The organism is Pseudonocardia sp. 73-21 (assembly GCF_001899645.1).
Classification (GTDB): domain Bacteria; phylum Actinomycetota; class Actinomycetes; order Mycobacteriales; family Pseudonocardiaceae; genus Pseudonocardia.
Window position 1 is genome coordinate 42,146 of record NZ_MKVV01000064.1, and the last position, 55,254, is coordinate 97,399.

Genomic DNA, 55,254 nt, shown 5'->3' on the forward strand with positions numbered 1-55,254 from the left:
CGCAGGTTCTCCCGGCCCGACAGGAACGAGTGGAACCCCGGGCCCTCCACCAGCGCCCCGACGTGGGGTAGGGCGTCCGCCGCGCCGTCGGGCATCGGGTGGCCCAGCAGCTCGGCCGTGCCCGCCGTGGGGCGGGTGAGGCCGAGCAGCATCCGGATCAGCGTGGTCTTGCCCGAGCCGTTGGGGCCGAGCATGCCCAGCACGGACCCGGCGGGGACGTCGAGGTCGATGCCGTCGACGGCGACGGTGTCGCCGAAGACCTTCCGCAGGCCGACGGCGCGGGCCGCCAGCGCCGTCGTGACCTGCGGTTCTTCGGTCAGTGCTGTGGTCACTACTTCGCCAGTGCCGCGGTGAGCACCTGCTCGGGCACCGCACCGATCGCGATGCGGCCGTCGTCGGTGATGATCGCGGCCGCGACGGCGGTGGTGATCAGCCGGCCGCTGCCCCAGGTGCCGCTGACGGGGGTGCCGAGCGACGAGAGGTCGAACGAGCCGCGCCTGGGGGCCGCCCCTGCGTCCTGCCGGGGCATGCTCGCCACGAGCACGGTGTCCCAGCCGTCGCCCACGACCGTCGGCTTCGTGGCGCCGGCGGGAGGGCCCTCGGGCTTCGCCGGCTTGGCCGTCTGGTCGGGCGTGGTCACGGTGGAGCCGGGCGGGGGCGTGAACGTGAACAGCGACGCGTCCTGCGGGCCGAACGTGATGTCGCTGAACCCGACCTGCAGCGCCGGGTCGGACGAGCCGTTGGCCAGCACCGCGAGCTGCAGCGGCATGCGGGTCTCCGAGTCGACGGCCACGCGCACCTCGCGCAGCAGCGTCCGCTCGGTGGGTGCCGGGGTCAGCACGAGGGCGTAGGCCGGGCGGCCGGCGACCTCGGCGGTGCCGTCGACGCTCACCACGCTGGTGGCGCGCAGCTTCGCGATGGCCTCGGTGGCCGCGGCGGCGGGGTCGGTGGCGGCCTTCTCCGGGGTGGTCGCGGGCCTGTTGCCCTCCGGCGCCTTCGTCACGGACTTGTCGGCGGAGTTCCAGGACCAGAACGTGGTGCCGTCGGCGACGAGCGTGCGCTCACCGGTGCCGGACGGCACCTGGGCGCGGGCCTTGCTCGTGCCGTCGGTCCAGATCCGGGCGGTGCTCGTGCCGTCGGCGGCCTGGGGGATGCCCGGCAGCGCGGGGAGGCCCAGGTTGTTGTCGAGCTCCACCGTGCCGTTCAGCGGGCCGGGATGCGCCGCCAACACGGAGCTGACGAGGTCCTCGGCGCTCACCGGGGGCAGCTGGGGTGCGGCACCGGCGCCGGCGGGTATCGCCAGCAGTCCGAGCCCCACGATTCCCGCCACTGCGATCCCGGCCGCCACTCTGCGTCCTGCCGTACCTGTTCGCGCCATGACCACAGCCTGACTCATCGCTGCTGAGAGTGTTCTGAGGTGAGGTCCCGGTACGTTTCCACTGATGGCACGCGTACTGGTGGTCGATGACGAGCCGGGCATCCGGACGGCGGTGGCGCGCGGCCTGACGGCGGAGGGCATGGAGGTCGTGGCCCTGCGCGACGGGCCGTCGGCGCTCGACGCCGCGCTCACCGGCAGCTTCGACGCGATCGTCCTCGACATCATCCTGCCCGGCCTGTCGGGCTACCGGGTGCTCGAACAGCTGCGCGCCGCGGGCGTCGACACGCCGGTGCTGCTCGTCTCGGCCAAGGACGGCGAGTTCGACCAGGCCGACGGCCTCGACCTCGGCGCCGACGGCTACCTCGTCAAACCGTTCGCCTTCGTGGTGCTCGTCGCCCAGCTCAAGGCCATGCTGCGCCGCCGCGACGCCACGCTGGGCCGCACGGGGCAGCGGGTGCGGCTGGGGTCGCTCATCGTCGACCCGGTGGCGCGGTCGGTGAGCTGGGAGGGCGAGTCGATCGAGCTGTCGCCGCGGGAGTTCGCGCTGCTGCACGCGCTGGCCAGCCGTCCCGACACCGCCGTCGGCAAGGACGACCTGCTGCGCATGGTCTGGGGCGACGAGCAGGCGGCCAGCCGCAACGTCGTCGAGGTCTACGTCGGGTACGTGCGGCGCAAGCTGGAGGCGGTCGGGGCCGGGCACGTGCTGAAGACGGTGCGCGGGTTCGGCTACATCGTCGGATCATGAGGTTCCGACGCTGGTGGGCGGCCCGCCCGCTGCGGTGGCGCATCACCTTCGCCGTCGGGGCCGTCGCGCTGGTGACGTTGCTGCTGCTCAGCCGGCTCGGCGCCGGGCTGCTCACCGGGGCCCTGCTCGGCGCGGCCGACGACGAGCTGCGCCAGCAGGCCGACGCCGCCGTCACCCAGCTCGTCGCGGGGGACGCGCCGAGGAACGTGCGGGCCCCGGGCCTGCGCGTCGTCGACACGGCGGGGGATCCGGTCGACGGCGGGCCCGCGCTGCCACTGGACGTCGGGCAGGTGCGGCAGCTCGCGGCCGGTCAGCCACTGATCGTCGGATCGTTCCGGGAGCTGCGGCGCGTGCTGGCGGAGCCCGCGGTGGCGAAGGACGGGTCGACGCGGCTCGTCGTCGTCACGGGGGACCTCGTGGGCGGCGCCACCCTGATCGCCCGGGCGGCCGCGGCGTTCGTGCTGGCGGCGGTGCTGGTCGCGGTGGTGGTCGCGGCCGCGGCCTGGGCGGCCACGCGTGCGGCCCTGCGCCCCGTCGACCGGATGCGGACGGCCGCCGCGCGCCTGCCCCCGGGGGAACGGCTGCCGGTGCCGGTGGCCCGCGACGAGGTGCGCGCGCTGGCCGAGGAGATCAACCTGCTGCTGGCGCGGCGGGACGAGGCCGTGTCCCGGTTGGAGCGGTTCACCGGCGACGCCGCGCACGAGCTGCGCTCCCCGGTGGCCGCCATCCGTGCGCAGGCGGAGGTGGCGGTGGCCCATCCCGATCCCGAGCTCACCGACGAGACTCTCCGGTCGGTCGCCGAGGAGGCCGCGCGGCTGACGACGCTGCTGTCGGACCTGCTCGCCCTCGCCCGGGCCGACGCCGGTCAGCGCGTCGCCGCCCGGCCCGTGGACCTCGTCGACGCCGTCCGTGCGGCGGTCGGGCGGGTGGTCGGCGGGCCCGCCACCGAGGTCGTCGCCCCTGGTCCCGCGTCGGTGGCGGCCACCCCCACGGAGGTGGCGCTCGTGCTCGACAACCTCGTCGGCAACGCGCGACGGCACGCCCGATCGCTGGTCAGGGTCGTGGTGCTGCCCGCGGGGCGCTGGGTGCGGCTGGTCGTCGAGGACGACGGTCCGGGCATCCCCCCGGGCGACCGGCTGCGCGTCTTCGACCGCTTCACGCGCCTCGATCCGGAGGGTGGGGGCGGCGCCGGGCTGGGTCTGGCACTGGTCGCGGCGCTGGTGCAGGGCCGTGGGGGGACGGTGGCGGCCGGGGCGACGGCCGCGGGCGGCGCGCGGCTGGAGGTGCGCTGGCCTGCGGCGACGTCCCCGTCCTGACGACCGCCCTGCCCATTCCGGTGCGGTGGCCCGCAGCGTGATCAGCGCACACGGCGATCACGGCCGCCTGGTCGGGGTGATCGGGAGGGTCGTGCGCCAGTGGGGTGGCGTGTCGAGCGTCGACGGGAGGCGGGTGGTGGGATCGCCGTGCGCCGCGTCGACCTGGAAGCGGGTCAGGAAGAGGGCTCCGGTCAGGTCCGCGCCGGCGAGGTCCGCACCCCGCAGGTCCGCGCCGATGAGGTCGGACCTGCGCAGGTCGGCGCCGGTGAGGTCCGCGCCGATCAGGGAGGCCCCGCGCAGGCTCGCGCCCCGCAGGTCGGCCCCGGAGAGGGTGCGGCCGGTGAGGTCGGCGCCCCGCAGGTCGGCGCCGCGCCGACCGGTACGCCGCCGCCGGCGCACCGACCTCGCAGCCCGTGTGGTGTCGTCGCAGCCCGCCGGCGCGCTGCGAGGTGGCCGGGGGGCTGCGAGGTCGGGGGCGCGCACCAGTTCGCTCGTGCGCAGGAGGAGGACGTTGACCTCGCCCCGGAGCGCGTTCACGTCGAGCGCCGCGAGCTCGTCGGGACTGCTGCGGGTGAGTCGCTCCACCCGCTGCCGCGCTCGTCCCAGATCGGCGTGGACGGGCTCGGCCTCGGCTCGGCCCAGCGCGTCGGCGAGGTACCAGAGCAGCTCGTGCAGCGGTCGCATCACGGCGAAGGAGTCGAACATCGGCTGCGCGATCGCGGGGTCGGAGCGCCAGTCACGCCCGCCGAACGTCACGCGGGTGACCTGCTGGCCGGCACCGAAGCAGTCGAACACGGTGCAGCCGGCGAACCCGCGCTCGCGCAGGTCGGCGTGGATGCCGCAGCGGAAGTCGGGCTGCAGGTTCGCGCACGGCTGCCCGGCCGGCTTGTCGACGGCGAAGTCGGACGAGGCCGCGAACGCCGGTGCCACGCAGCACAGGCCGGCGCAGCTGCCGCAGTCGGCGCGCAGATCGTCCACGGGTGGACGATAGGGCCCGTGCCGGTTCTGAGCTCGACCGTCCTCGTCGACGCCCCGCCCCGGACGGTCGCCGGGATCCTGCGTGACGCCCACATGGCCGCGGAGGCGCTCGCCCGGCTCGGCCACCGCTGGGGTGACGGGCCGCGACTGCTGTCGCCCGGCGACGAGGTCCGCGTGGTCGGGCGGGTGCTGCCGGGCCTGCGCGTTCCGGTGCGGACGGTGGTCGGGACGGTCTCGGCGTCGGGCATCACGTCGGCGTTGCGCGCAGGACCCCTGCCCGCGCTGCACCACGACGTCACCCTGACGCCGGACGGCGCGGGCACCCGCGTGCACGACGAGCTGCGCTGGACCTCGCCGCTCGGCCCGCTCGGGCGCCTCGCCGACGCCGCCGTGCTGCGCCGGGTCGGCGCCGACCTGCTCACGGCCCGCCGCGCCGTGCTGCTGGAGAGGGCGGTGGAGCTGATGGCCGGACCGGTGATCGTCGCGACCGCGCTGGTCCGCGACGGGCGACTCCTCATCGCGCAGCGCACCCGCCCGCCCGCGCTGGCGGGGATGTGGGAGCTGCCCGGTGGGCGCGTCGAGGTGGGGGAGTCCGAGGCCGACGCCGTCGCGCGCGAGTGCCGGGAGGAGCTGGGGATCGCGGTCCGGGCCACCGGGAGGCTCGGCACGGACCTGCCGATCGACGCCGCGGTCCTGCGTGTGCACACGGCGGAGCTCGACCCCGGTTCGCCGGAGCCGGTGGCGCTGGAGCACTCGGGCCTGCGCTGGGTCGGCCGTGCCGAGCTGGCCGGGGCGAACTGGGTCGCCGCCGACCGCGCGGTCCTCGCCGACCTGGAGGCGCTGCTCACCGTGCCCGTTCGCAGATAGCCGTGCGCGGATGGCCGTGCGCGGATGGCCGTGCGCGGATGGCCGTGCGCGGATAGCCGTGCGCGGATAACGGTGTTCCCGCACTGATATCCGCGCACGACCCCGGGGAGCCCGGCGTGATCACCGCCTCGGGACCGTCGACCGCCTGTGGGACGCCTCCCGGTCCCCGGGCGTCATCATGGGCCGGGTTCCCGTCCATGATCGGCGCCTCGGGGCCTGCAACCGGACGGCGTGCGGCTCCCCGTCCCGAAGCGGCGATCATGGGCCGGCCGCGTTCGCGATCGCAATCTCCTTGCGGCGGAACGGAACCCCGGCGGTGCGGGCGCCGTCCAAGCCGCATGTCCATCGACAGCATCCTCGTCCGGCAGGCCGGCGTGATCTCCCGCGAGCAGGCGCTCGCCGCGGGCCTCACCGCGGACACGATCGACCACCGCCTGCGCCTGCGCCGCTGGCGGCCGCTGCACCCCCGCGTCTACCTCGCCGCCGGCCATCGCCGCGACGACGAGGTGCGCGTGCGGGCCGCCCTGCTGTGGGCCGGTGACGGGGCCACCCTGTCGGGCACGGCCGCGGCGTGGTGGCAGGGCATGGCGGAGCGGGCCCCGGCCACCGTCGGGGTCACGGTGGGCCGGCACCGGCGGCCCCGTTCGCGGCCGGGGGTGGCGGTGCGCCGCCGGGAGCTGGCGGCGGAGGACGTCGCGGTGCACCGCGGCCTCGTGGTCACCGCGCCGCCGTTGACGGTGATCGAGTCGGCGGTCGAGCAGGGGGATCGCGGCAGCCTGCTGCTCGACCGGGCGCTGCAGCGGTGGGTGCGCTTCCCCGACGTCTACGAGGCGTACTGCCGCAACCTCGGATCACACGGCTCGGCGAGCGCCGGCCGGATGCTCGTGGCCGCCGCCGACCGCTCCGCGTCCGTGGCCGAGCGGCTGCTGGTCGCGATGCTCCGCGAGTCGGGGGCGGCCGGATGGCAGTGCGCGTTCCCGGCGGGCGGCCACCTCATCGACATCGCGTTCCCCGCCGCCCGCGTCGCGATCGAGGTGGACGGGTGGGCCTGGCACATGGACGCCGAACGCGCGGCCGCCGACAAGCGCCGCCAGAACGCGCTGGTGCGCCAGGGCTGGACGATCCTGCGCTACACGTGGCACGACCTCGTCGGACGACCCAAGGCGGTGCTGGCCGAGATCGCCCACGAGCTGGACCGGGCCCGGTCGGTGCAGGTCCGGCCCGGCGCGTGAGATGTCCGGGCGGTGATCACTGCCCGGGGACGGCGAACCGCGTGAGCCACGGCGGAGAGTCCCGCTCTGCCGATCACGGGAGCGCCGTCGGTTCGTGATCGGCGGTTCGGGACCGGCGACCGTCGGGGCGGCGGCTGCACGTCCCCCAACGGTGATCATGGAGCTCTGGCCGCACGGCAACCACCCCCGCCTCGGCCGGTCCGGCACTGCTGGCCGTCCACATTCACGCCCCGCCGCGCCCAGCTCGCCACACCGCGGCGCCCTCAACGCCGGTGACACCGCGCACGGAGACCCCGACTCGCGCGCATGGACGCCCCGACTCGCGCGCACGCAGACCCCGACTCGCGCGCACGCAGGGCCCGACTCGCGCGCACGCAGACCCCGACTCGCGCGCACGGAGACCCCGACTCGCGGGATGGCCTGTCTGCTCGCCGCCGCCGGCACCCGGAGGACGTGATCTCCACCACGTCTGCACCGGGCCCCGGACCCGGGGCGCCGACCTTCCGCGACCCGGCCCGGGCACCGTGCGAATGGGCCCCGTCCGCTCCCGCCGCCTCTCCGCGGCTCCGGATCCGACCGCCCGGCTCCCGATCGTGGCCGCTCGGCGTGGGGGTCCGGACGGATCGGTTCAGGGCCAGGCGCCACGAAGTGATCATGAACGGGACCTTGACGGCCACCCGGACATGGGCGTTCGATGCAAGTGCCGCGAAAGGGCGAGGGGCCTCCGCACGGGAGCCTCTGCTCACACCTGGGAATGAACGCCGGCACGCCCGGGCTATCCTGAGTTGTGAGCACAGCAACCACCCTCGCGGACCCCGCGGCCCAGTCCAGCGTGACCCGTGGGCCTGGCGCGCAGCTCCGCAACGTCGCCATCGTCGCCCACGTCGACCACGGCAAGACCACGCTCGTCGACGCCATGCTCCGCCAGTCCGGCGCCTTCGGTGAGCGCGCGGCCCTCGTCGACCGGGTCATGGACTCCGGTGACCTGGAGCGCGAGAAGGGCATCACGATCCTCGCCAAGCACACCGCGGTGAGCTGGCGCGGCATGACGCTCAACGTCGTCGACACCCCCGGCCACGCCGACTTCGGTGGCGAGGTCGAGCGCGGCCTGTCCATGGTCGACGGCGTCGTCCTCCTCGTCGACGCCAGCGAGGGCCCCCTGCCGCAGACGCGCTTCGTCCTCCGCAAGACCCTCATCGCCGGCCTGCCCGTCGTGCTGGTCGTCAACAAGACCGACCGCCCGGACGCCCGCATCGAGGAGGTCGTCGACCAGAGCCTCGAGCTGCTGCTGGAGCTGGCCGACGAGCTCGACATCGACGAGGCCATGACCTCGCGCCTGCTCGACCTCCCCGTCGTCTACGCGAGCGGTCGCGCCGGTCGCGCGTCACGCACGCGCCCCGCCGACGGCGAGCTGCCCGACGAGCCCGGCCTCGAGTCGCTGTTCGACGTCATCGCCGAGACGGTCCCGCCGCCCGCCGACGACGTGAACGCGCCGCTGCAGGCCCACGTCACCAACCTCGACGCCACCCCGTTCCTCGGCCGCCTCGCGCTGTGCCGGGTCCGGGCGGGCGTCATCCGCCGCGGCGAGTCGGTCGCGTGGATGCAGGACGGCGGCAAGGTCAGCCGCGTCAAGATCACCGAGCTGCTGCGCACCGAGGCGCTCACCCGCGTGCCGGCCGAGTCGGCCAGTGCGGGCGACCTCGTGGCCGTCGCCGGCATCCCGGACGTCACCATCGGCGACACCCTCGCCGACCCGGAGACCCCGGTGGCGCTGCCCCGCATCCACGTCGACGAGCCGGCCATCTCGGTCACCATCGGTATCAACACGAGCCCGCTCGTGGGCCGCGACACGCATCCGGGCACCAAGCTCACCGCCCGCCAGGTGAAGGGCCGCCTCGACAGCGAGCTCGTCGGCAACGTGTCGCTGCGCGTGCTGCCCACCGAGCGCCCCGACACCTGGGAGGTGCAGGGCCGTGGCGAGCTGGCCCTGGCCATCCTGGTGGAGCAGATGCGCCGTGAGGGCTTCGAGATGACCGTCGGCAAGCCCGAGGTCGTCACGAAGATCGTCGACGGCAAGAAGCAGGAGCCGTTCGAGCAGCTGTCGTGCGACGTGCCCACCGAGAGCCTCGGCGCGGTCACGCAGCTGGTGTCGGGCCGCAAGGGCGAGCTGATCCAGATGGTCCACGGCGACACCCGTGTGCGGCTGGACTACAAGGTGCCCTCGCGGGGCCTGATCGGCTTCCGCACGGAGTTCCTGACCATCACCCGCGGCGCGGGCATCGCCAGCCACGTGTTCGACGGCTACGGCCCGTGGGTCGGCGAGATCACCGACCGCCTGCGCGGCTCGCTCATCGCCGACCGCAGCGGCCCGGTCACCGGCTACGCGGTGGACGCGCTCGCCGACCGCGGCGTGCTGTTCGTCGGCCCGGGCACGGCGGTCTACGCCGGCATGGTCATCGGCGAGTACACGCGCAACGAGGACCTCGAGGTCAACATCGTGCGCGAGAAGAAGCTCACGAACATGCGCAAGTCCACCAGCGACGAGCTGGTGAAGCTGACGCCGCCCACGATCTTCACGCTCGAGCAGGCGATGGAGTTCTGCGCCGACGACGAGTGCGTCGAGGTCACGCCGGAGTCGGTGCGCATCCGCAAGGTCGAGCTCGACTCGCACCTCCGCGGCCGGATGCGTGCCCGGGCCAAGGCCTCCAGCTAGCCGGTCCCGCGGCGGGGGCGACCATGGCACCCGCCGCGGACCGCCGGTCCGCACCGCAGGACCGGAGGTGTGTGTGAGTCGCACGAGGACCGTGCTCCTGCTGTTACTGGCGGTCCTGCTCGCGGCCTGCAGCAACTCCCCGACGACGCCGCCACCGCCTCCACCGATCCCCACGCCGCAGAAGGAGCCGACGCAGCTCGTCGTCGGCGTCGACGCCATCCCCAGCGGGTTCAACCCGCACCTCATCGGCAACCAGTCGCCGCTCACCACGGCGCTCGCCACCCTCGTGCTGCCGTCGGTGTTCCGTCCCGACGCCCGGGGTGCGCTGCAGATCGACCCGACGATCGCCACGTCCGCCACGGTGTCGTCCACCGCCCCGTTCACGGTCACCTACGAGCTCAACCTCGAGGCGTCGTGGTCGGACAACGCGCCCATCGCGGCCGAGGACTTCGTCTACCTGTGGGAGCGCATGCGCGGCGACGTCGGCACCACCGACGCGGCGGGCTACCGGCTGATCACCGACATCAAGTCGCGGGCCGGGGGCAAGGCCGTCGACGTCGTGTTCTCCCACGCCTACCCGGGCTGGCAGCGGCTGTTCTCCGACCTGCTCCCCGCGCACCTGCTCAAGGACGCCCCCGGCTCCTGGACCGGCGCTCTCGCCGGCGGCCTGCCGACGTCGGGCGGGCCGTTCAAGGTGATCGGGGTCGACCGTGCCCGCGGTCAGGTCCAGCTCGCCCGCAACGACGCCTACTGGGCCACGCCCGCCGTGCTCGACCAGCTGGAGTTCCGCCGCCTCGACGCCGCGGGCATGGTGGCCGGGCTGTCCTCGGGTGACATCGCCATCGCGCTGCCGGAGGCCGACCAGGCCGTGCGCACGGCGCTGGGCGGACTCAGCCCGGCCCCGCACGTCCAGATCGCGCCGCAGCCCGTCGTCACGCAGCTCGGGCTGCGGGGCGACAGCGGCCCGATGGCGGACCCCCGGGTCCGCCAGGCCATGGGCGCGATCATCGACCGGGACGCCGTCCGGGCCGCCGTCGCGCCGGAGGCCCTGCCCGCCGACGCCTTCGGCCTGGCTCCCTCGGAGCCCGGCTACGCGTCGACGGCCCCCGCCGGAGCGCCCGCCCGCCCCGACCCGGCGTACGCGGCGCGGCAGCTGACGGCGGCCGGATGGGCGCGCAACGCCGTCACCGGCCGCTGGGACCTCCCGGGCGGCCGCCCCTCCCAGCTCGTGATCGGTGCCGCCGCGGAACGGCCGGAGGACCAGCAGGTGGCGCAGGTCGTCGCCAAGCAGCTGGCGGCCGCCGGCATCGCCGCGACGGTGGTGGCCCCTACGGCCACGGACCTGTTCGGGCTGGTCACCGTGCCTCCCACGCCACCGAGCCCGTCGCCCACCCCGTCGGCGACGCCGACCCCCACCCCCGGTCCCACGAGGTCGGCGGCCCCCACCACCACCTCCACATCGGGTGGGGGCGTGCGCGTCGACATGATGGTCCTGCCGCGCAACGTCGGCGGCGACCTCGGCACCGAGCTCTCGTCGGACTACGGCTGCCCGCAGCCGACGGCGCTGGTACCGGCGCCCCCGCGCTCGCCCACCGGGTTCTGCTCGCCCGCCCTGCAGCCCCTGTTCGACGAGCTGACCTCGGCGAACCCGCGGCCGGACCTGGCCGGCACCGTCGAACGCCTGCTCTGGCAGCAGATGCCGGCGTTGCCGCTGTTCCAGCCGGTGACGCTGGTGGTCAGTACGGCGGCCGCCGACGCGGCGACGAACGTCGGGCCCGGCCCGCTGGAGAGCGGACCGTTGACCGGGGCGGAGGACTGGCGCCCGTCAACCGGTTGACGGCATACTCCCGACGGCACTTAGTTACCGATAGGTAATCACGTGGATCCGGTGTGTTCGGTTCCGGTCACCCTTTGGTCACGATGAGGGGGGCGCCGGTGACGGTCGCGCAACCGGTTTCTACGGTGCCGAAGGGTCGATGCACCCGTTCGTCGACATGGGCGGCGGCATCGTCCCGTGACGACACGGACATCCGACCGGGACTGTCCAGCGGAGAGAGGTCAGGAAATCCATGAGGAGAACGAGAGCCGCGTCGCTGATCGCGATCGGGGCTGCGGCCGCGGTCGTGCTGGCGGCGTGCGGCACGGCGGCCGACAACGGTGGCACGGGTGGCGCGGGTTCTGACGCCCAGCGCAACGGCACCGCCGAGGGGGCCGTCAAGGGCGGCACGCTCAACATGCTGGGCGCGGGCGACGTCGACTACATGGACCCCAACATCACCTACTACTCGGTGGGTTACCAGGTGGCGCGCATGTACAGCCGCCAGCTGTTCACCAACCCGGCCGACCCGGCCACCAACCGCACCGCGGTGCCGGACCTCGCCGAGTCGATCCCGACCACCGACAACGGCGGCATCAGCGCCGACGGCAAGACGTGGACCGTGAAGATCAAGCAGGGCACGATGTGGAACTCCACGCCGCCCCGCCCGGTCACCGCGGCCGACGAGGTCATCGGCGTCAAGCGCACCTGCAACCCCGTGCAGCCCTTCGGTGGCCTGCCTGACTTCCAGAACCTGTTCGTCGGGTTCAAGGCGTTCTGCGACGGCTTCGCGAAGATCGGCCAGGACGCCGCCGCGATGAAGGCCTACATCCAGAACACCCCGCTCGCCGGCGTCACCGCGAAGGACGACAGCACCGTCGTCTTCACGCTGAACCAGCCCGCGCCCTACCTCGCGGAGATGCTGACGCTGCCGGCCCTCGGCCCGGCCCCCGTCGAGTACCTCGACTCGGTGCCCGGTAGCACCGACCTGGGCAAGAAGCTCATCGCGAACGGCCCGTACAAGGTCGACAGCTACGACCCGACGAAGCGCATCGAGCTCTCGCGCAACCCGTCCTGGAACGCCTCCACCGACACGGTGCGCGGCGCGTTCGTCGACAAGATCGTCATCGACGAGACCCAGTCGCAGGAGTCGGTGCAGCAGCAGCTGCAGACCAACACGCCCAGCGCCGACATGCAGTTCGACGTGGCCACGCCGGCATCGCAGATCCCGCAGCTGCAGGCGGCCAACGACCCGAACCTCACCCTCGGTTCGACGGCGTCGAGCAACCCGTACGTGATCTTCAACTTCAAGTCGCCCAACAACGGCTCGGCGCTGGCCAAGCCCGAGGTCCGGCAGGCCCTGGCCTACGGGATCAACCGCGACAACATCATCCAGGTGCAGGGCGGCCCGGCGGTCTCGCCGCCGCTGACCCACATCCTGCCGCCGAGCCTCGCCGGCTCGAAGGACAGCAACCCCTACCCGTACGACGCCGCCAAGGCCAAGCAGATGCTGGCCGCCGCCGGGTTCCCGAACGGGTTGACGCTGAAGTTCCTGTACCGCAACGCGTCGGAGGCCAGCTCCAAGACCTTCGCCACGATCCAGCAGGACCTGAGCAAGATCGGTGTCAAGGTCGAGGGCGTGCCCTCGCCGAACGCGGACTTCTACACGAAGTACCTGCAGGTGCCCGACGTGGCGTCCCGCGGCGTGTGGGACCTCTCGCTCGCGGGCTGGGGTGCTGACTGGTTCGGCAACGGTGGCGCGATCTCGTTCTTCAGCCCGCTGTTCTCGGGTCAGCCGTCGTTCCCGCCGGTCGGCAGCAACTACGGCTACTACAACAGCGCCGAGGCCAACGGTCTGCTGACGCAGGCGCTGGCGGCCACGGACGTCGCGAAGCAGAACGACCTCTTCGGCCAGCTCGACGAGCTGATCACCAAGGACGTCGCCATCTTCCCGATCACCAACCCGAACTGGCCGACGTATCGCGCGACCCAGGTGCACAACGCCGTCTACATGGACTCGCTGCAGAACTTCGACCCGACCAACGTCTGGCTCGACGCGGACAAGAACGGCTGATCCATTCACATGCCACTCCTCGAAGTGGATGATCTGCACGTCTCGTTCGGTACCCCGGACGGCGTCGTGCGTGCGGTGCGGGGCGTGTCGTTCTCGGTTGACCGGGGACGCACGCTCGGCATCGTCGGGGAGTCCGGGTCCGGCAAGTCGGTCGCGACCCAGACCATCGTCGGCCTGACCCGAGGCGCCCGCGTCTCGGGTCGGGCGACCCTCGACGGGGAGAACCTCCTCGGGGCCGACCCCGACACGCTGCGCCGTATCCGTGGGGCCAAGATCGGCATGATCTTCCAGGACCCCCTCTCCAGCCTCCACCCCTACTACAAGGTCGGGTGGCAGATCGTCGAGATGATCCGCGCGCACGAGCGCGGCACCTCGAAGTCCGCCGCCCGGCAGCGGGCGGTCGACCTGCTGGACGCGGTGGGGATCCCCAGCCCGCGTACGCGGATCGACAACTACCCGCACGAGTTCTCCGGCGGCATGCGCCAGCGCGTCATGATCGCGATGGCGATGGCCCTGAACCCCGCGGTCCTCGTGGCCGACGAGCCCACCACCGCCCTGGACGTCACGGTCCAGGCCCAGGTGCTCGACGTGATGCGCGACCTGCAACGCGAGTTCGGCACCGCCATCATCCTCATCACCCACGACCTGGGCGTGGTCGCCGACATGGCCGACGAGGTCGTCGTGATGTACGGCGGGCAGGTGATGGAACGGGCCGAGCGCCGGGACCTGTTCTACCGCCACCACCACCCCTACACCGAGGGTCTGCTCAACTCACTGCCCACCTCGGGCCGGCGCGGCAAGCTCACCCCCATCGCGGGCACGCCTCCCAGCATGATCACCCCGCCTCCGGGCTGCCCGTTCGAACCGCGCTGCGTGCACGCGATGGACCGCTGCCGCGAGAAGCCCCCGACCGTCGAGATCCCGGGCGGCGGCCCCCACACCTCGGCCTGCTGGCTGCCGGTGGAGCGGGCGCAGCGCACGAAGGCAGAGGCGTCGTGACTACTACCGAACACAACGCGGTGGCCCCCCTGCTCGAGGTCACCGACGTCCGCAAGCACTTCCCGATCGGCCGTCGCCCGCTGTTCGGCGGCCCCCAGCCGGTGCTCAAGGCCGTCGACGGCGTGAGCCTGCAGGTCCGCCCCGGCGAGACGCTGGGCCTGGTCGGCGAGACGGGGTGCGGCAAGTCCACCCTGGCCCGCTGCATGGTCCGGCTCTACGACCTGACCTCGGGCACCGTGAACTTCAACGGCAGCGACATCAGCACGCTCTCGCGCGGTGAGCTGCGGCCGCTGCGGCGCGAGATGCAGGTGATGTTCCAGGACCCGTACGGCTCGCTGAACCCGCGCCGCCGGGTCGGGTCCATCATCGGCGACCCGTTCGCGATCCACGGCGTGGCCGAGGGCGACGAGCGCAAGCGCAAGGTGCAGGACCTGATGGAGCTGGTCGGGCTCAACCCCGAGCACTACAACCGGTTCCCGGCCGAGTTCTCCGGCGGCCAGCGCCAGCGCATTGGCATCGCCCGCGCCCTGGCGCTCAACCCGAAGCTCGTGGTCTGCGACGAGCCCGTGTCGGCGCTCGACGTGTCGATCCAGGCGCAGGTGATCAACCTGCTGGCCGAGCTGCAGGAACGGCTCGACCTCACCTACGTGTTCATCTCCCACGACCTGTCCGTGGTGCGCCACGTCAGCGACCGGATCGCGGTGATGTACCTCGGGAAGATCGTGGAGATCGCGGGGGTCGACGACCTCCACGACCACACGCGCCACCCGTACACGCAGGCCCTGCTCTCGGCCGTGCCCTCGGCCGACCCGGACGCCGTGGCGGCCCGGGAGCGCATCGTGCTCACCGGTGACCTCCCGTCGCCGGCGAACCCGCCCACCGGCTGCCGGTTCCACCCGCGCTGCCCGAAGGCCCAGCAGATCTGCGTCACCGACGACCCGGAGCTGGTGTCCCGCCTCGGCGACGACGCCGTGCACCAGGTGGCGTGCCACTTCCCGCTGGCCGACGGCGAGCTGCTCACCGCGTCGAGACCGGCGATCGCCGACATCGACCCGGACCTGAGCTTCGACGCCTCCGCCGCGGAGAAGGGAACGTCCGCATGACCACCGATCTCGCCAAGCACGACCCCGCGGCTCCCGAGCCCATCGTGCCGGACGCCCTCGAGCTCGAGGGCGAGTCGCGCATCGAGGGTCGTACGCCGCTGCAGCTGGCGTGGGCGAAGCTGCGCCGGGACAAGGTGGCGATGGTGTCCCTCGTCGTCATCGCGATCATCATCATCCTGGCCCTGGCGGCCCCGCTCGTGGCGTCGCTCGTCGGGCACGGCCCCGACGACCAGTACCGGCAGGCGGGCCTCACCCCGGCCGGGCTGCCGAAGCCGCCCACCGGCCAGTTCATCATGGGCACCGACGACCTGGGCCGCGACCTGTTCGTCCGGATCATCTACGGCAGCCGCATCTCGCTGCTGGTCGGCGTGCTGTCCACGCTCATCGCGGTGGCCGTCGGCGTCGTCATCGGCATCGTCGCCGGCTACTTCGGCGGCATCGTCGACACGGTCCTCGCCCGCCTGATCGACACGGTGCTCTCGATCCCGTTCCTGCTCGCGGCGATCGCGATCGTGTCGATCTCCGGCCCCAGCCTGACGGTGACGGTCATCGTCATCGCGTTCTTCAGCTGGTCGTCGGTGGCGCGCATCGTGCGCGGTCAGGTGCTCTCGATCCGGGAGCGCGAGTACGTCGAAGCGGCCCGCTCCCTGGGTGCCAGCGACCGGCGGATCATGTTCGTCGACATCCTGCCGAACGTCCTCGCGCCGGTGATCGTCTACACGACGCTGCTCATCCCGATCTCGATCGTGTCCGAGGCGACGCTGTCGTTCCTCGGGCTCGGGGTGCCGCCGCCCACGGCCACGTGGGGCGGGATGCTGGACGGGTCGCTGAACTACTACCGGGTGGCCTACTGGTACCTGCTGTTCCCCGGCCTGGCGCTGCTGATCACCACGCTGGCGTTCAACCTGTTCGGTGACGGCGTGCGCGACGCGTTCGACCCCCGCTCGGACCGGCTCTTCGCCACCGAGTCGGAGACGGAGGACGAGAAGAAGTGATCCGTTTCCTCGTCCGCCGGGTGCTCCAGGGCCTCCTGGTCATCTGGTTCATCACGCTGATCCTGTTCGCCACGTTCTACATCGCGCCCAGCAACGTCGCCCAGACGCTCGGTGGCCGCCAGGCCACCCCGCAGACGATCGCGCTGATCAACCAGCGGCTCGGGCTGGACCGGCCGCTCTACGAGCAGTACCTGAGCTTCGTGGGCAACGCCCTGCGCGGCGACCTCGGGTACGACTACTACAAGCAGATCCCGGTCACCCAGGTGATCGCCGAGGCGCTGCCCAAGACGCTGTCCATCGCGATCGGGGCGGCGATCATCTGGCTGATCATCGGCGTCACGAACGGTGTGCTCTCCGCGACGCGTCCCCGGTCGTTCCTCGACCGCGGCCTCACGGTGTTCGCGCTGTTCTTCTACTCGATGCCGACGTTCCTGCTCGGTCTGCTGCTGCTGTTCTTCCTGTACTTCCAGCTCACCCTGGCGGGGGTCAAGATATTCCCGGCGGGCGGGTTCGTGCCGTTCTCGGCGAGCCCGGGCCAGTGGCTGCTCCACATGATCCTTCCGTGGATCACCGTGGCGCTGGTGTCCGCCGCCGCCTACACGCGGCTCACGCGGACCTCGATGCTGGAGGTGCTCGGCGAGGACTACATCCGCACCGCGCGGTCCAAGGGCCTCTCGGAGCGGCGCGTGGTGCTCCGCCACGGCCTGCGCAGCGGGTTGACGCCGGTCGTCACGCAGTTCGGCATCGACGTCGCCGGCCTCGTCGGCGGTGTCATCGTCACCGAGCAGGTCTTCTCGATCGACGGGCTCGGCCGCACGTCGGTCACGGCGATCACGCAGCAGGACCAGCCGGTGATCATCGGCATCGCCCTGCTGGGCACGGTCGCGGTGGTGGTGGCCAACATCCTGGTCGACATCGCCTACGCGTTCCTCGACCCGCGGGTGCGCCTGAACTGACGTCCCGTGACGATCGTCGACGGCCCGGTCGCACCGACCGGGCCGTCGACGTCGGTCGGTGGGAACCGGCGCCTACGATCTCCCGGTGACGTCCCGCCGGCTGCTGCTCGTGCACGCCCATCCCGATGACGAGACGCTGACCACCGGCGGCACCATCGCCCACTTCGCCGCGCAGCCCGACACGTCGGTCACCGTCGTGACGTGCTCGCTGGGCGAGGAGGGCGAGGTCATCCCGCCGGAGCTGGCGCTGCTCGAGCCGGGGGAGTCCGACCAGCTCGGCGGCTACCGCATCGGCGAGCTCGCCGCGGCCCTCGACGCTCTCGGTCCGGTGGAGCACCGCTACCTCGGCGGCGTCGGTCGCTGGCGCGACTCCGGGATGGCCCACGACGGCGCCGTGCGCGCCACCACGCCCGCCGTGCTGCACCCGCGGGCGTTCGCCCGGCCCGAGGCGTTCGACGCCGAGGTGGCGGCGCTGGTGGAGATCCTGCGGGAGGTGCGGCCGCAGACGGTGATCACCTACGACGCCGACGGCGGGTACGGCCACCCGGACCACCTGCGGGTGCACGCGATCACGGTCGCCGCCGTCGCGCAGGTGCCCGCGCGGCTGTTCTTCACCGTGATCGGCCGCGAGACCCTCGACGCGGGCCTCGCCCGACTCGCGGGGCTCGACGGCTCGCCGTTCCGGATGCCGGAGCCCGACGAGCTGCCCAGCGTGCCCGACAAGCTCGTCACCACCCGGCTCGACGTCTCCGCGCGGCGGGAACGGCGCCTGGCCGCGATGCGCGCGCACGCCACGCAGATCGCGCTGTGGGAGGACGGGGAGCCTGGAATCGGCACCGTCGCGTTGGCGATGAGCAACCTCGTCGCCCAGCCGATGCTCGACGTCGAGGAGTTCATCGCGGCCGACGGAGAGCCCGGCGGGCTGTTCCCGGAGGAGGAGCCATGAGCGAGGACGACACGGCGAGGAGCGACAACCTCGCGATCGTCGGGCTCCTGACGTTCGACGGTCTGCTGCTCGGCGCGTTCGGGCTGGCGTTCACGCCGCTGTTCATCGGGCCGGTACCCGTGCCGATCGGTGCGCTGCTCTCGATCCTCATCCTGCCGTGGCTGGTGCTGCGGGCGGGCGAGATCGACCCGCGGCCGGGTCCCGCGGCCACCCCGCTGATCGCATGGTTCCTCGCCGTGGTCGTGCTGGGGTTCGCCGGCCCCGGCGGTGACGTTCTGCTGCCGACCCAGCCGGGCACGTTCTGGACGTCGTTCGTACTGGTCTTCGGGGGCCTGGGCGCCGGGTTGTTCGCGCTGCGCCGGGTGCTCACCACCGGAGCCACCCATGTCTGAGGCGATCTCCGACGGCGCGCTCGTCGCCGTGCTGAGGCCGTTCGTCCGCGCCACCCGCCCGGTGCTCGACGGGCTGCGCGAGACCGATCCGTTCGGCCTGCGCGGTCGCGTGGCGTCCGGCGAGGAGGACCGGAACCTCGGCGGGAAGATCCTCGACCTGCTGGCGAGCGTCGAGGTGCCGGGCACCTCGGCGTGGGCGGCGATGGACGTGGCCGAGCGGTCGCGCTGGTGGGTGCGCCGGGTCGGTCGCTTCACCACCCTGCTGGCCGCCGTCCCCGGCATCGGGGGTGCGCTGGCCAGCCGCCTGCCCGTGTCGTCGACGCTCGGGGCGGCCGGGCAGGGGCTCGTGCTCGTCGCGATCGCGGGCGAGCACGGCGTCCACGAGGAGGACGCGCTGGTCGGGCTGCTGGGGTCGGTGCTGTTCCAGCGGGAGCTGACGGTCCGGGCCCCGGACGCGGTGGCGGACGCCGTCGCGGAGAAGCAGGCGGCCGAGCTCACGGGCGACGCCGAGAAGCCGGGCACGCCGGCCCGCGTCGGAGGCGTCGTGTGGCGCCTGGGCCGGGCGCTGCTCGCCGTGGAGGGCGAGCTGGATCATCGTCCGCACGGCAACGTCCTGCACGAGGGCCTCGGCATGCTGCCCGTCGTCGGGGTGGTCGGGAAGTACCTGGGGGAGTGGTCGGGCCTCAAGAAGGCCGCGCGCGCGGCCGAGAAGCGCCTTCAGGAGGGCGGCACCAGGTAGCGGTAGCGGTGGTGCTCCACGAACCCGAGCCCGGCGTAGAGCGTCCGCGCCCCGGTGTTGTGCAGGGCAACCTGCAGCACGCCGAAGCGGGCCCCCCGCTCCAGCCCCCACTCCGCGGCGGCGGCGAGCAGCGCCGAGGCGAGCCCCCGGCGGCGGGCGGCCGGGTCCACCGCGAGGGCCGACAGGTGCACGTGGTCCTCGACGAGGGCGGCCCGCAGTGCCCCCGAGCCGGGCACCTGGAGGAACGCGAGGGGGAGGTCGGAGGCCGGATCGAGCACGCCCCGCCGGGCCGGGGACGGCTCCCCGCCGGCGACGACGCCCCACCACGCGGCGTCCGGCCGATCCGACGAACGGCACGTTCGCCGCAGGGGTTCCGACGAGAGTGCCGTTCGTCGGAGGGCGTCGAGCTCCACCACCTGCACCGTCGACTCGGCGCCGGCCTCGTGGGCCACGTCGAGGGTCCAGCCCCCGCCGGCCACCGCCGTGTCCCACGGGGTGCCCGCCGGGACCTGGACCCGCGGGCCGATCCCGTTGCGGGCGGCGTACGTGCGGACGGCGTCCAGGGCCGCGGCGGTCGGCATCCCGGGGCTCCCCACCGCGAGCGCCGAGTTCGCGCGTCCGGTGTAGCCGCCGGCCGCGCGCAGCCGCCAGTCGCCCAGCGGCTCGTCCACCTGGGCGGGCCAGGCGTCGGCGCAGAGGTTCTCCAGCCGCGCGATCGCCGTGAGCGACGCCCTCCTCGGCGGGGCGGGCGGCACCGCGCGCACGGCGACCACCGCGGCCCGCGCCACCCGCACCTGCCCGCGGCGGGCCGCCACCAGCACGTCGTCGCCGTCGGTGGTGAGCTCACCGACCGCGTCGCTGTAGAGCGGCCGGCCGTCCCGGTCGCCGATCCGGTGACGCAGCGCGACGCGATGCCCCACCAGAGCGTCGAGTTCCACTCCTGACCTCCCCTCCGACGCGGGTCACACCGCCCCGGGTCACCTACCCACCGGTATCCGGGACATACTGTCCAACGTCCCAGTTCTTTCCCGTGAGGATGGCTCACCCGTGACGTACGTGATCGCCGAGCCCTGCGTCGACCTGCTCGACAAGGCGTGTATCGAAGAGTGCCCGGTGGACTGCATCTACGAGGGCGGCCGGATGCTCTACATCCACCCCGACGAGTGCGTCGACTGCGGTGCCTGCGAGCCGGTCTGCCCCGTCGAGGCCATCTACTACGAGGACGACGTGCCCGAGCAGTGGGCGGCCTACACCAAGGCCAACGTCGACTTCTTCGACGAACTGGGCTCCCCGGGCGGCGCGTCCAAGGTCGGGAAGACCGACATGGACGTGGAGCCCGCGAAGAGCCTGCCCCCGCAGGCCCACGACGAGTGAGGGCTGCTTGCAGGCCCGAACCGACAACGCTGTGAAGGTCGAGCTCCCCGACTTCCCCTGGGACTCGCTCGCCGAGGACAAGGCCCTGGCACAGAGCCACCCCGACGGAATCGTCGACCTCTCCGTCGGCACTCCCGTGGACCCCGTGCCCGCCGTCGTGCGGGACGCGCTGGCCGGCCCCGCGGCCGACCAGCCCGGCTACCCCACGACGCACGGGCCCGCGTCCCTGCGTGAGGCCATCGCGGGATCGTTGCTGCGCCGGTTCGGGGTCACCGTCGACCCGGTGGCGGTGCTGCCGACGATCGGGTCCAAGGAGTTCGTCGCCTGGCTGCCCACGCTGCTCGGTGTCGGGCCGGGCGACGCGGTGGTCATCCCCGAGCTGGCCTACCCGACCTACGAGGTCGGCGCCCGGCTCGCCCACGCCGAGTTCGTGCGGTCGGACTCCCCGACGGCCGTCGGCCCCGGCCGGGTCGCCCTCGTCTGGGTGAACTCGCCGTCCAACCCCACCGGCCGCGTCCTGACCCGGGAGCACCTGCGCCAGGTGGTCGGACGGGCCCGCGAGCGCGGGGCCGTCGTCGCGTCCGACGAGTGCTATCTGTCGCTCTCGCGCGACGCCGTCTCGATCCTGCACCCGGACGTCTGCGGCGGGTCGCACGAGGGGCTGCTGGCCGTCCACTCGATGTCGAAGTCGTCGAACCTCGCCGGCTACCGCGCCGGGTTCGTCACGGGTGACCCGGCGCTGGTCGCGGGCCTGCTCGAGGTGCGCAAGCACGCCGGCATGATCGTGCCCCGGCCGGTGCAGGCCGCCATGGAGGCCGGCGCGTCCGACGACGCGCACGTCGAGGAACAGGCCGCCGTCTACGACCGCCGCCGCATCCTCCTGCGGGCCGCGCTGGAGAACGCGGGTCTGCGCATCGAGCACTCCGAGTCGGGCCTGTACCTGTGGGCCACGGCGGGGGAGCCCGGCCGGGCGACCGTCCGGTGGCTGGCCGAGCGCGGGATCCTGGTCGCCCCCGGGGACTTCTACGGCCCGGCGGGCGAGCAGTACGTGCGGGTCGGCCTCACCGCGTCCGACGAGCGCATCACGAGGGCCGCCACCCGCTTGCTGCGACGGTGACCCGCCGCACCACCGTCCGGCCCGCCGTCGTGCTGGTGGGGGTCCTCGCGCTCGCGGCCAACCTGCGGACCGCGCTCGCCGGGTACCCGCCCCTGCTGGAGACCGTCCGCGCCGACCTGGGCATCTCCGCGGGCCTCGCCGGGTTCGTGCAGGCCGGAGCGGTGCTGATGATGGCCGTAGGCTCGTTCACCGGCAGCGCGGTCGGGGCCCGGATCGGCCGCGAACGGGCGCTCGGGATCGCCGTCGGGCTGGTCGCGGCGGGGAGCCTGCTGCGCGGGGTGGCCGCGCTGGCCGCGCTCGTGGGCGGCAGCGTGCTCGTCGGGCTGGGCATCGGGCTCGCGGGCGTGCTGATCACGGGGGTCGTCAAGGAGCACCTGGCCGAACGCGCGGGCGCCGCCACCGGCGGCTACGTCGTCTCGATGATGGTCGGGGCCACCGTCTCCAGTGCGGTGGCGGTGCCGCTCGCGACGGCGCTGGGCGGCTGGTCGTTCTCGCTCGCCGCGTGGGCGGTGCCGGCGGTGCTCGCGGTGGCCCTGTGGGTGCCCGTGGCGAGCCGGATGCCCGCCGACGGCCCGAACGCCGAGTACGGAGCGCTGCCGTGGCGCGACCCGTTCGCCCGGCTGATCGCCTGCTACCAGGCCGGAACGTCGCTGATGTTCTACGGCTGGCTCACCTGGCTCTCGCCGTACTACGAGGGGCAGGGCTGGACGGCCGGACGGGCCGGGCTGCTGCTCGCCGTCTGGAGCGTCGCGCAGATCCCGGCCGCCCTGTTCGTGCCGGCGCTGGCCGAGCGGAACCGGCGCTGGCGGTTCTGGGCCGGGCTGACGCTGACCTGCGGCCTCACCGGCACCCTGGGCGCCCTCCTGCTGCCGATGCCGCTGCTGGTGGGGCCGTGGATCTGGGTGGTGCTGATGGGCATCGGGGTCGGGGCCGGCTTCCCCATGGGCCTGGCGGTGATCGCCTGGCGCTCACCCGACCCGGCCGCCGCCGCGGCCACGAGCGGGCTCGCCCTGGGCGTCGGCTACACGGCGGCGGGTCTCGGGCCGTTGCTGATGGGTGTGCTCATCGACGCCACGGCGGGCTACACGGCCGCGATCGCGCTCCTGCTGGCGGCGGGGCTCCTGCAGGGCTGGGCGATCCTGCGCATCGGCGACCGCCCCCGCATCTAGAGGTCGCCGATGCGGGCGTCGACCTGCTCCCAGGCCGCGCGCCACTCGTCGCGCTTCTGCTCGGCCCGCTGCCGCTCCCGCTCCACCAGCCGGCCCGCGACGAACACCACGTACGCGTCCGGCAGCTCGCCGAGACCGTCGAGGAGCTCGCGGATGCGCTGCTCGGCGACGCAGGCGTCCTGGTGGTCGCCCAGCACCTCCTGCAGCTCGGCGGTGGCGCCCAGGAGGCCCTTGATCGACTTCCCGATCGGGGTGCGCCGCAGCCCGGGCTCCACCAGCTCGCCGGTGTAGCGGACGCGCTTGCCGTGGATGCGCAGCGCGTGCAGGACCTCGTCGGGCGGGTCCTCACCCGCCTTGGTCACGGCCTTGCGCAGCTTGCGCGCCTCGGCGCGGACGAGGTCGGACAGCTCGGGCTGCGCCTGTGTGGCCGACGGGGTGGGCAGCGGCAGCCGGATCGCGTCGGCGAGCCGTTCCAGCAGTGCGCTGTAGCGGGGCGCGTCGAGGGCGGTGAGCATCTCCGCGCGGGCCGCCGCGTGCTCCTCCTGCAGCGCCCCGATGAGCATCTCGCCCGCGGACTGCTCGACATCGGGCAGGGCGGCGATCTCGCCGCGCAGCCGCAGCAGCATCACGTCGAGATCGCGGACCGGGCCCAGGGCCCCGCCGAGCCAGCCGAGCTCGATCCGCAGCCCGTCGGCCCAGGTGGCGTCGAGCAGCGGGCGCGCGGCCTTGAGCGCGGCCCGCATCCGACGTACGGACACCCGCATCTGGTGCAGGTCCTCGATGTCGGCCCCGGTGCGGGTGCCCGGATCGTGGGCCATCAGCGCGCGCAGGCGCAGGTCGAGCGCGGCGCGGACGTGGTGCACGGGCGGGTCGGACGACGCGGCCGTCAACGGGTCCGGGAGCTCGATCAGGACCTTGCGGCGACGGCGGGGAGCGGCGGAGGGCACGACGGCAGAGCCTATCTAGTTGGCGTGCAGGGCGTCGTTCAAGGCGATGCCCTCGCCCGTGCGGGGCAGGACCTCCACCGTGCCGGTGACGGAGTTGCGGCGGAACAGCAACCCGTTCTGTCCCGAGAGGGTGCGCGCGGCCGCGGTGCTGCCGTCGGGCAGCGTCACCTTCGTGCCCGCCGTGACGTAGAGGCCGGCCTCGACGACGCAGTCGTCGCCCAGCGAGATCCCGACGCCGGCGTTCGCGCCGAGCAGGCAGCGCTCACCGATGGAGATGACCTCCTTGCCACCGCCCGACAGCGTCCCCATGATCGACGCGCCGCCGCCGACGTCCGAGCCGACGCCCACGACCACACCGGCCGAGATGCGGCCCTCGACCATCGAGTTGCCCAGCGTGCCGGCGTTGTAGTTGACGAAGCCCTCGTGCATGACCGTGGTGCCCTCGGCGAGGTGCGCGCCGAGCCGCACGCGGTCGGCGTCGGCGATGCGGACGCCGGACGGGAGCACGTAGTCGACCATCCGGGGGAACTTGTCGACGCCGTAGACGATCACCGGGCGGCGGGCGCGCATGCGGGCGCGCGTGAGCTCGAAGCCGGCCACGGCGCACGGGCCGCGGTCGGTCCAGACGACGTTGGCGAGCAGCCCGAACAGTCCGTCGAGGTTCAGCCCGTGCGGGGCGACGAGGCGGTGCGACAGCAGGTGCAGCCGCAGGTAGGTGTCGTGGGCGTCGACGGGCGGGTCGGCGAGGGAGTCGATCACGGTGCGCACGACGACGGTGGTGACGCCGCGGTCGGCGTCGGTGCCGGCGAGCGGCTCCAGGTCGGCGGCGAGGTCCGGGGCGTCGGGACCGAGGGCGGGGGCCGGGAACCAGGTGTCGAGAACGGTCCCGTCGGCGTCGAGGGTGGCGAGGCCGGTGCCGGAGGCGCTGCTGTTCACAGTCGTGACGCTAGTAGCCGCGGTCCCAGCGTCGCTCGACCGGGGGCGGCGGCAAGGGCCTCTGCTGGGCGACCCGAACCTCCCACAGAACGGTGTCGAGATGGGAGGGATAGCGCCGCTCGGCACCGTCGCGCAGGTCGGCTCGCCCGCGAGCGGCGCGCACGGGCCCCACGACGTCGACGTCATCGGACCGGATCTCCACGACAACCATGGTGCGCCGCCCACCCCGCGGCCGAGAAGACCCCCTTCCCGGCCTGTGGACAACTCGGCGGGCCGGCTGACCCGGGCTTCGTCCCGGCTCCTTTGCTCGGCGCACGGATACGCGTCCGGGTCTGGCTCTGCACACGATCCGGCACCCAGCTCATGCGCGGGTGTCGGTCTCCACGTGCACGTCATGTGCCGGCCACAGTGATCCGCTGGTGCGTATCCGTGTGCAGAGCCCGGGCCCGCACGATCCCCGATGCCTCTGTGTGTGCAGAGCAAAGGTCGGCTCCGGGAGTCGGTAGCGTCGGGGTCGTGAACCGCCTCGACCTCACCGCCGATCCCGTCGACCTCTGCGCCGCCCTCGTCGACGTGCCCAGCGTGTCCGGTGACGAGGTCGCCCTGGCCGACGCCGTGGAGGCCGCGCTGCGGGCGCAGGCGCCGCATCTGGAGGTGCTGCGGTCGGGCGACGCCGTGCTGGCGCGCACGAACCTGGGGAGGCCGAGCCGGGTGGTGCTCGCGGGGCACCTGGACACCGTCCCGATCGCCGACAACGTGCCCAGCCGCCGCGACGGCGACCTGCTCTACGGCTGCGGCACGTCGGACATGAAGTCGGGTGACGCGGTCTTCCTGCACCTGGCCGCGACGATCGCCGAGCCCCGCCACGACGTGACGCTGGTCCTGTACGAGCTGGAGGAGGTCGAGGCCGTGCGCAACGGGCTGGGCCGCCTCGAGCGCGAGCACCGCGACTGGCTCGCCGCCGACCTCGCACTCCTGGGGGAGCCCACCAACTCCGGCGTCGAGGCGGGCTGCCAGGGCACGCTGCGCGTGGAGATCACCACCCACGGCCGCCGGGCCCACTCGGCACGGTCCTGGTTGGGGCGCAACGCCGTCCACGGCGCCGGTGCCGTGCTCGACCGGCTCAACGCCTACACCGCCCGCGACGTCGACATCGACGGCTGCGTCTACCGCGAGGGCCTGCAGGCCGTGAAGATCGCCGGGGGAGTGGCGGGCAACGTCGTGCCCGACGAGTGTGTGGTCACGGTCAACTTCCGTTTCGCCCCCGACCGCGACGCGGCGGCGGCGGAGAAGCACGTCCGCGAGGTGTTCGACGGCTTCGCGGTGGTGCTCACCGACCTGTCGCCGGGGGCACTGCCCGGCCTGACGGCGCCCGCGGCCCGGGAGTTCATCGCGGCGACGGGCGCCACGCCGTCGGCCAAGTACGGCTGGACCGACGTCTCCCGCTTCGCCGCCCTCGGCATCCCGGCCGTGAACTACGGTCCCGGTGACCCCAACCTCGCCCACACCCGCGAGGAGCACGTGGACACGAGGCAGATCACCGAGGCGACGGCGGTGCTGCGCCGCTTCCTGGGCTGATCGCGGGCCGGCGAGCGCTCCGTCACGGCGTCACTACCCTGATGGTCATGAGCACCAGCGGGGATCAGCGCCCCGACGAGAAGCAGCGCGGCCCCGTGGTGCTGCGTCGCGAGCACCGCAACGAGTCCTCCACCACCGACCAGCGCCTGCTCGACTCCCGCGGCCCCAGCGACTGGGTCCACACCGACCCGTGGCGCGTCATGCGCATCCAGGCCGAGTTCGTCGAGGGCTTCGGCATGCTGGCCGGCCTGCCCCGCGCGGTCACGGTGTTCGGCTCCGCCCGCACCTCGCGTGACCACCCCGAGTACGCCCAGGGCCGCGCGTTGGGCACGGCGCTGGCCGAGGAGGGTTTCGCCGTCATCACCGGCGGTGGGCCGGGCGCCATGGAGGCCGCCAACAAGGGGTGCTCCGAGGCCGGCGGGCTGAGCGTCGGGCTGGGCATCGAGCTGCCGTTCGAACAGGGTCTGAACAACTGGGTCGACCTCGGCATCAACTTCCGCTACTTCTTCGCCCGCAAGACGATGTTCGTGAAGTACTCGCAGGCGTTCGTGTGCCTGCCCGGCGGCTTCGGCACGCTCGACGAGCTGTTCGAGGCGCTGACGCTGGTGCAGACGAAGAAGGTCACGAAGTTCCCGGTGGTGCTGCTGGGCACCGAGTACTGGGGCGGGCTCTTCGACTGGATCTCCAAGACCGTGCTCGACAGCGGCAAGGTCGGCGAGAAGGACGTGAAGCTGCTGCACCTCACCGACGACGTCGACGAGGCCGTGCAGGTGGTGCACGAGGCCTACCGGGCGTGGGAGGAAGCGCACTAGTGGCGCACGATCTGCCTGTCAGGATCGGGCCATGAGGGCCGTCTGTGTGTACTGCGCCTCGGTCGAGGGCATCGACCCCAAGCACACCGAGCTGGCCGCCGCCGTCGGTACCGCGCTGGCCGAGCGGGGCTGGGAGCTCGTCTCCGGCGGCGGGAAGCGGTCGATGATGGGCGCCGTCGCCATGGCCGCCCGCGCGGGCGGAGCGCGTACGACAGGCGTCATCCCGCGCTCGCTCGTCGACCTCGAGTGGGCCGACCACGACTCCGACGAGCTGCTCGTCGTCGACACCATGCGCGAGCGCAAGGCGCTCATGGACGACCGCGCGGACGCGTTCCTGGCGCTGCCCGGCGGGGTCGGCACGCTGGAGGAGCTGTTCGAGGTGTGGACGTCGGGGTACCTGGACATGCACGCCAAGCCCGTGGTCGTCCTCGATCCCGACGGCCACTACACCGGCCTGCTCGAGTGGGTGCGCGGCATCGCCGAGCAGGGCTTCGTGCGGCCGGAGGCGTTGTCCCGCTTGGTGATCACCACCGACGTGACCGGGGCCCTGGACGCGTGCGCATGATCCGCTTCGGCACCCGGGAGCCGGCCCAGGACCGCGCGCTGGTGATGGCGATCGTCAACCGCACCCCGGACTCGTTCTACGACAAGGGCGCCACGTTCTCCGACGACGCCGCGATGGCCGCGGTCGACCGGTTCGTGGGCGAGGGTGCGGACATCATCGACATCGGTGGGGTCAAGGCCGGGCCCGGATCCGACGTGGACGCCGCCGAGGAGATCCGGCGCGTGATCCCGTTCGTCGCCGCCGTCCGCGAGCGGCACCCGGACGTCGTGATCAGCGTGGACACCTGGCGCGGTGAGGTCGGCCGGATCGCCGTGGCCGAGGGCGCCGACCTGCTCAACGACACCTGGGCGGGCGCCGACCCGACGCTCGGCGAGGTGGCCGCGGAGACCGGCACCGGCATCGTCTGCTCGCACACCGGGGGAGCGGTGCCGCGGCGGCGCCCGCACCGCGTGCGCTACGCCGACATCGTGGCCGACGTGCTCGCCGACGTGGTGGGCCAGGCCGAGAAGCTGGAGGCGATGGGCGTCCCGAAGGAGGGAATCCTCATCGACCCCACCCACGACTTCGGCAAGAACACCTTCCACGGCCTGACGCTGCTGCGGCACTGCGACGAGCTCGTCGCCACCGGCTGGCCGGTGCTGATGGCCTTGTCCAACAAGGACTTCGTGGGCGAGACGCTCGGCGTCGCCGACGTCACCGAGCGCCTGGAGGGCACCCTGGCCGCCACCGCGCTGGCCGCCGCGGCCGGGGCGCGCGTGTTCCGTGCCCACCAGGTGACGGCCACCCGACGTACAGTCGACATGGTCGCGTCGATCGTGGGTACCCGCCCACCGGCGCGCACGGTACGAGCTCTGGCGTAGATCCCTTCGGCAACGGGGCCGAACTCCCTTCCCGCACACGAGGAGAGCCCCATGGACCCCGTCACCGAGACCTGGTTCGCGCGCCGCACCTGGCAGGAGCCCGCCTGGACCGCCGACGAGCTCGTCGCCGCGAAGGCCGGGCGCCGCGTGTCCGTCGTGCTCCCCGCGCTGGACGAGGAGGCCACGGTCGGCCCGATCGTCGCCGCCATCCTGCCCTTCACGCTCGGCCCGGACCCGCTGGTCGACGAGCTGGTCGTCGTCGACTCCGGCTCCACCGACCGCACCATCGAGGTCGCCACCGCGGCGGGTGCGCGCGTGGTGCGCCGCACCGACGTCGTCCCGGACCTGGAGCCCTGCCCCGGCAAGGGCGAGGTGCTGTGGCGCGCGCTGGCCGCCACCACCGGTGACGTCATCTGCTACATCGACTCCGACCTCGTCGACTTCGAACCCGGCTTCGTGCCGGCCCTGATCGGCCCGCTACTGGTCGAGGAGGGCGTGCACCTGGTCAAGGGCTTCTACCGGCGGCCCCTGCGCCTGGAGACGAGCGAGGTCACCGGGAAATTCGACAACGGCGGGGGCGGGCGGGTCACCGAGCTGCTCGTCCGGCCCCTGATCGCGGCGCTGCGGCCCGAACTCGCCGGAGTCGTCCAGCCGCTGGGCGGCGAGTACGCGGGCACCCGGGAGCTGCTGGAGTCGCTGCCGTTCGCGGCCGGTTACGGCGTGGAGATCGGGCTGATGCTCGACACCTACGCCACGCGCGGGCTCGACGCGATCGCCCAGGTGAACCTCGGCGTCCGCAAGCACCGCAACCGCTCGCTGCTGCAGCTCGGGGTGATGGCGCGCCAGATCCTCGCCGCGGCCCTGTCGCGCTGTGGCGTGGCCGACGCCGGCGGTGCGCTCACGCAGTTCGTCCAGGTGGGCGGGGAGTGGCTGCCGGACTCGACGCCCGTCGTGGTCGCCGAGCGTCCCCCGATGCGGGAGGTCGTACGGCGGGAGTGACACCGTCTGTGGTGGGATGACCCGGGTGGGGACCGCGCTGATCTACCTGATCGTCGTCGGGGCGGTGGCTGCTGTCCTGTTCGGGCTGTCCGCCGTCGTCTTCGGACGCGGCGAGGAGCTCGCACCGCTGGCGCCCGGCGCCACCCCCACCCGGTTGCCCGCCGGCGTCGTCGAGGGCGAGGACGTGCGCGAGCTGCGCTTCCCGCAGGCCGTGCGCGGCTACCGCATGGCCGAGGTGGACTGGGTGCTCGACCGGCTGGCCGACGAGCTCGACCGGGCGGGGGCGGAGCGGGACGGGCTGCTGGCCCGCCTCGCCGAGCTGGAGTCCGTCACCACCGAGAGGGAGACATGAGCAACCGCGTCGAGCTGACCGTTCCCGTCGACGTCAACGCGCCGGCCGCGGCGGTCTGGCAGATGATCACCGACTGGGTGGGGCAGGGTGAGTGGATGCTCGGTACCCGGGTCTCGGTCACCAGCCCCGGTGACGGCCGCGAGCTCGGCGCCACCCTGAGCGCCTTCAGCGGTGTCGGCCCCGTCGGGTTCACCGACACCATGGAGATCGTCGAATGGGAGCCCCCCCGGCGCTGCACGGTGCGCCACACCGGCAAGGTGGTGAAGGGGGACGGCGTGTTCGAGGTGGTCGAGCTGGGCCCGGCGCGGGCCCGGTTCCTGTGGACCGAACTGCTCGACCTCCCACTGGGTGTTCTCGGGCGCGTGGGCTGGCCGGTCGTCCGGCCCACGTTCCGGCTCGGCGTCGAGCAGTCGCTGCACAAGATGGCCCGGCTGTGCGAGGAGCGGTACCGCGCCGGTGGGTGAGCTCACGCGCTGCGGCTGGGCCGGTTCCCAGCCCGAGTACACCGCCTACCACGACGACGAGTGGGGGCGGCCCCTGCGCGGCGTCACCGCGATGTTCGAGCGGATGAGCCTGGAGGCGTTCCAGTCCGGACTGTCGTGGATCGTGATCCTGCGCAAGCGGCCCGCGTTCCGTGCGGCCTTCGCGGGCTTCGACCCGGCCACCGTCGCCGCGTTCGCCGACGCCGACGTGCAGCGGCTGCTCGGCGACTCCGGCATCGTCCGCAACCGGTCCAAGATCGAGGCCACCGTCCACAACGCGCGGGTGGTGCTCGATCTGGACACCCCGCTCGACGAGCTGCTGTGGTCGTTCGCGCCCGACGCGGCCACCCACCACCGGCCGGCCGACCTCGGCGAGGTGCCCGCCACCAGCGCGGAGTCCACCGCGATGGCCAGGGAGCTCAAGCGCCGCGGGTTCCGGTTCGTCGGGCCCACCACCTGCTACGCGTTGATGCAGGCGGCCGGACTCGTCGACGACCACGTCCGGGACTGCTGGCGGGCTGCAGCGTAGTGGACACACAGGGTGAACTCGGAGCCCGTTGATCGCTCCGGTTTCACTCCTGTCCGATGGATGAGGAAAGATGTTCTCAGCATCCCCGCCGTGCGCTCTCCCCGCGCAGCGGCGACCCGCACCACAAGATGGAGGGAGCAGGAGAATGGCGGCGATGAAGCCCCGGACCGGCGACGGTCCCCTGGAGGTGACCAAGGAGGGTCGGGGCATCGTGATGCGCGTCCCTCTCGAGGGTGGCGGCCGCCTGGTCGTGGAGATGTCGGCCGAGGAGGCCAGCGACCTCGGCGACGCGCTCAAGGCCGCCTCCGGCTGAACCACCGACCCGAACCCACGAACGGCGTCGCCGCTCTCCCCGCGAGAGCAGCGGCGCCGTTCGTCGTTCAGGCGGCGGCCCGCACCGTCTCCCGGTGCGGCGTCAGGCCCTCGTCCAGCGTGACCAGCTCGACCGACACCCGCCCGCAGGCGCAGCGCCGGTAGCGCACCCATCCCTCCGACACGTGGTGGGTGGACAGCACCCTCGTCTCGTCGGGCCTTCCGCAGTGCGCGCACCGCATGGCCGGGCCTCCTTCTCTGGTAATAGGCAACTGACGTTTGTATCTTACTCCCCTGGGGCCTGGTAGTAATAGCCGAGTGGACTTCATCGGTTACCGCAGCGACGCGCTGGGTGCGGCCGTCGAGCTGGTGAACGCGATCGTCACCCCCGTCGACGATCCGCCCCCGGACCGGATGCGCGCCGTGATCACCGCCCACGGCTACCTCGGTCGACGGGCGCCGGCGTCGGTCGAGCCGTCGCTGCGGGCCTGGGCGCGCCGGCTGCGCACCGTCTTCGACGCACCCGACCTCGACGCCACCGCCGTCGCCGTCAACGCGCTGCTGGCCGACGTCCGGGTCGAGCCGCACCTGTCCGGGCACGACGGGCAGGCGTGGCACCTGCACTACTCACCGCCCGAGGCCGACGTCGTCGACCGGGTGCGCTCCACGACGGCGTTCGCGCTGGCGATGCTGGTGTCGGACTACGGCATCGACCGGCACGGCAACTGCGCCGCCGACGGCTGCGCGCGCGTGTTCGCCGACACCTCCCGCAACGCGGCCCGCCGCTACTGCTCACCCGCGTGCGCGAACCGCTCTGCCGTGGCGGCGCACCGCGCCCGGGCCAAGGCGGCGCAGTAGCCGACTCGCGCGCGGGAAACCGCCGACTCGCGGGGGTCAGAGCAGGGACTCGTAGATCTCCACCGTGCGGGCGGCCGCGGTCTCCCAGGCGAAGTCGCGTTCCGCCCGGATCCGGCCCGCCACGCCCATGGCCTCGGCCCGGCCCACGTCGGCGAGCAGGGTGTTGACGGCGTCGGCGATGCCGGTGCGGAACTCGTCCACGCCGTGCTCGTCGAAGTGCACCAGCAGGCCCGTCTCGCCGTCGGCGACGACCTCCGGGATCCCGCCGACGTCGGAGGCGACCACGGCGGTGCCGCACGCCATGGCCTCGAGGTTGACGATGCCCAGCGGCTCGTACACCGAGGGGCAGACGAAGACGGTGGCCGCCGAGAGCAGCTGCCGGATGTCGGCCGTGGGGAGCATCCCCCGTACCCAGATGACGCCCGGCCGGGCGGCGGTGAGCTCCGTGACCGCCTGCTCCGTCTCCGCGGCGATCTCCGGGGTGTCGGGGGCGCCGGCGCAGAGCACGATCTGGGCGTCGCGGTCGATGTGGTGGGCCGCGGCGATCAGGTGGCCGAGCCCCTTCTGGCGGGTGGTCCGGCCGACGAACACGACGCTGGGACGGTCCGGGTCCACGCCGGCGGCGCGGACGGCGTCGCGCTTCGGGTCCGGGTGGTAGAAGGCCGTGTCGATGCCGTTGTGGACGACGTGCACGCGGGCCGGATCGAGGGCCGGATAGCAGTCGAGCACGTCGGTGCGCATGCCCGCGCTCACGGCGATGACGGCGTCCGCGTTCTCGTAGGAGGTGCGCTCCACCCACGACGAGAGCCGGTACCCGCCGCCGAGCTGCTCGGCCTTCCACGGGCGCCGGGGCTCCAGCGAGTGGGCCGTGGCGACGTGCGGCACGCCGTAGAGGATCTTCGCCAGGTGCCCGGCCATGTTGGCGTACCAGGTGTGGGAGTGCGCGATGTCGATGGCGCCCGGGCCGTCGAGGCCCGCCACCATCGACAGGTCCACGCCGAGCGTCTGCAGCGCGGGGTTGGCGTCCGCCAGCGCCCCCGACGCCCGGTGGGCGAACGCGCCGTCGCGGGGATCTCCGAAGCAGTGCACGTCCACGTCGACGAGCGCTCGCAACGCGGGAACGAGGTGTTCGACATGGACCCCCGCTCCGCCGTAGACGTCAGGTGGGTACTCGCGGGTGAGCAGGCCGATGCGCACATGCGGCACCGTAGGCCATCCGCACACCTTTCGGCACGAGGAGTTCGCCGTCTCCCTGTGGCCCGCCACGGTCCGGGAGCACTAGTGTCCCCCCTGTGACCGGTGCCCGCATCTCACCCGCCTCGCCCCGCGGCTTCTCGGCCAACGTGCTGGGCATCGTCCTGGCGGGTGGCGAGGGCAAGCGGCTGTGGCCCCTCACGGCCGACCGGGCCAAGCCCGGTGTGCCGTTCGGCGGCAACTACCGCTTGATCGACTTCGTGCTGTCCAACCTGGTCAACGCCGGGCTGCACCGCATCTGTGTGCTCACGCAGTACAAGTCGCACAGCCTCGACCGCCACATCTCCACGACGTGGCGCCTGTCGAGCGTACTCGGGCAGTACATCACCACGGTGCCGGCCCAGCAGCGGCTCGGGCGGCGCTGGTACACCGGCAGCGCCGACGCGATCTTCCAGAGCCTCAACCTGGTCTACGACGAGCGGCCCGACTACATCGCCGTGTTCGGCGCCGACCACGTCTACCGCATGGACCCGGGCCAGATGATCTCCGCGCACATCGAGAGCGGCGCGGGCGTCACCGTGGCCGGCATCCGGGTGCCGCGCGCGGAGGCGAAGGCGTTCGGCTGCATCGCCTCCGACGAGTCCGGCAAGATCACCGAGTTCCTCGAGAAGCCGTCGGACCCGCCGCACGTGCCCGACGACCCCGACGTCACGTTCGCGTCGATGGGCAACTACGTGTTCACCACCGAGGCGCTGCTCGACGCGCTGCGCGTCGACGCCGAGGACAACGACTCCGACCACGACATGGGCGGCGACATCATCCCGCAGCTCGTGGGCCGCGGTGAGGCCAACGTCTACGACTTCGCCGACAACGTGGTGCCCGGCGCCACCGACCGCGACTCGGGCTACTGGCGCGACGTCGGCACGCTCGACGCCTACTACGAGGCCCACACCGACCTGGTCTCGGTGCACCCGATCTTCAACCTCTACAACGAGCGCTGGCCGATCCGCACGGCCATGGCGCCGTTGCCGCCGGCCAAGTTCGTGGAGGGCGGCATCGCGCAGGACTCCATCGTCGGCGCGGGCACGATCATCTCCGGCGCCATCGTGCGCCGGTCGGTGATCAGCCCCAACGTGCGCATCGAGGCCGGGGCCGAGGTGTCGGACTCGGTGGTGCTGCCCGGCACGGTCGTGCGTCGCGGCGCCGTGGTGCGCGGGGCCATCCTCGACAAGAACGTGATCATCCCCGAGGGCGCGCTCGTGGGCGTGGACCTCGCGATGGACCGCGCCCGCTACACCGTGAGCCAGGGCGGCGTCGTGGTGCTGGGCAAGGGCGTCACGGCCCTCTAGGCGAGCTTCACCGCGGCCAGCACCCCGTCGCCCAGCGGCAGCAGGACGGGCACCAGACGCTCGTCGTCGCGCACCTGGCGCGCCACCTCGCGCAGCGCGACGCTTCCGGTGTCCGCGGCCTCGGGGTCGAGCGCCCCCGGGGCCATGACGCCGGCCATCGCCACCACGCCGCCGGGCCGCAGCAGGCGGACCGCCTCGTCGAGGTAGCGGGGGTACTCGGCGGCGGCCGCGTCGACGAACACCAGGTCGTAGCCGCCGTCGGTGAGCCGCGGCAGCACCTCCAGGCCCATCCCGTTGATCAGCCGCAGCCGCGAGGGCCCGTGCCCGCCCGCGAGGAACGCCTGGCGCGCCGCCTTCAGGTTCTCGGGGTCGACGTCGATCGAGGTCAGCACCCCGTCCGCGGCCATGCCGCGCAGCAGCCACAGGCCGCTGACCCCGGCGCCCGTGCCGATCTCCACCACGGCCCTCGCGCCGATGGCGGTGGCGAGGAAGCGCAGGCCCGTGCCCGCTCCGCCGCTGACCGGGATGCAGCCCAGCTCGACCCCGCGGGCGCGCGCGGCCACGAGGACGTCGTCCTCGGCGACGTAACCTTCGACGTGATCGCGCAGGGCGTCCGGGCCTGTCATGGTCAAGAGGCTACTGGTCAGGGTGGTCGCCGAGTTTCACAGACTCTTCTCAGACGGTTCTCACCCAACTGTCACAGGCGTCCGGCACCGTAGGCGGTGTCGGTCGGGGTCGAAGGCCGATGGGTACCGGGAACATTCGTCTCCGGTGCGTCGTTCTCACGACGGCACGACCCGCCGCAGGAGGTACGACCCGATCATGACCGACGGCTCCGCCACGGCAGTGGCTACAGGCCCGGCCGCGATGCTGGACGCCGCAGCTCCTGGCACCGTGCTGCCCGGCGAGGGCGCCGAGTGGACTCCGCCCAGCTGGGACGAGGTCGTCCGGGAGCACGCCGACCGGGTCTACCGGCTCGCCTACCGCCTCACCGGCAACCAGCACGACGCCGAGGACCTCACCCAGGAGACGTTCGTCCGCGTGTTCCGTTCGCTCGCGTCGTACAAGCCCGGCACGTTCGAGGGCTGGTTGCACCGCATCACCACCAACCTCTTCCTGGACATGGTCCGGCGTCGCGCCCGCATCCGGATGGAGGCGCTGCCGGACGACTCCGACCGCATCCCCGGTCAGGGTCCCGAGCCGGAGCAGGTCTTCTCCGACACCCACCTCGACCCGATGTTGCAGGCCGCGCTCGACGAGCTGGCGCCGGAGTTCCGCGCGGCCGTCGTCCTGTGTGACGTGGAGGGCCTCTCCTACGAGGAGATCGGTGCCACCCTGGGCGTCAAACTGGGTACGGTCAGGAGCAGGATCCACCGCGGTCGCGCGGCGCTGCGCAGCTCCATGGAGCGGCGCCGGGCCGAGCAGGCCGCCCTCTCGGTGCACGTCGTCGAGGAGCTGGAGGAGGTTCGCGGGTGAACAGCGAGGGTCGGCGTTTCTCGGTGACACTGCCGGACTGGGGGCAGGACCACCTGTCCCCGGAGGCCGTGGTGGCCTTCGTCGACGACGAGCTGGACGACGGCCCGTTCCTCCGTGCCACCCGCCATCTCGACAGCTGCAACGAGTGCGCCACGCAGGTGGCCGCGCAGGGCCAGGCCCGGTCCGCGTTGCGGTCGGCCGAGTGCCCGAGCCTGCCGTCGTCGCTGATGAGCAGCCTGTTCTCGATCCCGCAGGACACCGAGCTCCCCAGAGCGCCCGCCGGCCTCGCCGTCACCGCCGACGGCCAGTTCGTGTCGGTGCTGCGTCCGGAGCGGGTCCAGCCCGAGCCGCTCCCGCCGGCCGGCCTCACCTCCGACGTCGGCAGGCGCCCCACGGCGCGGAGGATGCGCTTCGGCGCCGGCGCGGCCATGTCCGGCCTCGCGCTGGGCGCCATGGCGCTGGGCGCCACCGGCATCTCCAGCGACCCGTCCACCACCGTCGCGGGCCCCGAGCGGGGCGTGTTCGACGGGGCGGTCCTGGGCGGGTCCACCGTCAACGCCCAGCTCCGCCTCGGCCCCGCCACCGACGCCGCCGCGGTGGCCGACGACATCGCGCAGATGCCCCGCACGCCGGCCACGTTCCTGCGCCGCCCCTGATTCGACGCGGCCCTGACAGACGCGGACTTCACCGCCCCTGAGGCACCCTCATCGGGAGCCCCGTCCGTCCCCGTGCCCAGGAGCGTCCCGCCGCGATGACAGAGCCCGACACCGCGGACGCGCACGACCCCGGTACGCAGGCCGAACCGCCCCGGCTCGGGCCAAGGCCGCTGAGCCGTCCGGTCGTGGACGAGGGCACCGCCCAGATCTTCGGCCGCCCCGACGGCGTCGACGGCGGGTTCGCGGTGGCACCCGACTCCGCACCGGCGCCGAGCACCACCCTCGCCCCGCCGCCTCCCGCCGCGCTGGCCGGGGCGTTCGGCCGTCCCGCCGCCGACACCGACGCGCTCCAGCGGCCGCCGACGAACGGGCACGCGCCGGCGGGCGGCGACCCCTCCGGTGCCGATCCCTCCGGTTCCGATCCCTCGGGTGCCGATCCCTCCGGTGCCGATCCCTTCTGGGACGCCGACGCGGACCGCGATCCGTGGCGCGACCCCGACAGCGCCGTCGCCATGGGCCGCCCGGCCGGGGAGAACCCGACGGAGGGCGTCACCGCGCGCGGTGAGGGGGCCCGGCTGAGCCTGCGCGAGGTGCTGTTCGGCCGGCGCGTGCACCCGCGGGCCCTCGCCGTGCTGGGCGTGCTCGCGCTGCTCGTCGGCGCCGTGGGCGGGCTCGTCGGCCGCTACACCGCCGAGGGCGCGTCCAGCCTCACCGAGCCCGAGCCGACCATCACCCAGGCGCTGCCGGGCAAGGAGCGCCCGCCCGGGTCGGTGGCCGACATCGCCCGGCGCACGGTGCCCGCCGTGGTCTCCATCGAGATCCGGGTGGGCGACCAGGGCGGCACCGGCTCCGGCGTGGTGATCGACCCGTCCGGCTACGTCCTCACCAACAACCACGTCGTCTCCTCGGCCGTCGGTGCCGACGGCGCCACGATCGAGGCCGTCTTCCAGGACGGCACACGCACCCCCGCCCGCATCGTCGGCCGCGACCCGAAGACCGACCTCGCCGTCGTCAAGGTCGAGGTGGCCAACCCCGTGGTGGCCACCATCGGCTCGTCCGCGGGGCTCACCGTCGGCGACGGCGTGATCGCCATCGGGTCGCCGCTGGGCCTGGCCGGCACCGTCACCGACGGCATCGTCAGCGCCCTCAACCGCCCCGTCCGGCTCGACGGCGGCGCCAGCGACACCAACGCCGTGATCGACGCGATCCAGACCGACGCCGCGATCAACCCCGGCAACTCCGGGGGGCCGCTCGTGGACTCCACCGGCGCCGTCGTCGGCATCAACACCGCGATCCGCAGCCTCGGGCAGGGCCAGGGCGCCGGCGGCGAGGGCGGCTCCATCGGTCTCGGGTTCGCCATCCCCATCGACGACGCCCGGGTCATCGCCGACGAGCTGATCAGGACGGGGGTGGCCAAGCACGCGGAGATCGGCATCAACGCGCGCTCGGTCAGCGACGTCACCACCGAGGGCGCACAGGTGCAGAACGTCAAGCAGGGCGGGGCCGCGGCGCAGGCCGGCATCGTCGAGGGCGACGTGATCGTCAAGGTCGGCGACCGGTCCATCGGCGGGGCCGACGAGCTCGCCGTCGCCGTCTCCGAGCGCAACCCGGGCGAGACGGTGCAGGTCCAACTGGTGCGGGCCGGCCGGCCTCTGACGTTGCCGGTGGTCCTCACGTCCGACTGAGGCCGTATGGTGGTGACATGTTCGAGAGCGTCGGGTGGGGCGAGATCCTCGTCCTGATCGTGGCCGGTCTCTTCATCCTGGGCCCGGAGCGGCTGCCCTCGGCCGCGGCGTGGCTCGGCAAGAGCATCCGTCAGGTCAAGGAGTACGCGAGCGGCGCACGCGAGCAGCTGCGCGGTGAGTTCGGCCCGGAGTTCGACGAGCTGCGCAAGCCACTCGAGGAGCTCCGCGGGCTGCGCAACTTCAACCCCCGCACCGCGGCCACCAATGCCCTGTTCGGCGACGACACGCCCGTCAAGCCCAACGGCTTCGGCACCGCCCCCCAGAGCGTGACGAACGGCAGCAGCGGCAGCAGCGGCAGCAGCGGTATCGACATGTCGAAGCCCCCGGCGGCGCCGGAGGCCCTGGCGAAGAACGAGCGCCCCCCGATCGACGACGACGCCACCTGAGCCCCTACCCCAGCATCGGGGGTCGCTTCAGGTGCCAGTCCGTCGCCTGCTGGTAGGCGTGTGCCGCCGACAGGACCAGTCCGTCCGCGTGCCGGGCGCCGACGATCTGCAGGCCCACCGGCAGGCCACCCACGAAGCCGCAGGGCACGCTCGCGGCCGGTTGCTGCGTCATGTTGAACGGGTAGGTGAACGGCGTCCAGGTGGTCCAGCGCTCGCCGGTCCAGCCCAACGGCACCTCGACGCCCTTCTCGAACGCGGTGATCGGCAGCGTCGGGGTGAGCAGCAGGTCGAAGCGCGAGTGGAACCCGCCCATCAGGATGCCGAGCTCGTTGCGCACGGCCATGGCCCCGAGGTAGTCCACCGCGCTGGTACGGGCGCCCTGCTCGGCCACCGCGAGGAGACCGGGGTCGAGGCGGGCGCGCTCGTCGGCGCCGAGGTGCTCGATGCTCTTCGCGGCCCCGGCGAACCAGAGCGTCTCGAACGCGGCGATCGGGTCGGCGAACCCGGGCTCGACCTCCTCCACCCGGGCGCCCAGCGCCGCGAAGATGTCCACGGCCGCGGCGAACGCGGCCGCGACGCCGGGGTCGACCACGGCGTGGCCCAGCGCGGGGCTGACGGCGATGCGCAGGCCCGCCATCGACCGTCCGAGCTGCTCGACGGTCGGCGCCGCCGGCGCCAGGGCCCACGGGTCGCGGGTGTCCGGCTCGGCCATCACGTCGAGCAGCAGCGCGGCGTCGGCGGCCGTGCGCGTCATCGGGCCGGCGTGGGCGAGCGTGCCGAACGGGCTCGCCGGGTAGAGCGGGGCACGGCCGTAGGTGGGCTTGATCGTGGTCGTGCCGGTGAAGGCAGCCGGGATGCGCACGGAGCCGCCGCCGTCGGTGCCGAGGCTCAGCGGCCCCATCCCGAGCGCGACGGCCGCGGCGCTGCCGCCCGACGACCCGCCCGACGTGCGCGAGGGGTCCCAGGGGTTGCCGGTGGCGCCGGTCAGCGGGGAGTCGGTGACGCCCTTCCAGCCCAGCTCCGGGGTGGTGGTCTTCCCGACGACCACGCCGCCGTGGGCGCGCACGCGGGCGACCGCCGGCGCGTCGAGCACCCAGGGGCCGGCCGGGTCGATCGAGTGCGAGCCGCGCAGGGTGGGGTGGCCCGCCGTGAGGAACAGGTCCTTGACCGAGACCGGCACGCCGTCGATCCGGCCCCGGGGTTCCCCGCGCTGCCAGCGCCGCTCGGACGCCCGGGCCGCGTCGAGCGCGCCGTCGGCGTCGAGCAGGCAGAACGCGTTGACCTGCGGATCGAGGCGCAGGATGCGGTCGAGCACGGCCTTCGTGGCCTCGACGGGGGAGAGCTCGCCGGTGCGGTAGGCGCTGAGGAGCTCGGCGGCGGTGAGATCGGCCGCGCTGCGGGCGACGGTGGGGCTGCTCACGAACTGCCTCCTGTGGTGCTGATGGGCGGGCTCGTGGCCTCGCCCGACGTGACGTAGCCGAGCGACTTGTCCACCACGTTGTGGAGGGGTTCGCCCGCGCGGTAGCGGGCGAGGTTGGCGGTGAAGACGTCGGCGAGGGCGCGGCGCCAGCCGATGGTGTCACCGGACATGTGGGGCGAGACGATGACACCGGGCAGGTCCCACAGGGGAGAGTCCATCACCAGGGGCTCCTGCGCCACCACGTCGAGGGCCGCCCCGGCGATCCGGCCCTCGCGCAGTGCGTCCACGAGGTCCGGCTCGACGACCAGCCCGCCGCGGCCGACGTTGATCACCCGGGCCCGGGCGGGCAGCGCGGCCAGCGCCGCCGCGTCGAGCATCCCGCGGGTGGCGTCGGTGAGCGGGGCGGCGAGCACGAGCCAGTCGGCGGTGGGGAGCAGCCCGGGCAGGTCGTCGAACGGGTGGACGCCGTCGGCGGCGCGGCGCCCGACGAGGTCGACGGTGACACCGACCGCCCCGAGCATCCGCGCGATGGCATGCCCGATCGGCCCGCTGCCCACCACGACGGCCCGGGTTCCGGCCACCACCTGCGTCTCGCGGTGGTGCCAGTCGTGGCGCGCCTGCGCCGCGAGTGTGCCGGGCAGGTCCTTCGCCATCGCCAGGACCAGGCCCAGCACGTACTCGGCCATGGGCGCGTCGAACACGCCGCGGGAGTTGGTCAGGGCCACGTCGGAGTCGAGCAGGCCCGGGAACAGCAGGCGGTCGACCCCGGCGCTGGCGGTGTGCACCCAGCGCAGGTCGGACGTGTCGGTGGTGGGCCAGGCGTCACGGACGGCGTCGGAGAGGAAGTCCCACACCAGCAGCACCTCGGTGCCGGGCAGGGCCTTCGCGAGGCCGTCGGCGTCGGTGACCAGGCGGACGCCGTCAAGATCGAGATGTGGCGGGGGATCGTCGCTGTGCAGGACGGTGAGCGCCGAGAGGGGCCGCTGAGCTGCGGAAACGGACAAGCTGGGGTGTCCTTCGAACGTCGGGCCCGGATGTTTGACACGCTAGGAACCGCTCGTATGATTGTCAACAATCCGCGGCGCTGCGGCGGCTGTATCCCTGAACGCCCTGCTACCGCCGGGAGTGGCCCCATGTCCAAACTCATCCGCATCACCCTCGAGAAGCGCGGCGTCTCGTGCGTCGCCGAGCTGCTCGAGAAGGAAGCGCCCCGCACCAGCGCGGCCGTCTGGGAGGCCCTCGCCGAGGCGCCCCTGGGCGGGCCCGCGCAGCACGCGAAGTACGCCCGCAACGAGGTGTACTCGATCGTCCGGCGCTTCGGCCCGAAGATCGGCCACGAGAACACCACCGTGACCCCGATCCCCGGTGACGTCTGCTACTTCGACTTCGCGGGCGGCGTGCTGGACGCGTCGTTCAAGGAGGACCAGGACATCGACCAGGTCGAGGGTGGCATCGACCTGGCGATCTTCTACGGGCGCAACAACCTGCTGATGAACGGCGACATCGGCTGGGTGCCGGGCAACGTCTACGCCACGATCGTGGACGGTCTGCCCGCGATGGCCGAGGCCTGCCACGACGTCTGGCGCTCGGGCAGCGTGGGCGAGAAGCTCGTCTACTCGCGCCTCGAGGCGTCCTCGCCGCGATCCGTCGCCGACTGATGCCCACCGAGCTGTCGGTCGGCCACACTGCCTCCGAGAACATGTCTGGACCCACGTCCCAGCACGGCATCGGCGTCGTCGCCCCGTTCGACTTCGCGCTCGACCGCGAGCTCTGGCGCTGGGTGCCCGAGGACATCTCGCTCTACCTCACCCGCCTGCCGTTCTTCACGACGCCGATGACCGTCGAGATGGCGGTGGCCTGCGGCGACCGCCGCGCGATGCGCCGCGCCACCCGCGACGTCCTCACGCCGGAGCCCGCCGTCGTCGCGTACGCGTGCACGTCCGGCAGCTTCGTCGACGGTGCGCTGGGCGAGCAGGTGCTGCGGCGCACGATGCTCGACGCCGGGGCGCCCGCGGCCTGCACCACGTCCGGGGCGCTGATCGATGCGCTCGCCGTGCTCGGGGTGAACCGGATCGCGATCGCCACGCCGTACGTCGAGCCGGTCACGCGCCGGCTGGTCGGGTTCCTGTCGGAGAGCGGCGTGCGCACCGTGTCGTGCGAGGGGCTCGGGCTGCTCGGCAACATCTGGCGCGTCACGTACGCGCAGGTGGTGGACGTCGTGCAGGCCGCCGACTGCGACGACGCGGAGGCGCTGTTCATCAGCTGCACCAACGTGCCCACCTACGACCTCATCGAGCCGCTGGAGCAGGCGCTCGGCAAGCCCGTGCTCACCGCCAACCAGGTGACGATGTGGGCCGCGCTGCGGGCCATGGGCCGCACGGCGGTGGGTGGTGGGCGGCTGCTGGCCGCCGGCCTCGGTGGCCCGGTCGGCATCGCCCCCGTGGACGGCCCCGGACTGGTGGCCGTCCCCGACCAGACAGGAGCTGCATGAACAAGACCGTCGGGATCCTCTACCCCGGTTACTCGGCCGAGGACGACTACCCGCTCGCCGAGAAGCTGCTCGGCGGCCCGGCGCTGCCGCTGGTGCACACCGAGATGCGGGTCGACGCCCACCGCGTCGACGCCCTGCTCGACATCGGCGGCGACGACGTGCTGGCCGCCGGGTGGAAGGAGCTCCCGCAGCCGCTCGACGCCGTGGTGTGGGCCTGCACCAGCGGCAGCTTCGTCTTCGGCTGGGACGGCGCGGCGGCGCAGGTCGCGGCGCTGCGGGGCACCGCGGGGGTGCCGGCGTCGAGCACGTCGTTCGCGTTCGTCGACGCGTGCGCGCACCTGGACGTCGCGAAGGTGGCGGTCGGCGCCACCTACCCCGACGACGTGGCCGCCCGGTTCGTCGACTTCCTGGCCTCGGCCGGCATCGAGGTGCTGACGCGGTCGTCGCGGGGGATCGTCACGGCCGCGGAGGTGGGCACGCTCCCGCCCGAGACCGTGCTCGACTTCGCCGCGGCGGCCGACCACCCCGACGCCGACGCCGTGCTGCTGCCCGACACCGCGCTGCACACCATCGGTCTGCTCGACGCGCTGGAGGAGCGGGTGGGCAAGCCGGTGCTCACGGCCAACCAGGTCAGCATCTGGCAGGGACTCCGGCTCGCCGGGGCCGCCGATCCCCGGCCGGGCTTCGGCGCCCTGTTCCGGTGATGGACCTCACGGGTCTGGAGCCGGTCGAGCGCCGCTCCACCGCCGCCATCGTCGCCGACCGGCTGCGTGAGGCGATCATGCGCGGCACGTTCCCACCCGGTACCCAGCTCGGTGAGGTGGAGCTGGCCACGCGGTTGGGGGTCAGCCGCGGGCCGTTGCGCGAGGCCATGCAGTGGCTCGTGGCGGAGGGGCTGCTGCGCAGCGTCCGCAACCGCGGGCTGTTCGTCCGTGATCTCGACGCCGCTGACGTCCGCGACGTCTACGCGGCCCGCGCGGCCGTCGAGCGGGCGGCGGGTCTGCTGCTCATCGCGGGGGACCGGGCGGCCGCCGTGGTCCGGCTGAGCGCGTCCCTGGCCGCGATGGAGGCCGCCGCGGGTGACCCGGTGGCCCTCGCCGACGCCGACCACGCCTTCCACCACGAGCTCGTGGCCGCGTCGGGCAGCCCGCGGCTGCAGCGCATGGCCGACACGCTGCTCGTGGAGACACGGATGTGCCTGGCGGCGTTGCAGGACAACCCACCCCCCGCCGAGGACCTGCTCGCCGAGCACCGGGCGCTGCTCGACGCCGTCCGCACCGGGGACGTGGCCCGCCTGACGACCGTGCTGGAGGCGCACATGGCCGACGCGGTGGACCGCATCCTCGCGCCGGCCGGGGAGTCCGCGGTGTCGGCCTGACCCTTGTCCGGGAGCGCCACGGCGTGCTTCCATCGACGCAGATTGTCAACAATTCGACAACCTTGGAGCTCCCCATGGCCCAGCTGTCCCCCCTCCTCAAGCAGGCGACGCCGGTGCAGGTCGCCCGCGGCGAGGGCGTGTACCTCCACGACACCGACGGCCGCCGTCACCTGGACTTCACCGCCGGCATCGGCGTCACGAGCACCGGGCACTGCCACCCGCGCGTGGTCGCGGCGGCGCAGGAGCAGGTGGCCACGCTGATCCACGGCCAGTACACGACGGTCATGCACCAGCCGCTGCGCAGGCTCACCGAGCGCCTCGGCGACGTGCTGCCGCCCGCGCTGGACAGCGTGTTCTTCCTGAACTCGGGCAGCGAGGCCGTCGAGGCGTCGGTGCGGCTGGCCCGGCACGCCACCGGCCGTCCGATGATCGTCGCGTTCGACGGCGGGTTCCACGGCCGCACGATGGGCGCCGCGGCGCTCACCACGTCGGGGGCGAAGATCCGCGCCGGCCTGGGCCCCATGATGGGCGGCGTGGCGTTCGCGCCGTTCCCGTACGCGTTCCGGTACGGCTGGAGCGAGGAGGAGACCGTCGCGTTCTGCCTCCGCGAGCTGGACCGGCTGCTGATCACGGCCGCGCCCGCGTCGGACGTCGCGGCGTTCATCGTGGAGCCGGTGCTCGGTGAGGGCGGCTACGTGCCCACCCCGCCCGCGTTCCTGGAGGGCCTGCGCGAGCGCGCCGACGTCCACGGGATCCTGCTCATCGCCGACGAGGTGCAGACCGGGTTCGGGCGCACCGGCAGGTTCTGGGGCCACCAGTTCTCATCGGTCACGCCGGATATCCTGATCACGGCGAAGGGCCTGGCCAGCGGGTTCCCGCTCTCGGGCATCGCGGCGTCGGCGGAGCTGATGGCGAAGGCGAAGCCGGGCTCGCAGGGCGGCACCTACGGCGGCAACGCCGTGGCCTGCGCCGCGGCCCTGGCCACGATCGACGTGATCGAGGACGAGGGCCTCGTCGCCAACGCGGGGGAGCAGGGCCTGCGGCTGCTGGAGGGGCTGCGCAAGGTGGCGGCCGACCACCCCGGTATCGCCGACGTCCGCGGCCTGGGCCTGATGGTGGGCAACGAGTTCTGCCACGCCGACGGCACCCCCGACGCGGAGGGGGCGGCGAGGGCGCACGCGGCGGCGACGGAGAAGGGCCTGCTCCTGCTCACCTGCGGACCGTTCGGCAACGTCGTGCGCATGATCCCGCCGCTGATCGTGACGGCCGATCAGGTGGACGAGGGCGTGGCCCTGTGGCGCGAGGCCTTGACCGGCTGACGCCGGGGTCGTGCGCGGATATCAGTGCCAGGGCACTGATATCCGCGCACAGGCGCGTCAGCGCTTCGTGACCGGGCTGATGTTCAGGCTCATCCCGGCCAGGCCGCGGGCCCGCGTGGTGAGCTTGTTCGAGATGGCCTGCAGCGCCTTCGCCGCGGGGGCGTCGGGGTTCGCCAGGACGATGGGGGTGCCTTCGTCGCCGCACTCGCGGACGCGGGTCTCCAGCGGGACCTGGCCCAGCAGGGACACCGGCGCGCCCAGGCTCTTCGTCAGCGAGTCGGCCACCGTCTGGCCGCCGCCGCTGCCGAAGACCTCCATGCGGGAGCCGTCGGGCAGCTCCATCCAGCTCATGTTCTCGACGACACCGGCGATGCGCTGGCGCGTCTGCAGGGCGATGGAGCCGGCTCGCTCGGCCACCTCGGCCGCGGCCTGCTGCGGCGTGGTGACCACGAGCAGTTCGGCGTTGGGGATGAGCTGCGCCGTGGAGATGGCGATGTCGCCGGTGCCGGGCGGCAGGTCCAGCAGCAGGACGTCGAGGTCGCCCCAGTAGACGTCGGCGAGGAACTGCTGCAGCGCGCGGTGCAGCATCGGGCCACGCCACACCACCGCCTCGTTGCCGGGGGTGAACATGCCGATCGAGATGACCTTCACGCCGTGCGCCTGCGGCGGCATGATCATGTTCTCGACCTTGGTGGGCACGTCGGTGGTGCCCAGCATCCGCGGCACCGAGTGGCCGTAGATGTCGGCGTCCACGACGCCCACCGACAGGCCGCGCGCGGCCATCGCCGCGGCCAGGTTCACCGTGACCGACGACTTGCCGACGCCGCCCTTGCCCGACGCCACGCAGTAGACGCGGGTCAGTGAACCGGGCTGGGCGAACGGGATCACCGGATCCGCGGAGTCGCCGCGCAGGCCCTTGCGCAGCTCGGTGCGCTGCTCGTCGTTCATGACGTCGAGCTCCACCTGCACGCCGGTGACGCCGGCGACGGCCGACACGGCCTCGGTGACCCGCTTGGTGATCGTGTCGCGCATCGGACAGCCGGCGACGGTCAGGTAGACGCCGATCGTGGCGAGGCCGTCGGGGGACACCGCCACACCCTTGACCATCCCCAGCTCGGTGATGGGCTTGTGGATCTCGGGATCGTCGACGCCCGCGAGCGCGGCGTGGACGGCCTCTTCGATGGTGGTGGTTGCGGACATCACGAGCCTTCCCTCTGCACAGATCCACGGCTTCCGCCGCGACTCGCCCCATGCTACGGCCGCACCGGCGACGCCCACGTCCGTAGGATGGCCTCGGTGACGGACGCAACGGCGGCCGCGGCAGCCCGCCGCAGCCCCACCCAGAACCAGCTGGACGCCTGGCGTTCGTTCCTGAGGGCTCACGCCACCATCACCCGCACGCTGGAGGCCGAGCTCGAATCCGAGCAGAAGCTCTCGCTCGCCGCCTACGACGTGCTGGTGCAGCTCGCGGAGGCCCCGGGCCGGCAGCTGCGGATGACCGAGCTGGCCGACGCGGTGCTGCTGTCCCGTTCGGGGGTCACCCGGCTGGTGGACCGCATGGAGCGTTCCGGACTCGTGTCGCGCTGCCCGGTGGAGAGCGACGGGCGCGGCGTGGCCGCCGCGCTGACCGAGGCCGGGCTCAACCGCCTGCGCGTCGCGTCGCGCACCCACCTGGCCGGGGTGGTGACCCACTTCGCGGCCCGCCTCGACGAGGACGACCTCGCCGCCCTCGACCGGATCAGCCGTCGCCTGGCCGGGTGAGCTTCACCTTCCGCTTGCGGACCCGCTCGGACGGCCGCGCGTCGAGGCGTTCGCCCAGCTTCTCCAGCTCGCTGCGCAGGTAGTCGCGGGTGACGACCTCGCCCACCGCCAGCCGCAGCGCCACGAGCTCGCGGGCCAGGTACTCGGTGTCGGCCTTGGTGCGCTCCGCGCGGGCGCGGTCCTCGTCCAGGGCGACGCGGTCGCGGTCGTCCTGCCGGTTCTGCGCCAGCAGGATCAGCGGGGCGGCGTAGGCGGCCTGCGTGGAGAACGCCAGGTTGAGCAGGATGAACGGGTAGGGGTCCCACTGCCACTGCACCGCCACCACGTTCAGGGCGATCCAGAAGAACACGATCACCGTCTGGATCGCGAGGAACCGGCCGGTGCCCAGGAACCGGGCGATCCGCTCCGAGAACCGGGCGAACCCGTCCGGGTCGATCTCGAAACGGCTGCGGCCCAGCCGGGGCTGGTCCAGCTTCCGCCGCTGTGTTATCTCGGGCATGGGGCGCTCTCAGGCATCGGCCACCTCGATCGGTTCCCGGTGGTTCGTCTCGGGTCGGTGGCTCTCGCCGTCGCGCTCGCGACCGTCGTCGGTCAGGCGGTCGCGCCAGTCCGCGGGCAGCAGGTGTTCGAGCACGTCGTCGACGGTGACGGCGCCGAGCAGGTGGTCCTCGTCGTCGACGACCGGGCCGGCCACCAGGTTGTAGGCGGCGAGGTAGCGGGTGATCTCGCTGAGCGTGGCGTCCGGGGACAGGCGGGCGAGGTCGGTGTCGATGACGGCCGCCACCAGCTCGAACGGGGCCTCGCGCAGCAGCCGTTGGACGTGCGCGCAGCCGAGGTAGCGGCCCGTCGGCGTCTCGGCGGGGGCGCGGCAGACGAACACCATGCTGGCCAGCGCGGGCGGGATGTCGGGGTTGCGGATGCGGGCCAGCGCCTCCGCGACGGTGGCGTCCGGGCGCAGGATGATCGGCTCGGGCGTCATGAGACCACCGGCCGTGTCCGACGAGTACGACAGCAGGCGCCGGACGGGCTCCGAGTCCTCGGGCTCCATCAGCTCCAGCAGGGCCGCGGCGTCGGCGTCGGACATCTCGCCGAGCAGGTCGGCGGCGTCGTCGGGCGACATCGCCTCCAGCACGTCGGCGGCCCGCTCGACCTCCAGGTGGGCCAGCAGGGCGCGCTGGTCGTCCTCGGACATCTCCTCGAAGATGTCGGCGAGGCGCTCGTCGTCGAGGGCGTCGATCACCTCGAACTGCCGCTTCTCGGGCAGCTCCGAGAGCGTGGACGCGACGTCGGCCGGGCGCATGGTCTCGAACACCGACAGCAGGCCCGCGGTGCCCTGACGGTCGGTCAGGGTCAGGCCGCTGACGGCGTTCCAGGTCAGCACCTGCACCTCGCCGCGGCGCGCGAGGCGGTGGCGCCGGACCCGCACGGCCAGCCGCCCGACCACCCAGTCCCGCGACCGGGTCGGCTCGACGGCGGCGTCGACCACCACGGCGTCGGTGCCGGACTCGATGATCCGCACCTGCGCGTCGAGCAGCTGCCCGAGCACGAGCGTCTCGTTGGGCCGTTGGGCGAAGCCGCGCAGGCTCACCGACCCCGTGGACAGCGTGACGGCGACCGGGTCGATCGCGGTGACCCGCAGCATCGGCACGAAGATCCGTCGCCGGGTGACCATCTCGACGACCATGCCGAGCACCCGGGGCGGGCTCGCGTCGACCCGCAGGCTCACGACGAGGTCGCGCACCTTGCCGATCCGCTCGCCGTCCGGGCCGAAGACGGGCAGCCCGGCCAGCCGCGCGACGAAGACCCGCTCGGTACCCATACCGCGCAGCCTAGGGTCCGCGACTTGTTGGCCTGCCGTTGGAGGACCGCCCGCATGGTGGAATCAGGGACGACTGCGTGAGAAACCAATCACCTCGGGCGGCTCGGGCGCCGCGGACGTGCCAGCATCCTCGCCAGCACCGGATCTCGACTCTTGACGATCTCGACGAGGAGTTCACCCGATGACCAACCAGTTGCGCCCCCGCCGGTCCTGCCTGGCGGTGCCCGGATCCAGCCAGAAGTTCATCGACAAGGCCCGCACGCTGAACTCGGACCAGATCTTCCTGGACCTCGAGGACGCCTGCGCGCCGCTGGCCAAGCCGGGTGCGCGCAAGACGATCGTCGCGGCGCTGAACGAGGGCGGCTGGGGCGAGAAGATCCGCGTCGTCCGGGTGAACGACTGGACCACCGAGTGGACCTACCGCGACGTCACCGAGGTCGTGGAGGGCGCGGGCGCCAACCTCGACGCGATCATGCTGCCCAAGGTGCAGACGCCCGAGCAGGTCGTCGCCCTGGACCTGCTGCTCACCCAGATCGAGAAGTCGCTGGGCTACGAGGTCGGCAGGATCGGGATCGAGGCGCAGATCGAGAACGCGCTGGGCCTGATCAACGTGGACAAGATCGCGACGGCCAGCCCGCGCGTCGAGACCATCATCTTCGGCCCGGCCGACTTCATGGCGTCGATCAACATGAAGAGCCTCGTGGTGGGCGAGCAGCCCCCCGGCTACGACGTGGGCGACGCCTACCACCACATCCTCATGAGCATCCTCATGGCGGCCCGCGCCCACGACAAGCAGGCCATCGACGGCCCGTTCCTGCAGATCCGCGACGTCGAGGCGTTCACGCGCGTGGCCGGCCGCTCCGCCGCCCTGGGCTACGACGGCAAGTGGGTGCTGCACCCCGGCCAGATCGACGCGGCCAACGAGACCTTCAGCCCCACCCAGAAGGACTACGACCACGCCGAGAACATCCTCGACGCCTACGAGTACTTCACCTCCGAGGCCGGCGGCAAGAAGGGCTCGGCGATGATCGGCGACGAGATGATCGACGAGGCGTCGCGGAAGATGGCGCTGGTGATCTCGGGCAAGGGCCGCGCCGCGGGCATGGAGCGGACGGACAAGTGGACCCCGCCGGAGAGCTGACCGCCGACGCACGTGGTCCCGCGGACGCGGCATGACCGACGAGCCCAACCCCTGGGCGGTGTCGATCGAGGAGCAGACGGGCGCGAAGAACAAGCGGCAGTGGCATCTCACCGCCGTGCGCCGCTACCCCGACTGCGCCACCGCCCGGGGCGAGGCCGAGCGCATCGCGCGCACCCACGTCCCGGAGAACCCCGCCTCGCCCGTGGAGCGCATGGTGATGTGCAGCGACCCCGACGCGTTCCTCGTGGCGCTGCGGGGCCGGCTGGGCGGGGTGTTCCACATGCGGGTGTCGGTGTGGGAGGTCGTCGGCCTGTACGAGCGGTGACGGCTCAGCCGGCGCCGAACACCGCGGCCAGGGTGTTCCAGCGGTTGATCTCACAGCCGTCGGTGCGCTCGTAGCCCGCGTTCACCGGCGTGCCCCGCCAGGTGCCCACGATGGTGGCCGTCTGCGGGCCGCCGTAGATCTCGGTGCAGGCCACGTCGGCCGGTTTCGGGGCGAACGGGTCGCCGGCCGCGTCGACGGCGGCGCAGGCCGCGGCGGGCTGCGGGTGGTCGCCGCCGGGGGGATCGCAGGTGAGCGTCCAGGTGCGGGGGGCGGCGCCGACGTCGTCGACCACCGTGACGGTGAGCCTGCTCGCCGACCGTTCCCGGGCGGTGCTCCCGCACGCCGCCAGCACCAGAGCCGCGAGGAGCAGCGCCGCCGTGAACCGCATGGCGCCAGTGTGCCGTGCGGGCGGGTGAGGACCTTCACAGCCTGTTGGGCGCGCTAGGTATGCCACGCGGGAGATACTGCGAACCGACAACCCAGCGCCGGGAGCAGCACCGTCCCCTTCCCGGCGGCCGCGACGTACGCCAGGAGGAACCATGGCCCGGCTCGCCCAGACCGCCGGTCTCACCGAGATCCAGGAAGAGATCCTGTCCACGGTCAAGACGTTCGTGGACAAGGAGATCATCCCGCACGCCACCGCCCTCGAGCACGCCGACGCCTACCCGCAGGACATCGTCGACGGCATGAAGGAGATGGGCCTGTTCGGGCTCACCATCCCCGAGGAGTACGGCGGCCTCGGCGAGTCGCTGCTGACCTACGCGCTCGTCGTCGAGCAGATCGCGCGCGGCTGGATGAGCGTCTCCGGCGTGATCAACACCCACTTCATCGTGGCCTACATGCTGATGCACCACGGCACCGAGGAGCAGAAGCAGCGCTACCTCCCCCAGATGGCGCTGGGGGAGACGCGCGGCTCGTTCTCGATGTCCGAGCCCGACCTCGGCTCCGACGTCGCGGCGATCAAGACGAAGGCCGTGCAGGACGGTGACGAGTTCGTCATCGACGGGGCCAAGATGTGGCTGACCAACGGCGGCACGTCGACGCTGACCGCGGTGCTCGTCAAGACCGACGAGGGCGCGCCCAAGCCCTACCAGAACCTCACCACCTTCCTGGTCGAGAAGCCGGTCGGGTACGGCGAGGTCGCCCCCGGCCTGCTGATCCCCGGCAAGATCGACAAGATGGGCTACAAGGGCGTCGACACCACCGAGATGGTGTTCAAGGGCCACCGCGTCCCCGCCGACCGCATCCTCGGCGGCAAACGCGGCGCCGGCTTCGCGCAGATGATGGACGGCGTCGAGGTCGGCCGCGTCAACGTCGCCGCCCGCGCCTGTGGCATCTCGATCCGCGCGTTCGAGCTCGCGGCCGAGTACGCCCAGCAGCGCTCCACGTTCGGCAAGCCGATCGCCGAGCACCAGGCCATCGCGTTCAAGCTGGCCGAGATGGGCACCAAGGTCGAGGCGGCCCACCACATGATGGTCAACGCCGCGCGGCTCAAGGACTCCGGCAACCGCAACGACGTCGAGGCCGGCATGGCCAAGCTGATCGCGTCGGAGTACTGCGCCGAGGTCACCCAGGACGCGTTCCGCATCCACGGCGGCTACGGCTACTCCAAGGAGTACGAGATCGAGCGCCTCATGCGCGAGGCGCCGTTCCTGCTCATCGGCGAGGGCACCTCCGAGATCCAGAAGACGATCATCAGCCGGGGGCTGCTGCGGGAGTACAGGAGCCGCTGAGGCGCTTGTGTCGATCATCGTGGTGACACGGCGCTCCCGGCAGATGCTCGTGGGCGGGAACGCCGCGCTCATGGCGTCCGGTGGGCGGTACGCGGAGCTGTTCGCGGTGGTCGCGGCGGGCTACCGCTGACCCCACGGTGTGACGTTCCCGTGTGACCGGCACTACGGTGCCGGTCGGTGCGTTGACATGATGGACAAAGCACCCACCACCATTTCGAGGAGGCCCCCGTGACCACACCGTTCGGCGGGCCCGCGCGCACCGCGCCCGGCCTGCCCAACCTGCCCACCCCCCCCACCGGCTGGCCGGTCGGTTCCTACGCCACCTACGAGGAGGCGCAGCGGGCCGTCGACCACCTGGCCGACTCCGACTTCCCGGTCCGCGACGTCACCATCGTCGGGGTCGACCTGATGCTCGTCGAGCGCGTGATCGGCCGCCTCACCTGGGGCCGGGTGCTCGCGTCCGGCGCGGCGTCGGGAGCCTGGTTCGGTCTGTTCGTCGGTCTGGTGCTGAGCTTCTTCAGCGCCGAGTCCAACCCGCTGGGCGCCATCGTCTCCAGCCTCGTCATCGGCATCGTGTTCTTCACGATCTTCGCGGCCGTCAGCTACCGCGCCAGCGCGGGTCGTCGGGACTTCACGTCGTCGAGCCAGATGGTGGCCGGCCGCTACGACGTGCTCTGCCAGCCCCGCAACGCGGAGAAGGCCCGGGAACTGCTGGCCAAGCTCGCGATGGGCCCCAACCAGCTCTGACCCTTCCGCTCATGAGGCGAAGGCGGTCAGGAAGCGGTCCCGGAAGGCGTCCATCCGCCAGACCGGGGCCTGCGGGCCGGGTTTCAGGCCGTCCTGCCAGCCCCAGCCGGAGATCCGCGCCAGCACGGCCGGGTCGCGGGCGACGACCGTGATCGGCACGTCCCGGCTCGCGTTGCTGCCGGTGACGATCGGGGACGGCTGGTGGTCGCCGAGGAAGATCAGCACCAGGTTCTGGTCGCCGTAGGTCTCCACGTAGGAGATGAGGCTCGACAGCGAGTAGGCGATGGCGTCGCGGTAGCCGGCGCGGGCCCGGGCGGGGTCGGCGAGCACGGAGTCGCTCGGCTCGCCGGCGCCGCCCATCGTGTCGTAGACCGAGCCGTCGCCGACGGCGTTCCAGCCGACCAGCTTCGGGATGTGAGCCCACGGCCAGTGGCTGGTGACCAGCGGGATCTCCGCCATCAGCGGGCCGTGGCCGGGCTTCGCGCGTTCGTCGCGCTGGAACTCCGCCAGCGTGTACTGGTCGGGGGTCTGGAACCGGTTGAAGTCCTTGGCGGCGTTGCCCATGGTCCGGGAGTCGCGCACCTCGTCGATGCCGAAGAAGCGGGCCTCCGGCCAGTCGGACGACGTGCCGGGCATGACGGCCACCGTCTGCCACCCCGCGTCCTTGAACGCGCTGGTCAGGGTGAGCCGGTTGCTGCCGACGACCTGGTCGTGGGTCTGCTGGTTGGTGACCCACAGCCCGGACAGCAGCGTGGCGTGGGCGAGCCAGCTGCCGCCTCCGGCCGTCGAGGAGGTGAGGAACGCGCTGCGGGAGCCGTAGCCGGCCGCGGCGAGGCGGCGGGTGCCGTCGTCGAGCACCGGGTCGACGACGGGCGCGAGCCCCGGGTCCTCCAGCGCGCTGCGCCCGTAGCTCTCGACGAACGTCAGCACGACGTCCTTGCCCCGCAGGCCGCCGAGCAGGGCTGGGGTGTCGTGGAAGGGGTCGGGCGCGGCGAAGGCGTCCTCGAACGCGGCCTGGTCGCGCAGGCTCACGGGGACCTGCTCCGCCTTCTGCACGGCGAGCGAGGCTGCGTTGCGCGACGCGACCGGCACCGGGGCCACCAGCTGGGCCCCGAGCGCGGCGCACACGAGCCAGCCGGCCGTCAGCACCACGAGCGCGCGGGTGGCACCGGTCCGGCGTCGGACGACGACCCGGGAGAGCCGCGCGACCGCGACCGTCGTGCCGAGGACGAGGGCGACCACGGCGAGCAGGGCGAGCGCCGCCGCGCCGACGGCGCCCACCGGGCCGTAGGAGTCGGCGAGGAACGACGCGGCGTCGCCGAAGTAGGTCCAGTCCGTCACGGGGTCGAACGGCCGGGCCAGTACCGCGAGGAACCCCATGTCGACGATCTTCAGGACCGTCAGGAGGCCGAGCAGTGCCCCGCCGGTGAGCGCCACCGGCCGCCGCCACCGCGCGGGCAGCACGAGCAGGACCCCCACGGCGACGAGCGCCTCCACCGGGATGCGGACGAACGCGAGCGGCGTGAGCTGACCGATCTCCCGGGGGAGGACGAGCGCGGCGAACACCAGCACCGCCGCGAGGAGCGTGGTGACCCGCCGCGTCACCGCGCCACCGGGTCCAGCTGCGGGAGGTGGTGGCCGAGGCGGTCGCGCTTCGCGGTGAGGTAGCGGACGTTGTACTCGTCCACCGGCTCGAGCAGCGGGACGCGCTCGGTGACCTCGATGCCGGCCCGGGTGAGCGCGTCGACCTTGTCGGAGCTGTTGGACAGCAGCCGCACCGCGCCGACGCCGAGATGGCGCAGCACCCGCGCCGCCGCGCCGAAGTCGCGGATGTCGACGGGGAGCCCGAGCGCGGTGGCCGAGTCGACCGTGTCGAGGCCCTGCTCGTCCTGCAGGACGTGCGTGCGGACCTTCGCGACCAGCCCGATCCCGCGGCCCTCGTGCCCGCGCAGGTAGACCAGCACGCCGGTCCCCTCGGCGACGATCGCGTCCAGCGCCGAGCCCAGCTGCGCCCCGCACTCGCACCGCAGCGCCCCGAAGACGTCGCCGGTGAGGCACTCGGAGTGCACCCGCACCAGCACGTCGTCCCGCGAGCGGAGGTCGCCGTGCACCAGCGCCATGTGCTCGGGTCCGTCGAGGCGGTCCCGGAACGCGACGGCGCGGAACATCCCGCGA

General features: G+C 73.0%; 60 protein-coding genes (2 of these 60 only partly in view). 42 read left to right on the top strand and 18 right to left on the bottom strand.

The features are described 5' to 3' along the window. Both BGP03_RS21365 and BGP03_RS21370 read right to left on the bottom strand, forming a co-directional pair. Positions 1–332 carry the beginning of an ABC transporter ATP-binding protein gene (locus BGP03_RS21365; protein WP_299737219.1) on the bottom strand. Its footprint begins 610 nt before the window's first position, so only the first 332 of its 942 coding nucleotides appear in the window; it begins with the start codon at positions 330–332; its stop codon lies beyond the left edge, outside the window. After that, on the bottom strand, positions 332–1,378 hold the full coding sequence (locus BGP03_RS21370; protein WP_298799302.1) for an outer membrane lipoprotein carrier protein LolA: 1,047 nt from the start codon (positions 1,376–1,378) through the stop codon (positions 332–334). The genes BGP03_RS21365 and BGP03_RS21370 overlap by 1 nt, the downstream gene beginning before the upstream one ends. Positions 1,379–1,442: 64 nt before the next feature. On the opposite strand from BGP03_RS21370, the gene BGP03_RS21375 reads away from it, so the two are divergent. Together BGP03_RS21375 and BGP03_RS21380 are read left to right on the top strand one after the other, a co-directional pair. Then, entirely contained in the window at positions 1,443–2,123 is a 681-nt protein-coding gene (locus tag BGP03_RS21375) for a response regulator transcription factor (RefSeq protein ID WP_296371422.1), read from the top strand. Further along, a complete protein-coding gene (locus BGP03_RS21380; RefSeq protein WP_298799283.1) occupies positions 2,120–3,439 on the top strand; it encodes a HAMP domain-containing sensor histidine kinase in 1,320 nt (439 codons plus the stop codon). The genes BGP03_RS21375 and BGP03_RS21380 overlap by 4 nt, the downstream gene beginning before the upstream one ends. Before the next feature lie 57 nt (positions 3,440–3,496). Here BGP03_RS21380 and BGP03_RS21385 read toward each other — a convergent pair whose 3' ends face one another. Next, complete coding sequence (locus tag BGP03_RS21385) at positions 3,497–4,417, bottom strand: pentapeptide repeat-containing protein (protein ID WP_296371418.1); 921 nt, start codon at positions 4,415–4,417, stop codon at positions 3,497–3,499. Between the two features lie 18 nt (positions 4,418–4,435). Here BGP03_RS21385 and BGP03_RS36020 point away from each other — a divergent pair, with 18 nt between their 5' ends. From BGP03_RS36020 to BGP03_RS21445, 12 genes are all read left to right on the top strand, one after another. Continuing rightward, positions 4,436–5,284, top strand: coding sequence for an NUDIX domain-containing protein (locus BGP03_RS36020; protein ID WP_363094203.1), 849 nt, complete (start codon positions 4,436–4,438; stop codon positions 5,282–5,284). Positions 5,285–5,622: 338 nt separating this feature from the next. Beyond that, positions 5,623–6,516: a DUF559 domain-containing protein gene (locus BGP03_RS21395; RefSeq protein ID WP_298799282.1), complete on the top strand. Its 894-nt coding sequence runs from the start codon at positions 5,623–5,625 to the stop codon at positions 6,514–6,516. Positions 6,517–7,348: 832 nt separating this feature from the next. After that, entirely contained in the window at positions 7,349–9,229 is a 1,881-nt protein-coding gene (typA, locus tag BGP03_RS21400; RefSeq protein ID WP_296371572.1) for a translational GTPase TypA, read from the top strand. A gap of 73 nt (positions 9,230–9,302) precedes the next feature. Then, positions 9,303–11,066: an ABC transporter family substrate-binding protein gene (locus tag BGP03_RS21405; protein WP_298799281.1), complete on the top strand. Its 1,764-nt coding sequence runs from the start codon at positions 9,303–9,305 to the stop codon at positions 11,064–11,066. Positions 11,067–11,298: 232 nt separating this feature from the next. Further along, the gene (locus BGP03_RS21410) at positions 11,299–13,119 is read left to right on the top strand and encodes an ABC transporter substrate-binding protein (protein WP_298799280.1); all 1,821 of its coding nucleotides are present in this window, start codon (positions 11,299–11,301) and stop codon (positions 13,117–13,119) included. A 9-nt stretch (positions 13,120–13,128) separates the two neighbouring features. After that, on the top strand, positions 13,129–14,118 hold the full coding sequence (locus tag BGP03_RS21415; protein WP_296371410.1) for an ABC transporter ATP-binding protein: 990 nt from the start codon (positions 13,129–13,131) through the stop codon (positions 14,116–14,118). Continuing rightward, positions 14,115–15,221, top strand: coding sequence for an oligopeptide/dipeptide ABC transporter ATP-binding protein (locus BGP03_RS21420; protein ID WP_296371408.1), 1,107 nt, complete (start codon positions 14,115–14,117; stop codon positions 15,219–15,221). Before BGP03_RS21415 ends, BGP03_RS21420 begins: the two co-directional genes overlap by 4 nt. Further along, the gene (locus BGP03_RS21425) at positions 15,218–16,216 is read left to right on the top strand and encodes an ABC transporter permease (RefSeq protein WP_296371406.1); all 999 of its coding nucleotides are present in this window, start codon (positions 15,218–15,220) and stop codon (positions 16,214–16,216) included. Before BGP03_RS21420 ends, BGP03_RS21425 begins: the two co-directional genes overlap by 4 nt. After that, complete coding sequence (locus BGP03_RS21430) at positions 16,213–17,172, top strand: ABC transporter permease (RefSeq protein WP_296371404.1); 960 nt, start codon at positions 16,213–16,215, stop codon at positions 17,170–17,172. Before BGP03_RS21425 ends, BGP03_RS21430 begins: the two co-directional genes overlap by 4 nt. 85 nt (positions 17,173–17,257) lie before the next feature. Beyond that, positions 17,258–18,118: an N-acetyl-1-D-myo-inositol-2-amino-2-deoxy-alpha-D-glucopyranoside deacetylase gene (gene mshB, locus BGP03_RS21435; RefSeq protein WP_298799279.1), complete on the top strand. Its 861-nt coding sequence runs from the start codon at positions 17,258–17,260 to the stop codon at positions 18,116–18,118. Continuing rightward, the gene (locus tag BGP03_RS21440) at positions 18,115–18,510 is read left to right on the top strand and encodes a hypothetical protein (RefSeq protein WP_298799278.1); all 396 of its coding nucleotides are present in this window, start codon (positions 18,115–18,117) and stop codon (positions 18,508–18,510) included. The genes mshB and BGP03_RS21440 overlap by 4 nt, the downstream gene beginning before the upstream one ends. Next, positions 18,503–19,249 carry a hypothetical protein gene (locus tag BGP03_RS21445; RefSeq protein WP_296371398.1) on the top strand — a complete coding sequence of 249 codons (747 nt, stop codon included), beginning with the start codon at positions 18,503–18,505 and terminating at the stop codon, positions 19,247–19,249. Before BGP03_RS21440 ends, BGP03_RS21445 begins: the two co-directional genes overlap by 8 nt. On the opposite strand, the gene BGP03_RS21450 is transcribed toward BGP03_RS21445, so the two are convergent. Then, on the bottom strand, positions 19,228–20,187 hold the full coding sequence (locus BGP03_RS21450) for a GNAT family N-acetyltransferase (protein WP_296371395.1): 960 nt from the start codon (positions 20,185–20,187) through the stop codon (positions 19,228–19,230). The genes BGP03_RS21445 and BGP03_RS21450 overlap by 22 nt on opposite strands. 109 nt (positions 20,188–20,296) lie before the next feature. Between BGP03_RS21450 and fdxA the strand changes: the two genes are divergently transcribed. The 3 genes from fdxA to BGP03_RS21465 are packed head-to-tail and all read left to right on the top strand — an operon-like array spanning position 20,297 to position 22,909. Continuing rightward, positions 20,297–20,623 carry a ferredoxin gene (gene fdxA, locus BGP03_RS21455; RefSeq protein ID WP_296371393.1) on the top strand — a complete coding sequence of 109 codons (327 nt, stop codon included), beginning with the start codon at positions 20,297–20,299 and terminating at the stop codon, positions 20,621–20,623. Positions 20,624–20,654: 31 nt separating this feature from the next. After that, positions 20,655–21,740, top strand: coding sequence for a succinyldiaminopimelate transaminase (gene dapC, locus BGP03_RS21460; RefSeq protein ID WP_296371392.1), 1,086 nt, complete (start codon positions 20,655–20,657; stop codon positions 21,738–21,740). Beyond that, positions 21,737–22,909: an MFS transporter gene (locus tag BGP03_RS21465; RefSeq protein ID WP_296371390.1), complete on the top strand. Its 1,173-nt coding sequence runs from the start codon at positions 21,737–21,739 to the stop codon at positions 22,907–22,909. The genes dapC and BGP03_RS21465 overlap by 4 nt, the downstream gene beginning before the upstream one ends. Here BGP03_RS21465 and BGP03_RS21470 read toward each other — a convergent pair. Genes BGP03_RS21470 through BGP03_RS21480 form a run of 3 tightly spaced genes read right to left on the bottom strand, consistent with a single transcriptional unit; the run spans position 22,906 to position 24,994 of the window. Further along, positions 22,906–23,856, bottom strand: coding sequence for a CHAD domain-containing protein (locus BGP03_RS21470; RefSeq protein ID WP_298799276.1), 951 nt, complete (start codon positions 23,854–23,856; stop codon positions 22,906–22,908). The two genes, BGP03_RS21465 and BGP03_RS21470, sit on opposite strands and share 4 nt — an antisense overlap. Positions 23,857–23,871: 15 nt before the next feature. Then, a complete protein-coding gene (gene dapD / locus BGP03_RS21475) occupies positions 23,872–24,792 on the bottom strand; it encodes a 2,3,4,5-tetrahydropyridine-2,6-dicarboxylate N-succinyltransferase (protein WP_296371388.1) in 921 nt (306 codons plus the stop codon). A gap of 10 nt (positions 24,793–24,802) precedes the next feature. Then, positions 24,803–24,994: a hypothetical protein gene (locus BGP03_RS21480; RefSeq protein WP_296371386.1), complete on the bottom strand. Its 192-nt coding sequence runs from the start codon at positions 24,992–24,994 to the stop codon at positions 24,803–24,805. A 314-nt stretch (positions 24,995–25,308) separates the two neighbouring features. Between BGP03_RS21480 and dapE the strand changes: the two genes are divergently transcribed. From dapE to BGP03_RS21525, 9 genes are all read left to right on the top strand, one after another. Then, positions 25,309–26,370 (top strand): succinyl-diaminopimelate desuccinylase, encoded by a 1,062-nt coding sequence (dapE, locus tag BGP03_RS21485; protein ID WP_298799275.1) that lies wholly within the window; start codon positions 25,309–25,311, stop codon positions 26,368–26,370. Between the two features lie 47 nt (positions 26,371–26,417). Continuing rightward, positions 26,418–27,182: a TIGR00730 family Rossman fold protein gene (locus BGP03_RS21490; protein ID WP_296371382.1), complete on the top strand. Its 765-nt coding sequence runs from the start codon at positions 26,418–26,420 to the stop codon at positions 27,180–27,182. Between the two features lie 31 nt (positions 27,183–27,213). Continuing rightward, positions 27,214–27,747, top strand: coding sequence for a TIGR00730 family Rossman fold protein (locus tag BGP03_RS21495; RefSeq protein ID WP_296371379.1), 534 nt, complete (start codon positions 27,214–27,216; stop codon positions 27,745–27,747). Then, positions 27,744–28,607 (top strand): dihydropteroate synthase, encoded by an 864-nt coding sequence (folP, locus tag BGP03_RS21500; RefSeq protein WP_298799301.1) that lies wholly within the window; start codon positions 27,744–27,746, stop codon positions 28,605–28,607. Before BGP03_RS21495 ends, folP begins: the two co-directional genes overlap by 4 nt. A 51-nt stretch (positions 28,608–28,658) precedes the next feature. Beyond that, the gene (locus BGP03_RS21505) at positions 28,659–29,606 is read left to right on the top strand and encodes a glucosyl-3-phosphoglycerate synthase (protein ID WP_298799274.1); all 948 of its coding nucleotides are present in this window, start codon (positions 28,659–28,661) and stop codon (positions 29,604–29,606) included. 25 nt (positions 29,607–29,631) lie between these two features. Next, entirely contained in the window at positions 29,632–29,958 is a 327-nt protein-coding gene (locus tag BGP03_RS21510) for a DivIVA domain-containing protein (protein WP_296371568.1), read from the top strand. After that, positions 29,955–30,422 carry an SRPBCC family protein gene (locus BGP03_RS21515; protein WP_298799273.1) on the top strand — a complete coding sequence of 156 codons (468 nt, stop codon included), beginning with the start codon at positions 29,955–29,957 and terminating at the stop codon, positions 30,420–30,422. The genes BGP03_RS21510 and BGP03_RS21515 overlap by 4 nt, the downstream gene beginning before the upstream one ends. Further along, on the top strand, positions 30,415–30,969 hold the full coding sequence (locus BGP03_RS21520) for a DNA-3-methyladenine glycosylase I (RefSeq protein WP_296371372.1): 555 nt from the start codon (positions 30,415–30,417) through the stop codon (positions 30,967–30,969). Before BGP03_RS21515 ends, BGP03_RS21520 begins: the two co-directional genes overlap by 8 nt. 145 nt (positions 30,970–31,114) lie before the next feature. Then, the gene (locus BGP03_RS21525) at positions 31,115–31,282 is read left to right on the top strand and encodes a DUF3117 domain-containing protein (protein WP_084211001.1); all 168 of its coding nucleotides are present in this window, start codon (positions 31,115–31,117) and stop codon (positions 31,280–31,282) included. 67 nt (positions 31,283–31,349) lie between these two features. Here BGP03_RS21525 and BGP03_RS21530 read toward each other — a convergent pair whose 3' ends face one another. Further along, a complete protein-coding gene (locus BGP03_RS21530; RefSeq protein WP_296371364.1) occupies positions 31,350–31,484 on the bottom strand; it encodes a hypothetical protein in 135 nt (44 codons plus the stop codon). A gap of 115 nt (positions 31,485–31,599) precedes the next feature. On the opposite strand from BGP03_RS21530, the gene BGP03_RS21535 reads away from it, so the two are divergent. Further along, positions 31,600–32,139, top strand: a complete 540-nt coding sequence (locus BGP03_RS21535; protein WP_296371362.1) for a CGNR zinc finger domain-containing protein — start codon at positions 31,600–31,602, stop codon at positions 32,137–32,139. A 36-nt stretch (positions 32,140–32,175) separates the two neighbouring features. On the opposite strand, the gene glgA is transcribed toward BGP03_RS21535, so the two are convergent. Further along, the gene (glgA, locus tag BGP03_RS21540; RefSeq protein ID WP_298799271.1) at positions 32,176–33,336 is read right to left on the bottom strand and encodes a glycogen synthase; all 1,161 of its coding nucleotides are present in this window, start codon (positions 33,334–33,336) and stop codon (positions 32,176–32,178) included. Between the two features lie 95 nt (positions 33,337–33,431). Here glgA and glgC point away from each other — a divergent pair, with 95 nt between their 5' ends. Then, entirely contained in the window at positions 33,432–34,682 is a 1,251-nt protein-coding gene (gene glgC, locus BGP03_RS21545) for a glucose-1-phosphate adenylyltransferase (RefSeq protein ID WP_296371359.1), read from the top strand. Here glgC and BGP03_RS21550 read toward each other — a convergent pair. Further along, complete coding sequence (locus BGP03_RS21550) at positions 34,679–35,308, bottom strand: O-methyltransferase (protein WP_296371357.1); 630 nt, start codon at positions 35,306–35,308, stop codon at positions 34,679–34,681. The two genes, glgC and BGP03_RS21550, sit on opposite strands and share 4 nt — an antisense overlap. A gap of 241 nt (positions 35,309–35,549) precedes the next feature. Here BGP03_RS21550 and sigE point away from each other — a divergent pair, with 241 nt between their 5' ends. The 4 genes from sigE to tatB all read left to right on the top strand — a co-directional run bounded on the left by sigE (position 35,550) and on the right by tatB (position 38,945). After that, on the top strand, positions 35,550–36,158 hold the full coding sequence (gene sigE, locus BGP03_RS21555) for an RNA polymerase sigma factor SigE (protein WP_296371567.1): 609 nt from the start codon (positions 35,550–35,552) through the stop codon (positions 36,156–36,158). Next, positions 36,155–36,814: a hypothetical protein gene (locus BGP03_RS21560; RefSeq protein ID WP_298799270.1), complete on the top strand. Its 660-nt coding sequence runs from the start codon at positions 36,155–36,157 to the stop codon at positions 36,812–36,814. Before sigE ends, BGP03_RS21560 begins: the two co-directional genes overlap by 4 nt. A 95-nt stretch (positions 36,815–36,909) precedes the next feature. After that, a complete protein-coding gene (locus tag BGP03_RS21565; RefSeq protein WP_298799269.1) occupies positions 36,910–38,499 on the top strand; it encodes a trypsin-like peptidase domain-containing protein in 1,590 nt (529 codons plus the stop codon). A gap of 17 nt (positions 38,500–38,516) precedes the next feature. After that, positions 38,517–38,945 carry a Sec-independent protein translocase protein TatB gene (gene tatB / locus BGP03_RS21570; RefSeq protein WP_296371352.1) on the top strand — a complete coding sequence of 143 codons (429 nt, stop codon included), beginning with the start codon at positions 38,517–38,519 and terminating at the stop codon, positions 38,943–38,945. A gap of 4 nt (positions 38,946–38,949) precedes the next feature. Here the strand turns inward: tatB and BGP03_RS21575 are convergent, their stop codons facing one another. Beyond that, entirely contained in the window at positions 38,950–40,365 is a 1,416-nt protein-coding gene (locus BGP03_RS21575; RefSeq protein WP_298799268.1) for an amidase, read from the bottom strand. Next, the gene (locus BGP03_RS21580) at positions 40,362–41,369 is read right to left on the bottom strand and encodes a D-2-hydroxyacid dehydrogenase (protein ID WP_298799267.1); all 1,008 of its coding nucleotides are present in this window, start codon (positions 41,367–41,369) and stop codon (positions 40,362–40,364) included. Before BGP03_RS21580 ends, BGP03_RS21575 begins: the two co-directional genes overlap by 4 nt. A gap of 129 nt (positions 41,370–41,498) precedes the next feature. Between BGP03_RS21580 and BGP03_RS21585 the strand changes: the two genes are divergently transcribed. The 5 genes from BGP03_RS21585 (at position 41,499) to BGP03_RS21605 (ending at position 45,553) form a co-directional block, all read left to right on the top strand. Further along, on the top strand, positions 41,499–42,023 hold the full coding sequence (locus tag BGP03_RS21585) for a DUF3830 family protein (protein ID WP_296371347.1): 525 nt from the start codon (positions 41,499–41,501) through the stop codon (positions 42,021–42,023). A 41-nt stretch (positions 42,024–42,064) separates the two neighbouring features. Beyond that, entirely contained in the window at positions 42,065–42,856 is a 792-nt protein-coding gene (locus BGP03_RS21590) for an Asp/Glu racemase (RefSeq protein ID WP_296371346.1), read from the top strand. Next, positions 42,853–43,560, top strand: coding sequence for a maleate cis-trans isomerase (locus BGP03_RS21595; protein ID WP_298799266.1), 708 nt, complete (start codon positions 42,853–42,855; stop codon positions 43,558–43,560). Before BGP03_RS21590 ends, BGP03_RS21595 begins: the two co-directional genes overlap by 4 nt. Then, entirely contained in the window at positions 43,560–44,234 is a 675-nt protein-coding gene (locus tag BGP03_RS21600; RefSeq protein WP_296371343.1) for a GntR family transcriptional regulator, read from the top strand. The genes BGP03_RS21595 and BGP03_RS21600 overlap by 1 nt, the downstream gene beginning before the upstream one ends. 74 nt (positions 44,235–44,308) lie before the next feature. Continuing rightward, the gene (locus tag BGP03_RS21605; protein WP_296371341.1) at positions 44,309–45,553 is read left to right on the top strand and encodes an aminotransferase class III-fold pyridoxal phosphate-dependent enzyme; all 1,245 of its coding nucleotides are present in this window, start codon (positions 44,309–44,311) and stop codon (positions 45,551–45,553) included. Between the two features lie 57 nt (positions 45,554–45,610). Here the strand turns inward: BGP03_RS21605 and BGP03_RS21610 are convergent, their stop codons facing one another. Then, on the bottom strand, positions 45,611–46,753 hold the full coding sequence (locus tag BGP03_RS21610) for an Mrp/NBP35 family ATP-binding protein (protein ID WP_296371340.1): 1,143 nt from the start codon (positions 46,751–46,753) through the stop codon (positions 45,611–45,613). A gap of 96 nt (positions 46,754–46,849) precedes the next feature. Between BGP03_RS21610 and BGP03_RS21615 the strand changes: the two genes are divergently transcribed. Next, entirely contained in the window at positions 46,850–47,314 is a 465-nt protein-coding gene (locus tag BGP03_RS21615; RefSeq protein ID WP_296371337.1) for a MarR family transcriptional regulator, read from the top strand. Here BGP03_RS21615 and BGP03_RS21620 read toward each other — a convergent pair. Together BGP03_RS21620 and BGP03_RS21625 are read right to left on the bottom strand one after the other, a co-directional pair. Then, positions 47,292–47,813 (bottom strand): DUF1003 domain-containing protein, encoded by a 522-nt coding sequence (locus BGP03_RS21620; RefSeq protein ID WP_296371335.1) that lies wholly within the window; start codon positions 47,811–47,813, stop codon positions 47,292–47,294. The genes BGP03_RS21615 and BGP03_RS21620 overlap by 23 nt on opposite strands. A gap of 9 nt (positions 47,814–47,822) precedes the next feature. Beyond that, complete coding sequence (locus BGP03_RS21625; RefSeq protein ID WP_298799264.1) at positions 47,823–49,133, bottom strand: CBS domain-containing protein; 1,311 nt, start codon at positions 49,131–49,133, stop codon at positions 47,823–47,825. Positions 49,134–49,314: 181 nt separating this feature from the next. Here BGP03_RS21625 and BGP03_RS21630 point away from each other — a divergent pair, with 181 nt between their 5' ends. Then, positions 49,315–50,274: a CoA ester lyase gene (locus BGP03_RS21630; protein WP_296371331.1), complete on the top strand. Its 960-nt coding sequence runs from the start codon at positions 49,315–49,317 to the stop codon at positions 50,272–50,274. A 31-nt stretch (positions 50,275–50,305) separates the two neighbouring features. Further along, positions 50,306–50,599 (top strand): hypothetical protein, encoded by a 294-nt coding sequence (locus BGP03_RS21635; protein ID WP_298799263.1) that lies wholly within the window; start codon positions 50,306–50,308, stop codon positions 50,597–50,599. 4 nt (positions 50,600–50,603) lie between these two features. Here BGP03_RS21635 and BGP03_RS21640 read toward each other — a convergent pair whose 3' ends face one another. Continuing rightward, positions 50,604–50,987, bottom strand: coding sequence for an SSI family serine proteinase inhibitor (locus BGP03_RS21640; RefSeq protein WP_296371328.1), 384 nt, complete (start codon positions 50,985–50,987; stop codon positions 50,604–50,606). A gap of 151 nt (positions 50,988–51,138) precedes the next feature. Between BGP03_RS21640 and BGP03_RS21645 the strand changes: the two genes are divergently transcribed. Further along, positions 51,139–52,332, top strand: coding sequence for an acyl-CoA dehydrogenase family protein (locus tag BGP03_RS21645; protein WP_296371326.1), 1,194 nt, complete (start codon positions 51,139–51,141; stop codon positions 52,330–52,332). 228 nt (positions 52,333–52,560) lie between these two features. Then, positions 52,561–53,079 (top strand): general stress protein, encoded by a 519-nt coding sequence (locus tag BGP03_RS21650; RefSeq protein WP_296371325.1) that lies wholly within the window; start codon positions 52,561–52,563, stop codon positions 53,077–53,079. A 9-nt stretch (positions 53,080–53,088) separates the two neighbouring features. Here the strand turns inward: BGP03_RS21650 and BGP03_RS21655 are convergent, their stop codons facing one another. Together BGP03_RS21655 and BGP03_RS21660 are read right to left on the bottom strand one after the other, a co-directional pair. Next, positions 53,089–54,684, bottom strand: a complete 1,596-nt coding sequence (locus tag BGP03_RS21655; RefSeq protein ID WP_298799262.1) for a sulfatase-like hydrolase/transferase — start codon at positions 54,682–54,684, stop codon at positions 53,089–53,091. Continuing rightward, on the bottom strand, positions 54,681–55,254 hold the 3' portion of the coding sequence (locus tag BGP03_RS21660; protein WP_296371322.1) for a GTP cyclohydrolase II. It continues 98 nt past the right edge of the window; 574 of the gene's 672 nt are visible here — the last part of the coding sequence; the start codon falls outside the window, past its right edge — the gene reads right to left on this strand; it ends in the stop codon at positions 54,681–54,683. The genes BGP03_RS21655 and BGP03_RS21660 overlap by 4 nt, the downstream gene beginning before the upstream one ends.

Bases quoted from the DNA above. Each gene is read 5' to 3' on its own strand.
- BGP03_RS21525 (WP_084211001.1), top strand. From the start codon at position 31,115: ATGGCGGCGATGAAGCCCCGGACCGGCGACGGTCCCCTGGAGGTGACC.
- BGP03_RS21415 (WP_296371410.1), top strand. From the start codon at position 13,129: ATGCCACTCCTCGAAGTGGATGATCTGCACGTCTCGTTCGGTACCCCG.
- BGP03_RS21590 (WP_296371346.1), top strand. From the start codon at position 42,065: ATGTCTGGACCCACGTCCCAGCACGGCATCGGCGTCGTCGCCCCGTTC.
- BGP03_RS21595 (WP_298799266.1), top strand. From the start codon at position 42,853: ATGAACAAGACCGTCGGGATCCTCTACCCCGGTTACTCGGCCGAGGAC.
- BGP03_RS21495 (WP_296371379.1), top strand. From the start codon at position 27,214: ATGAGGGCCGTCTGTGTGTACTGCGCCTCGGTCGAGGGCATCGACCCC.
- BGP03_RS21380 (WP_298799283.1), top strand. From the start codon at position 2,120: ATGAGGTTCCGACGCTGGTGGGCGGCCCGCCCGCTGCGGTGGCGCATC.
- sigE (WP_296371567.1), top strand. From the start codon at position 35,550: ATGCTGGACGCCGCAGCTCCTGGCACCGTGCTGCCCGGCGAGGGCGCC.
- BGP03_RS21600 (WP_296371343.1), top strand. From the start codon at position 43,560: ATGGACCTCACGGGTCTGGAGCCGGTCGAGCGCCGCTCCACCGCCGCC.
- BGP03_RS21625 (WP_298799264.1), bottom strand. From the start codon at position 49,133: ATGGGTACCGAGCGGGTCTTCGTCGCGCGGCTGGCCGGGCTGCCCGTC.
- BGP03_RS21515 (WP_298799273.1), top strand. From the start codon at position 29,955: ATGAGCAACCGCGTCGAGCTGACCGTTCCCGTCGACGTCAACGCGCCG.
- BGP03_RS21410 (WP_298799280.1), top strand. From the start codon at position 11,299: ATGAGGAGAACGAGAGCCGCGTCGCTGATCGCGATCGGGGCTGCGGCC.
- BGP03_RS21605 (WP_296371341.1), top strand. From the start codon at position 44,309: ATGGCCCAGCTGTCCCCCCTCCTCAAGCAGGCGACGCCGGTGCAGGTC.
- BGP03_RS21490 (WP_296371382.1), top strand. From the start codon at position 26,418: ATGAGCACCAGCGGGGATCAGCGCCCCGACGAGAAGCAGCGCGGCCCC.
- BGP03_RS21425 (WP_296371406.1), top strand. From the start codon at position 15,218: ATGACCACCGATCTCGCCAAGCACGACCCCGCGGCTCCCGAGCCCATC.
- BGP03_RS21375 (WP_296371422.1), top strand. From the start codon at position 1,443: ATGGCACGCGTACTGGTGGTCGATGACGAGCCGGGCATCCGGACGGCG.
- BGP03_RS21630 (WP_296371331.1), top strand. From the start codon at position 49,315: ATGACCAACCAGTTGCGCCCCCGCCGGTCCTGCCTGGCGGTGCCCGGA.
- BGP03_RS21645 (WP_296371326.1), top strand. From the start codon at position 51,139: ATGGCCCGGCTCGCCCAGACCGCCGGTCTCACCGAGATCCAGGAAGAG.
- BGP03_RS21505 (WP_298799274.1), top strand. From the start codon at position 28,659: ATGGACCCCGTCACCGAGACCTGGTTCGCGCGCCGCACCTGGCAGGAG.
- folP (WP_298799301.1), top strand. From the start codon at position 27,744: ATGATCCGCTTCGGCACCCGGGAGCCGGCCCAGGACCGCGCGCTGGTG.
- BGP03_RS21370 (WP_298799302.1), bottom strand. From the start codon at position 1,378: ATGGCGCGAACAGGTACGGCAGGACGCAGAGTGGCGGCCGGGATCGCA.
- BGP03_RS21620 (WP_296371335.1), bottom strand. From the start codon at position 47,813: ATGCCCGAGATAACACAGCGGCGGAAGCTGGACCAGCCCCGGCTGGGC.
- tatB (WP_296371352.1), top strand. From the start codon at position 38,517: ATGTTCGAGAGCGTCGGGTGGGGCGAGATCCTCGTCCTGATCGTGGCC.
- BGP03_RS21635 (WP_298799263.1), top strand. From the start codon at position 50,306: ATGACCGACGAGCCCAACCCCTGGGCGGTGTCGATCGAGGAGCAGACG.
- BGP03_RS21550 (WP_296371357.1), bottom strand. From the start codon at position 35,308: ATGACAGGCCCGGACGCCCTGCGCGATCACGTCGAAGGTTACGTCGCC.
- BGP03_RS21565 (WP_298799269.1), top strand. From the start codon at position 36,910: ATGACAGAGCCCGACACCGCGGACGCGCACGACCCCGGTACGCAGGCC.
- BGP03_RS21640 (WP_296371328.1), bottom strand. From the start codon at position 50,987: ATGCGGTTCACGGCGGCGCTGCTCCTCGCGGCTCTGGTGCTGGCGGCG.
- BGP03_RS21440 (WP_298799278.1), top strand. From the start codon at position 18,115: ATGAGCGAGGACGACACGGCGAGGAGCGACAACCTCGCGATCGTCGGG.
- BGP03_RS21445 (WP_296371398.1), top strand. From the start codon at position 18,503: ATGTCTGAGGCGATCTCCGACGGCGCGCTCGTCGCCGTGCTGAGGCCG.
- BGP03_RS21610 (WP_296371340.1), bottom strand. From the start codon at position 46,753: ATGTCCGCAACCACCACCATCGAAGAGGCCGTCCACGCCGCGCTCGCG.
- BGP03_RS21585 (WP_296371347.1), top strand. From the start codon at position 41,499: ATGTCCAAACTCATCCGCATCACCCTCGAGAAGCGCGGCGTCTCGTGC.
- BGP03_RS21395 (WP_298799282.1), top strand. From the start codon at position 5,623: ATGTCCATCGACAGCATCCTCGTCCGGCAGGCCGGCGTGATCTCCCGC.